General features: G+C 41.2%; 31 protein-coding genes and 1 pseudogene. 20 read left to right on the top strand and 12 right to left on the bottom strand.

Annotation, left to right across the window (positions count from 1 at the left end; all coding sequences use genetic code 11):
- The 12 genes and pseudogenes from ODU55_RS07615 to ODU55_RS07560 all read left to right on the top strand — a co-directional run.
- Positions 1-1261: MucBP domain-containing protein (locus tag ODU55_RS07615; RefSeq protein ID WP_398582453.1), on the top strand; the 1261-nt coding region annotated here is incomplete at its 5' end.
- A 902-nt stretch (positions 1262-2163) separates the two neighbouring features.
- On the top strand, positions 2164-3162 hold the full coding sequence (gene trpX / locus ODU55_RS07610; protein ID WP_398582454.1) for a tryptophan ABC transporter substrate-binding protein: 999 nt from the start codon (positions 2164-2166) through the stop codon (positions 3160-3162).
- A gap of 14 nt (positions 3163-3176) precedes the next feature.
- Positions 3177-4043, top strand: a complete 867-nt coding sequence (locus tag ODU55_RS07605; protein WP_398582452.1) for an ABC transporter permease — start codon at positions 3177-3179, stop codon at positions 4041-4043.
- A complete protein-coding gene (locus ODU55_RS07600) occupies positions 4040-4798 on the top strand; it encodes an ABC transporter ATP-binding protein (protein WP_398582451.1) in 759 nt (252 codons plus the stop codon). The genes ODU55_RS07605 and ODU55_RS07600 overlap by 4 nt, the downstream gene beginning before the upstream one ends.
- 89 nt (positions 4799-4887) lie before the next feature.
- Positions 4888-5403, top strand: coding sequence for a prolyl-tRNA synthetase associated domain-containing protein (locus tag ODU55_RS07595; RefSeq protein WP_398582450.1), 516 nt, complete (start codon positions 4888-4890; stop codon positions 5401-5403).
- A complete protein-coding gene (locus ODU55_RS07590; protein WP_398582449.1) occupies positions 5378-5782 on the top strand; it encodes a hypothetical protein in 405 nt (134 codons plus the stop codon). Before ODU55_RS07595 ends, ODU55_RS07590 begins: the two co-directional genes overlap by 26 nt.
- A gap of 257 nt (positions 5783-6039) precedes the next feature.
- Positions 6040-7701 (top strand): ribonuclease J, encoded by a 1662-nt coding sequence (locus ODU55_RS07585; RefSeq protein ID WP_398582448.1) that lies wholly within the window; start codon positions 6040-6042, stop codon positions 7699-7701.
- Between the two features lie 59 nt (positions 7702-7760).
- The gene (locus tag ODU55_RS07580; protein WP_398582447.1) at positions 7761-8537 is read left to right on the top strand and encodes an alpha/beta hydrolase; all 777 of its coding nucleotides are present in this window, start codon (positions 7761-7763) and stop codon (positions 8535-8537) included.
- 65 nt (positions 8538-8602) lie between these two features.
- Entirely contained in the window at positions 8603-9298 is a 696-nt protein-coding gene (locus tag ODU55_RS07575) for a M57 family metalloprotease (RefSeq protein ID WP_398582446.1), read from the top strand.
- Positions 9299-9307: 9 nt separating this feature from the next.
- A complete protein-coding gene (locus ODU55_RS07570; RefSeq protein WP_398582445.1) occupies positions 9308-9676 on the top strand; it encodes a hypothetical protein in 369 nt (122 codons plus the stop codon).
- 296 nt (positions 9677-9972) lie between these two features.
- Positions 9973-10488: pseudogene (gene tnpA, locus ODU55_RS07565) on the top strand (IS200/IS605 family transposase).
- Between the two features lie 1168 nt (positions 10489-11656).
- Complete coding sequence (locus ODU55_RS07560) at positions 11657-12778, top strand: IS110 family transposase (RefSeq protein WP_398582444.1); 1122 nt, start codon at positions 11657-11659, stop codon at positions 12776-12778.
- A 545-nt stretch (positions 12779-13323) separates the two neighbouring features.
- Here the strand turns inward: ODU55_RS07560 and ODU55_RS07555 are convergent.
- The 10 genes from ODU55_RS07555 to ODU55_RS07510 all read right to left on the bottom strand — a co-directional run bounded on the left by ODU55_RS07555 (position 13324) and on the right by ODU55_RS07510 (position 27131).
- A complete protein-coding gene (locus ODU55_RS07555) occupies positions 13324-13596 on the bottom strand; it encodes a phage holin (protein WP_029179514.1) in 273 nt (90 codons plus the stop codon).
- Between the two features lie 78 nt (positions 13597-13674).
- On the bottom strand, positions 13675-14571 hold the full coding sequence (locus ODU55_RS07550; protein ID WP_398582443.1) for a glycosyltransferase family 2 protein: 897 nt from the start codon (positions 14569-14571) through the stop codon (positions 13675-13677).
- Positions 14571-15443, bottom strand: coding sequence for an acyltransferase (locus ODU55_RS07545; protein WP_398582442.1), 873 nt, complete (start codon positions 15441-15443; stop codon positions 14571-14573). Before ODU55_RS07545 ends, ODU55_RS07550 begins: the two co-directional genes overlap by 1 nt.
- 191 nt (positions 15444-15634) lie before the next feature.
- Entirely contained in the window at positions 15635-16519 is an 885-nt protein-coding gene (locus ODU55_RS07540) for a glycosyltransferase family 2 protein (protein ID WP_024409485.1), read from the bottom strand.
- Positions 16520-16532: 13 nt separating this feature from the next.
- Positions 16533-17531, bottom strand: coding sequence for a sugar transferase (locus ODU55_RS07535; RefSeq protein WP_171943864.1), 999 nt, complete (start codon positions 17529-17531; stop codon positions 16533-16535).
- An 85-nt stretch (positions 17532-17616) separates the two neighbouring features.
- Entirely contained in the window at positions 17617-19935 is a 2319-nt protein-coding gene (locus ODU55_RS07530) for a glycosyltransferase (protein ID WP_398582441.1), read from the bottom strand.
- Positions 19936-19997: 62 nt separating this feature from the next.
- Entirely contained in the window at positions 19998-21629 is a 1632-nt protein-coding gene (locus ODU55_RS07525) for a glycosyltransferase (protein ID WP_398582440.1), read from the bottom strand.
- A gap of 9 nt (positions 21630-21638) precedes the next feature.
- Complete coding sequence (locus ODU55_RS07520; RefSeq protein WP_398582439.1) at positions 21639-23318, bottom strand: glycosyltransferase; 1680 nt, start codon at positions 23316-23318, stop codon at positions 21639-21641.
- Positions 23319-23729: 411 nt separating this feature from the next.
- Positions 23730-26219, bottom strand: coding sequence for an SP_1767 family glycosyltransferase (locus ODU55_RS07515; protein ID WP_398582438.1), 2490 nt, complete (start codon positions 26217-26219; stop codon positions 23730-23732).
- A 24-nt stretch (positions 26220-26243) separates the two neighbouring features.
- Entirely contained in the window at positions 26244-27131 is an 888-nt protein-coding gene (locus tag ODU55_RS07510) for a glycosyltransferase family 2 protein (protein ID WP_398582437.1), read from the bottom strand.
- Between the two features lie 389 nt (positions 27132-27520).
- Between ODU55_RS07510 and secY2 the strand changes: the two genes are divergently transcribed.
- Genes secY2 through ODU55_RS07470 form a run of 8 tightly spaced genes read left to right on the top strand, consistent with a single transcriptional unit; the run spans position 27521 to position 38352 of the window.
- Positions 27521-28750 carry an accessory Sec system protein translocase subunit SecY2 gene (secY2, locus tag ODU55_RS07505; protein WP_398582436.1) on the top strand — a complete coding sequence of 410 codons (1230 nt, stop codon included), beginning with the start codon at positions 27521-27523 and terminating at the stop codon, positions 28748-28750.
- A gap of 8 nt (positions 28751-28758) precedes the next feature.
- On the top strand, positions 28759-30303 hold the full coding sequence (gene asp1, locus ODU55_RS07500) for an accessory Sec system protein Asp1 (protein ID WP_398582435.1): 1545 nt from the start codon (positions 28759-28761) through the stop codon (positions 30301-30303).
- Positions 30303-31985 (top strand): accessory Sec system protein Asp2, encoded by a 1683-nt coding sequence (asp2, locus tag ODU55_RS07495; protein WP_398582434.1) that lies wholly within the window; start codon positions 30303-30305, stop codon positions 31983-31985. Before asp1 ends, asp2 begins: the two co-directional genes overlap by 1 nt.
- A 1-nt stretch (position 31986) precedes the next feature.
- Positions 31987-32934 (top strand): accessory Sec system protein Asp3, encoded by a 948-nt coding sequence (asp3, locus tag ODU55_RS07490; RefSeq protein ID WP_398582433.1) that lies wholly within the window; start codon positions 31987-31989, stop codon positions 32932-32934.
- 4 nt (positions 32935-32938) lie between these two features.
- Entirely contained in the window at positions 32939-35323 is a 2385-nt protein-coding gene (gene secA2, locus ODU55_RS07485) for an accessory Sec system translocase SecA2 (RefSeq protein ID WP_398582432.1), read from the top strand.
- Positions 35324-35336: 13 nt separating this feature from the next.
- Complete coding sequence (gene gtfA / locus ODU55_RS07480) at positions 35337-36839, top strand: accessory Sec system glycosyltransferase GtfA (RefSeq protein WP_398582431.1); 1503 nt, start codon at positions 35337-35339, stop codon at positions 36837-36839.
- Entirely contained in the window at positions 36836-38161 is a 1326-nt protein-coding gene (gtfB, locus tag ODU55_RS07475; protein WP_398582430.1) for an accessory Sec system glycosylation chaperone GtfB, read from the top strand. Before gtfA ends, gtfB begins: the two co-directional genes overlap by 4 nt.
- An 8-nt stretch (positions 38162-38169) precedes the next feature.
- Entirely contained in the window at positions 38170-38352 is a 183-nt protein-coding gene (locus ODU55_RS07470) for a hypothetical protein (protein ID WP_024376351.1), read from the top strand.
- Positions 38353-39081: 729 nt separating this feature from the next.
- On the opposite strand, the gene ODU55_RS07465 is transcribed toward ODU55_RS07470, so the two are convergent.
- Together ODU55_RS07465 and ODU55_RS07460 are read right to left on the bottom strand one after the other, a co-directional pair.
- On the bottom strand, positions 39082-39333 hold the full coding sequence (locus tag ODU55_RS07465; protein WP_398582429.1) for a hypothetical protein: 252 nt from the start codon (positions 39331-39333) through the stop codon (positions 39082-39084).
- Between the two features lie 33 nt (positions 39334-39366).
- Positions 39367-40269: an Rpn family recombination-promoting nuclease/putative transposase gene (locus tag ODU55_RS07460; protein WP_044671877.1), complete on the bottom strand. Its 903-nt coding sequence runs from the start codon at positions 40267-40269 to the stop codon at positions 39367-39369.
- Between the last annotated feature and the right edge of the window lie 478 nt (positions 40270-40747).

Genomic DNA, 40747 nt, shown 5'->3' with positions numbered 1-40747 from the left:
AACACCAACAGGTGAAGTTGAAGAGGGTGAGAAGACTGTAGTTTACATCTATACTAAAGTTGAAACACCAGTTGTTAAGACAGGTTCAGTTGTAGCTCGTTACGTTATCGAAGGTACAGAGACTGAAATCGCAGACGATAAGACAGTTAAACCAACCGATACACCAGTCGATGAGCCATATGGTGACACACCTCCAACTACAATTTCGTTTGGTGGTAAGACTTATACACTTGTACGCACTCGTACAAACGAAGGTGATGCCCCAAGCAATGGTACAGTTGTAGAAGGTGAACAAACTATCACTTATGAGTACAAAGAGAAAGTTGAAACACCAGACCCAGTTGAGAAGAAAACAGGTAGCGTCCTTGTTCGTCACATCACTGATAAAGGCGAAGTTCTTGCGGATACAACAGATGTCGTTCGTGATGGTGAAGTAGGTTCAATCTATGAAACAACAGTTGGTAATTTCGAAGGCTACACATTTGTTAAAGTTGATGAAACAGGTGCAACACCAACAGGTGAAGTTGAAGAGGGTGAGAAGACTGTAGTTTACATCTATACTAAAGTTGAAACACCAGTTGTTAAGACAGGTTCAGTTGTAGCTCGTTACGTTATCGAAGGTACAGAGACTGAAATCGCAGACGATAAGACAGTTAAACCAACCGATACACCAGTCGATGAGCCATATGGTGACACACCTCCAACTACAATTTCGTTTGGTGGTAAGACTTATACACTTGTACGCACTCGTACAAACGAAGGTGATGCCCCAAGCAATGGTACAGTTGTAGAAGGTGAACAAACTATCACTTATGAGTACAAAGAGAAAGTCGAAACCCCAGTTGTTCCACCAGTTGTTGAAAAACAAGGTAAAGTAATTGTTCATTATGTTGATGAAAATGGCAATGTTATCAAGACACCAGTAGTTGATACTGAGAACGGTACAGTGGGCGGAGACTACGAAACTTCAGACAATCGTCCAAAAGTGATTGTATTCAATGGAAAACGTTACATTCTTGTAGAATCTCGTATTCCAAATAATGCAAAAGGTAAAGTAGTTGAAGGTGAAACTCATGTAACTTACGTTTATAAGCAAGAAAATGAGGAGCCAACAACACCGGTGACTGAGACAACAAAAGTAACACCTAAGACAAGCGCAATCTTGCCAGAAACAGGTGAAAGCACATCTGCACTTGCATTGGTAGGTTTAGCTTTGTTGGGTACAGTTGCAGTGGCGTCACGTCGTCGCAAAGAAAAATAGTAGTAATTTAGTAAGATTTGCAACATATCAAGCTAAATTGGGTGTATCATTTCTCTTGTCAATTGGTAAAAATTTAATCAAAAGTATTGACAAAGATTGATGGATGCCGTATAATCGTCTGTAATCAGAAGAAGTAGTAAAGCAGAAGTCTTCAGGGAGCCCATGGTGCTGAGAATGGGTGGCGGAGTTTTATGAAATGGGCTGATGTGCAGAATTGTCTGTTTCCAGACTTAGATGCACAACGATTGTTTGGTGTAATATACTTTGCGTAGACTGTTTTGGCTGAGTACGAGGCAGTTCAACGCAGCTTATACTGGCAGTATAGTGAGGAAAGTTAACGAAGTAACTAGCCAAAACAATCACGCAAATGAACTTAAAACAATGATAGTTCGGTTGGCACACCTTACAGTGCAACTCCTTGTTAGAGGAGATGAGATATGGGAGGATTCTAGACAATTCCCATAAGTGAGGTGGCACCGTGTCATTGACGCCCTCGCAGGTTGGTTTTTCCTGCGGGGGCTTTTTCCTTTAGTCATTCAGTTTATCTTTTATTACGTCGACGAATGAGGAAACTTCGTTTCCATATTTCTAACTTCAAATAATTTCATCATTATTTGAACACGCTTTGCCGTACTCTGCAGGGGTGACTTGCTCTGCAAGTACTATTTCCAACCTTGTACAGTCACTCGACTATACAAGCTGCCTGCAGCTGTTGATGCGAACTTTGTTCGCTTTATTTCCAACCTCCAACTATCTCCCAGATAGTTGGAGCAAGTACTAAAAGCAAACTGAAAGACTATTATCTAAACGAGGTGATCATGATGAAACGATGGCGATGGTGGGATAAAATAGTGATGATATAGAGATTGGATAGTGTGTATTTTTAAAGGAGAATGAATATGTTGAAAAACAAAAACTTACTTGCTACAATTGTTGCCCTTACTGTGATGGTGGTTGCCGCCCTGTTTATGACGCAAAAAGAGCAGAGCAGTCAGTCTGCTAGCTCTGAAAAAGTTAAAATAGGTGTTCTTCAGTTTGTGACCCATGATTCACTAGATGAGATTTACAAGGGAATTAAGGTCGGACTAGAAGAAGGTGGCTATTCTACAACAGACAATCTGGAGATTGATTTTATGAATGCTGAGGCTGACCAATCTCAAGTTCAGACCATGAGTAAAAAATTGTTGGACAATGGCAATGAGCTTTTGATTGGGATTGCAACACCTGCTGCACAAGGGTTGGCAAATGCGACGACAGAATTACCAATTATCATGGGAGCTGTAACGGACCCCGTTGGTGCTAACTTGGTATCTGACTTGAAAAATCCTGGTGGCAACATCACAGGGGTATCTGACCAAACACCAGTTGCAGACGCTGTTTCTCTCATCAAAGAAATCACACCAGATGCAAAAACAATCGGTGTTCTTTACTCCTCAAACGAAGACAATTCAAAAATCCAAGTTGAGGAATTTAAGGCTGCAGCGGAAGAAGTAGGCTACACCGTTCTGGAGTATGCAGTGGCTTCAAGTAATGAATTGGCTTCTACAGTAGAAGTAGCAACCAGCAAGACAGATGTTCTCTTCACACCAGTAGATAATACGGTCGCATCAGCCTTTTCAACAGTCGTTTCTGTAGCCAATAAAACCAAAACTCCGATTTTCACCAGTGTAGAAGACATGGTAGAAGGTGGCGGTATCGCATCTGTAACCCTTAGCCAATATGATTTGGGTGTGGCAACTGGTAAAATGGCTGCGAAAATCTTAGACGGTGCAAATCCAGGGGATACACCAGTACAAATCTTCAATGAAGGTACTATTGTGGTCAACCAGAAAGTTGCTAAAGAATTAGGAATTACCTTGTCAGATGATGTAATCAATCAGGCAAGTAAGGTTATTGAATAAAACAAAGGAAAGTTATGATTGTATCAACAGTTTCACAGGCTCTCTTATGGGCTGTACTAGGAATGGGAATATTTGTCACCTTTCGGATTTTGAATTTTCCGGATATGACGACAGAGGGCTCTTTTCCACTGGGAGGAGCAGTTGCAGTGACCTTGCTGACACAGGGAGTTCATCCTGTCTTGGCAACGCTAGTAGCCGTTTTTGCAGGTTGCTTGGCAGGTTTGGTCACAGGCTTACTCTATACCAAGGGGAAGATTCCTACACTATTGGCAGGTATCTTGGTCATGTCTTCCTGTCACTCCATTATTCTCTTTATCATGGGACGGGCAAATTTAGGCTTGTTAAATACTAGTCGTTTACAGGACTTGCTTCCGTTTTCAGAGCAGGTGAATGGTCTCTTGCTTGGTTTGGGCAGTATTGCTCTAGTCATTGCTTGTTTGATGTTCTTCCTTTATACACGACTTGGGCAGGCCTTTATTGCAACGGGTGACAATCCAGATATGGCTCGCAGTTTTGGTATCAATACCAGTCGAATGGAATTATTAGGCTTAGTCCTCTCCAATGGGATCATCGCTCTTGCGGGTGCCTTGATTGCCCAACAAGAAGGCTATGCGGATGTGTCACGTGGTATTGGGGTCATCGTGGTTGGTATGGCTAGTCTGATTATCGGTGAGGTCTTGTATGGAAATCTGACCATGTTGGAACGTTTCTTGGCCATTGCAGTGGGAGCTATCTTCTATCAATTTTTGATTTTGGTGGTTATTTCCCTCGGTATCAATACCAGCTATCTCCGCATCTTCTCAGCCATGATTTTGGCTGTCTGCCTCATGGTTCCTGAGTTGAAAAATAAAGTCTTGAAAGGAGCTAGCCTGTCACGATGAAAGCAATTGTTGAATTAAAAAATGCCACCAAGGTGGTGACAAACGGTTTTGATGAAGAACGTGTGATTTTGGACAATGTCAATTTGACCATCTATCAAGGTGATTTTATTACCATTTTGGGTGGAAATGGGGCTGGGAAGTCAACCCTCTTTAATGCCATTGCTGGAACCCTACCCTTGACTAGTGGTTCAGTCCATATTCTTGGTGAGGACGTGACTAACTGGCCTGCAGAAAAGCGGGCAAAATATCTGGCCCGTGTGTTCCAAGATCCTAAAATGGGAACTGCTCCTAGGATGACAGTGGCAGAAAACCTACTTATCGCTAAGTATCGTGGCGAGGGACGGGGCTTGGTGCCACGCAGATTGGCCCAGCAGACAGAAGAATTGGCCCAGCTTTTGCCGAGAGTGGGAAATGGTCTGGAAAAACATCTGGATACGCCAGCAGGGCTTTTATCGGGTGGTCAACGACAAGCATTGAGTTTGTTGATGGCGAGTTTGAAACAGCCTGAACTTTTACTCTTGGATGAGCATACCGCAGCCCTTGACCCCAAAACCAGTCAATCCTTGATGCAGTTAACGGATGAATTGATTGCGACCAAGGGAATGACGGCTCTCATGGTCACTCATCAAATGGAAGATGCTCTCCGTCACGGCAATCGCTTGATTGTCATGAAAAATGGTCAGATTATTCAGGACCAAACGGCAGAGGAAAAATCCAAGATGAAACTGGAAGATTATTATAAGTTGTTTGATTAAAGTCTGGAGCAATCCAGGCTTTTTTGCTGCATTGAAACATCGCTTTAAACATAGTATAATATAACAAACGATAGAATAGAGGTGACGCTATGGATAAACAAGTTTTTGAGCAGTTAGACAAACTTGGGATTGATTATTCGATAGTTGAGCATCCACCTGCCTTGACGACTGAGGAAGCAGACCGTTACATTGAAGGGTTAGAAGGAGTACGGACCAAGTCCATGTTTCTGACTAATAAGAAAAAGACTGCATTTTATTTACTAATCATGGATGACCAGAAGCAGCTGGATATGGACCAGTTTCGTGATTTGGTAGGAGCCAATCGTATTCGCATGGCCTCAAGTGAAAGCTTGATGGAAAAAATGCACTTGCCTGCGGGTGTGGTATCTGTTTTTGGCTTGTTACATAATGTTGATAAGGATATTCAAGTCTTTTTTGATAAGGAAATCCTAACCGAACCTATTCTAACCTTCCACCCCAATGTTAATACGAAAACAATTTTTGTAAAGACAGAGGATATTTTACGTTTTGTCGAAGAGATTGGCTTTTCAGCAACGATTGTTGACTTGGGTAACAAAGATGAGAAAATGTTTAGCTATTTGTAGTCTGTTGTGTTGTCTCTTTTTGGTAGGATGTCGGACAGGAGCAGCTTCTCAGGCAGAGATTGAACCGATGGAACAGTCAGAATTGTATACGGAAAAAGAGATTGAGGCGGCTATTCTTGTAGTTGAAGATTACTTTGCTCACCATTTTAAAAGTTGTAAATTGCTGACTATCGGTTATAGTGGTGATAATGAAAAGGAATTTGATGAGTGGGCGGAGCACTATGGTGCAGAGGAAGCTATTATCCTAACTTCGTCTTTTAAGGTAGCAACAGAGGGGGCAGAGCCTGCTTTGGAGCCAAATAGTACCCACAAGGATTGGAAATGGATATTGGTACGCAATGCTGGTGGAAAATGGGAACATAGGGGACACGGTTATTGATTAAAAGGGAGAACTCTGTTGAATTTCAGCAGAGTTTTTGTAAATTTTCTTGAAAAAATGTATAATAGAAGCGATAGCTATTTAGGAATCTCTATTCAAAAGTTGCTTTGATGGTTGAATAAAATTTTGAACCAAAGTGTGCCTTTTGCAAATAGAGCTCCGACATAGCAGACTGTAATTCGACTTGGGCCTCCCAAGGACCGTTGGTAAGAAAAAATAAGGTGGACACCTGTGGGATGTCCCAAAAAGGAGAAAAAATGAGTAGCATAAAAATCATGGCTCTCGGTGGGGTACGTGAAAACGGAAAAAACCTCTATATTGCCGAAGTAAATGAGCATATTTTTGTCTTGGATGCTGGAGCTAAGTATCCAGAAAATGAGCAACTGGGTGTAGATGTGGTTGTTCCCAACTTTGACTATTTGGAAGAAAATAAGCACCGTGTGGCTGGGGTCTTTTTGACACATGGACACGCTGATTCGATTGGTGCCTTACCCTATCTTTTAGAGAAAGTAAAAGTACCTGTTTTTGGATCACACCTGACCATTGAATTGGCAAAATTGATTGTCAAGAACAATAATGTAACCAAGAAATTTAAGGATTTCCATGTCATCAATGCCGATACTGAAATTGACTTCGGGGATTCTGTAGTTTCCTTCTTTAAAACAACTCACTCAATTCCTGAAAGTTTGGGGATTGTTGTCAAGACGGACCAAGGGAATATCGTTTATACAGGTGACTTTAAATTTGACCAAGCGGCTGACAAGTATTATCGGACAGACTTTGGTCGTCTAGCAGAAATTGGTTCAGAGGGTGTGTTGGCCCTGCTTTCAGATTCAGCCAATGCCGATAGCAATGTGCAGTCAGCTAGTATGCATGAGGCTGGTGAGGAAATTCTCAACACTATTGCTGACTGCGAAGGACGTGTCATCGTGGCTGCAGTAGCAAGTAATATTGTCCGTATCCAGCAGATTTTTGATGCGGCAGAGGCGACAGGACGCCGAGTTGTCTTGACAGGTCATGATGTGGAAAATATTGTCCGTACCGCTATCCAATTGAAAAAACTTCGTTTGGTTAGCGAACGCCTATTGGTTAAACCAAAGGATATGGGCAAGTATGAAGACCATGAATTGATTATCTTGGAAACCGGTCGTATGGGTGAACCATTGAATGGTCTACGCAAGATGGCTATTGGCCGCCACCGTTATGTTGAAATCAAGGACGGCGATCTGGTCTACATCGTTACCACACCAAGCGTTTCAAAAGAGGCTGTGGTGGCTCGTGTTGAGAACTTGATTTACAAGGCTGGTGGAACGGTCAAATCTATTACCAAAAACCTGCGTGTATCTGGTCACGGTAATGCGCGTGATTTGCAGCTCATGCTCAATATCCTCCGTCCTAAGTACCTCTTCCCAGTTCAAGGGGAGTACCGTCAGCTAGATGCCCATGCCAAGGCTGCGCTGGAAATCGGCATGTTCCCAGAAAACATTATCATCGTTAAACGTGGGGATGTCATGGCTTATGAAGATGGTGATTTTGTCCATAGCGGAGCGGTTCCTGCTGGTGATGTCATGATTGACGGAAATGCCATGGGAGATGTTGGAAACATTGTTCTTCGTGACCGTAAAATCCTCTCAGAAGATGGTATTTTTATCGTAGCTATCACTGTCAACCGCCGTGAGAAGAAAATCATTTCCAAGGCCAAGGTCAATACGCGTGGATTTGTCTATGTTAAGAAGAGCAAGGACATCTTGCGTGAGGCTTCAGATTTGGTCAATGCAACGGTGGAAAACTATTTTACAAAAGACAGTTTTGACTGGACAGAGCTCAAGAGTGCTGTTCGCGATGATCTAGCGAAATTCCTCTTCGACCAGACCAAGCGTCGCCCAGCAATTTTGCCGGTGATTATGGAAGTAAAATAAGTGAATAAGATGTGAAGAGCCGAGGGTAACTTAGGCTCTTTACCATAAGGAGAAGATTTATGGCAATTATGAAAATCGAATACCATTCAGAAGTGTTGGATATGTCCAGACAGGTTACAGTTTTATATCCAGATCGCAATCGTGTGGAAAATCCTGATGACAACGACATTCCTGTCCTATATCTTTTGCACGGTATGGGAGGAAATCAGGATTCCTGGCTGAATCGTTCTACAGTGGAACGGTTGGTTCGCTATACCAATCTTATCGTGGTTATGGTCAATACAGATAAAGGCTGGTATACCAATACCACCTATGGCATGAATTATTATGATGCTATTGCAGTAGAGTTGCCTCAAATTCTCAAACGATTTTTCCCAAATATGTCTGACAAGCGGGAGAAGAATTTTATCGCTGGTTTGTCTATGGGTGGTTATGGGACCTTCAAGATTGCTATGATGACCAATCGTTTTTCACACGCAGCTTCGCTTTCAGGCGCATTGTATTTTGATTTTGATAATCCAGCGGCAGCAGAATTGGGAAGTCTTTCGTATTGGCGAGGAGTATTTGGTGACATTTCTGATAAACAGAATCCAAATAATTTGTTAGAAATTGCTAAACAATCCGATAAAAAGACCAAATTTTATGCCTGGTGTGGTGAGGAAGATTTTCTTTTTGAAGGGCATCAAAAGGCGGTTGGGGAGTTAAAAGAGCTGGGATTTGATATAGAGGCAAGTTTCGGACCTGGTAAACATGAGTGGTACTACTGGAACCAACAGATTGAGAAAGTATTGGCTTGGTTGCCAATTGATTTCAAATTGGAAGAAAGACTGTCCTAGTTTTTAAGAAAAGTTTCAGAAATTATGGCTATACTAAAACCTATTTCTAGAAAGAGGTATAGTCTATGAAACTTATTGGAAATATTCTACGGTGGATTTGGCGGACATTTTGGGGTCTGATTTGGTTATCAATGGTGTTATTAGCTTGTGGTCTAGGTCTGTTATTCTATTTTCAACAGGAAGCAGCACCTCAGATGTTACAAACTCTAGCTCAAGAAGTGCAATTGATGGTCAAAGGGCAGTCTGAAGTGACGATTGAAGAAGGTGTTAATACCATTAAGCGCCTGACTACTGATACGGTTAATACAGCCGATCATGGTCGATGGGAAAGCAATACTGCGACTGTTTACCTTGAAACCCAGAATCCAACATTTGTAGCTGCCTATGAAACAGCCATTGCAAATTGGAATGCGACAGGGGCCTTCACTTTTGTGATGACAAGTGATCCAAATCAGGCTGATATTATTGCTACTGAGATGAATGATGGAAATACCCAGGCAGCAGGCGAGGCCAATTCAACGACTAATTTATTGACGAATTATTATAGATCGGTAACGGTGCGTCTGAATAGTTTTTATTTATTAAACGACCAATATGGTTATGATATGGATAGAATTATCCATACGGCTGAGCATGAATTGGGTCATGCTATTGGCCTAGATCATGAAGATAGTCAGACCTCCGTTATGGAATCAGCAGGGTCAAATCATGGTATCCAGCAAGCAGATATTGATGCTGTAGTGGCCTTGTATTCAGAATAGAGGAGAAATATGTTACGAACAATTACGAATACAATGAAACGTTACCCAGAGCAAGCCTTGCTTTTCATTTACAATGCAGGAATTTTTGCTTGGTTACAATCTACTAGCCATTCGATTATGGAACAAATTGGTATAGATAGTACTTGGTTTGATAAAATTCCCGAACCTGTCAAGACCTGGACTGGTGCCAGTCTGGAGAGCATGCAGACCTTGCTCCATTCTTCTGCTTGGGGATGGCTGATTGTATCTATGATATTGATGTTGGTCATCCGCTTTGTTAAGGGCTTGATCAAGTTTGTCATCTTGCTGATTATTATCGGCGGTGGTCTTTATCTACTCTGGCAGAATAAGGAATTGCTTAGCGGATTGAAGGTATAAAAATCACAAAAGAAAAAAAGAAGCTGAGTAAGCCATCTTAGATGTCTGCTCAGCTTTTTTGACTTATAATATTCTTCGAAAATCAAACTCAGCCGTTGTTGACTTGATTTGATGAGTGGAAGGCTCCAGTGGAGTCTTTCAGCCTGTTATGTGACTTTTAGTCCGTCACGCTCCGTAAGGTGCGTGACAAATAAACCACCCGCTATGCGGGTGCGCGATGAAGGTTATACCAAAAAAACTCCAAACGCGATACAATAAAGGTGTTCAAGCCTATTGTAAAGCGAAAGGAGAAAAATATGGCGCAAAAGGCACATAGTTTATCACATACAAAGTGGCTGTGTAAATACCACATTGTCTTCACACCTAAGTATAGACGAAAAATCATCTATAATCAATATCGAAGTAGTTTGGGAGAAATATTCCGACGTTTGTGTACTTATAAAGGCGTAGAAATTATCGAAGGACATCTGATGCCGGATCATGTTCATATGTTAGTCAGTATTCCTCCGCGATTAAGTGTATCAAGCTTTATGGGCTATTTAAAAGGCAAGAGTGCTCTAATGATGTTTGATAAACACGCCAATCTCAAATACAAATTTGGTAATCGTCATTTCTGGGCAGAGGGATATTATGTAAGTACAGTTGGACTTAATGAAGCCACAATTAAGAAATATATACAAGAATAAAGAAATTATCCAGTGGATGATTTCTTCACGAGCTTAAAATCTAGAAAGCGAGTTAAACATGATATAGCACTTGATAAGTTAAGTGTAAAAGAGTATGAAGATCCCTTTAGGGATAATGGCAAGTAGTATGAATGCCTCTTTAAGAGGCTAGTGACGAGTCAAAAGCAGTGAGGCTTGAACAAAGTGAAAGCCAGCGTCTTTAGGCGCTGGCTGGTGATGTGGGCTTATAGCCCTTGTTCAAACCACCCGTTTGACGGGTGGTCATGATTATAGTCGAGTGAATTAGCTTTCGGACAAGGAACTGAAGTGTAGGTAGCTAGAACAGCCTAAAGGCTGTTCTAGGTTAGAAATAAGGGAGCGGGAAAGAACTCGACTGGTCAAAAAAGAGTTCGTCAACAATTTTTCGTTTTAAGTTGTTGAGCTGAAACAGTCACTACTCTGACTGTTTCACTCCCACCCCCGCATAGCTCCAATAGTCAGAGTAGTGACTGTTGGAGGTTGGAAATGAAGCGAACTCTGTTCGCATCAGTCGTAATGGTCAGATTTGGAGTGTAAAACACGAACAAATCTGCCAATCAACCACTGAGCTGAGATGTTGACACGAACCCTGAGAAGCGTGGTTGGTCTTTTTGGCCCAGCCTCACTTTCGCAGAGTACGGCAAGCCGAAAGTGACGATGTATCAAAGCTAATTCAAATGACTATACCTTGAAACAAAATAGTAACAGGGTTCTATCTGCATAAGTAGAAACGAACTACGTTCGCCTATCTCCAACCCCCAAAGTTTCCCCAAACCTTTTGTAGCGAACTTCGTTCGCTTTATTTCCAACCCCCAAAGTTTCCCCAAACCTTTTGTAGCAAACTACGTTCGCTTTATTTCCAACCCCCAAAGTTTCCCCAAACCTTTTGTAGCAAACTACGTTCGCTTTATTTCCAACCCCCAAAGTTTCCCCAAACCTTTTGTAGCAAACTACGTTCGCTTTATTTCCAACCCCCAAAGTTTCCCCAAACCTTTTGTAGCAAACTACGTTCGCTTTATTTCCAACCCCCAAAGTTTCCCCAAACCTTTTGTAGCGAACTTCGTTCGCTTTATCTCCAACCCCCAAAGTTTCCCCAAACCTTTGGGGCTAGTCTGATTTTGATTTTCATTGAGTATAAAATCCGGATAACAAGGTCAGCTTTTTATAGACAATATGTAAAGACCCCCAGTTGAGAATTCGTGGATTTACCTGTACACTAGAATAAAAAAACAATCAACTTCTAACAGGAATTACCACACTCAATTGGAGGTCTTATATGTTTCATTTTACCACACTTTTCATCGGAATGGATGTTCACAAAGAAAGTTTTTCACTCTGCTACTATGATATGATGACCAATCAATTCAAACATAGCACTAAAGTTGGTCCAAATGTTAGCTATATTGTGAACTATGTAAATGAGCTTCGTCGCTTGTATGGTCAAGAGGCAGAAGTATTATGTGGCTATGAAGCTGGATGTCTTGGATTTACCCTATATCACCAGCTACAAGCTCACGGGATTCCCTGTATCGTGATGGCACCTACAACGGTAATGAAGGAAGGATCTAAGCGTGTTAAGACTGATAAGAAAGATGCTGCTCAGCTCGCAAAAGCTCTGGCCTTTCGTAGCTATCGGCCTGTTCATATTCCTACTATTGAGGATGAACAAGTCAAAGAATATATCCGTATGAGAACAGACCACAAAGTGGCTCTGAAGAAGATTAAACAACAAATTCTTGCCTTCTGTCTCCGACATGATTTTCGCTATACAGAGGGAAGCAATCATTGGACACAGAAACATGTCCGCTGGCTCCGTTCCCTAAATCCTGATGGACTTTATGCAGAGATTTTGACAGAATATCTATTGACCTATGAGAAATTAGTAGATCAAATAGAACGGTATGATGCACGAATTGAGCAACTGGGTCAAAGCGACAGTTATCAAGAGAAGGTCTCACGGCTTTCTTGCTTTATCGGCATTAAAACACTAACTGCTCTTTCCATTGTGACAGAAATCGGAGATTTTAATCGCTTTGCGACAGCTCAACAGTTTACTTCTTATCTTGGGCTGACTCCTAGCGAAAACTCTAGTGGCGACAAGGAAAGAAGAGGTGCTATCACCAAAGCTGGGAATAGCCATGTAAGACGACTTCTGATAGAAGCTGCACAATCATTGGCTAAGGGGACTATTGGGTATAAATCCAAAGAATTGAAAAGGAGACAAAATGGAAACCGAGTGGAGGTGATTGCTTATGCGGATAAGGCTAATGAACGCTTAAGAAGACGTTATCGCACACTTGTTCTAGGAAAAAATAAGAAACAAAACATTGCTAAAACAGCTATTGCACGGGAATTATCTGGTTTTATTTGGGGGATGATGACAGGAAGAATAGCTTGAAGTTAGCACTTGTTTTCATGTACACTTTTGACAATTACGTTTTATCATCGCAGAGCGATGAGGAATCCCTATTTCTATCCAAAATCACTGGGTGAATTTGGACAGAAATAAGGATTGAAATCATGTTTGAATGGAGAGTATCTTGAAGGAGTTTAGGACTTCAATGTTTGAGTCATCTACGAAATGACTAAGTGGCACAATTGTGATCCACGCTTATAGAGAGTAGGACTCGCGGCAGAACCATTGACCTGTAGGTAACCAATCCACGAATATCAGAGTGGCCAATGCCCGAAGCTAAGAACTAGGCTCTTTCTAGATACTTTTCATTTTTTATCAGTTCGATTGTTTTTACTTGACAAAGGGCTTTACATATCAGTGGTTTGAATTAGGGAAAGGATAAGTTTGAGTTATAGTGTCAGAAACACACTCCTAAAATAACTTTAGAGTTCTCAAATTGATAAACGTAGCTAATCCTGTTTTTGATTTGGTTTGCTATATATCCGCCACAACCTGTCAGCCTGAATCACTATCAAGTTTTCAAAGCTTTATTGATCCCCTGTAGTGTTCCTATCAGAAGTTTCTTTCTTGTGGCTGATGGTATCAAGTGTTTCTTGACCATAGCTGTCTTTCTTGTTACTTAATATGCCCAAAAATAGAAGAATACTGAGAATAATACAAATGGTTTGCTCGATCTTATTCAATTCCTGACTGATATTGTAGCCAAAATAACTTGAGGCAATATTGTCAATCAGCATGAGAATAAGGGAAACAAGACCAATCCAAAACATATGGAGTTTGAGACGTTCTTTTAGTTTCATATGAATCCCTTTCTGTCATTGAAATTTTCTCCTGATAGCCCAAAAGGATAGCTGTTTTCTAATCCGATGGTAGACCGATTAACTATCGGATGAGGATTGAATGCCTAATTTTTGTAGGATATACCGATAGGTATCATTTTCGGTTGCTTTGTGACTTAGGTGCTGATGTTGGTGATACAAGAGACGCTGTTTGTAGCAATCCACGGCAAGGCTAGGGTCAAGACCAGCAAGAAGCATGTCAATAATCAAGGTTTCATAGCCTTTGATATCGTTTAATGTATTAACAGGGGAAGAAGGGGCGTCTGAAAGACTTCCTTTTCTTCTTCGGTAGCAATAGAGATTCTTAGAATAATAGACTGTTTTACGACTGTTTAAGACAAGTAAATGTGTCGTATACCTGTCTTCAGCAACTCTCACATTCGGAAAGCGAATGTATCTATTGTGTTCTTTTGAAGTAAATAAGTGACTACGGAACAATTTGCCCCAAGCAGTTAAGAAGGTAATAGTCCCCACAGTCAATAAATGTGAAAAATAGTTTTCAATCGTCAATACTTCTGTCCTCACTTCTTGAGAATGGATATAGTAGATGCCATTGTTTTCATCGAAACCATAGTATTCTCCAATGACGATATCAGCCTCATGGAGGGTAAGTTGTGTAAACAGATCCTCGATGAATGTTGTTTCGAGGTAGTCGTCGCTATCCACAAAGGTGACAAAGTCACCAGTCATATTTTCGATACCTAGATTTCGTGTATCTGCTAGACCAGAATTGCAAGTTTTTTTTAGCAAACAAATCCGCTCGTCTCGTGCTTGGTATTCTTGACAAATGCTTACGCTATTATCTGTCGAGGCGTCATCAATGAGAAGAATTTCTAGGTTTTGATAGGTTTGACCAATAATACTATCTAAACATTGCCTGAGATAGTTTTCCACGTTATAGATGGGAACAATAACTGAAATAAGTGGCTTTTCCATTAGGTATCCCTTTCTTTAAAAAAATCTTGAATAGCCTGCACCATTTCTTTCGGATGGTTACTCGAAATCATGGTATTCGTTAGCTCTGGTTGATGGGCGACAGTATCAAAACTATAGATGGGAATTTGTTTTTGCTGACAGCGGTTGAGGATGTCTTTGACTTCCCACCAGTGATTGATGTCTAGATAGATGGAGGTACGATCCAAAATCTCATCTTCCAGTTCAGTATCGTTGATATTGCTATAGATATTGACATTGCTAAATCGACGAAAACTATTGAGATGAGGAGAGATATGGGTTCCAGCTAAGATATTGAAAGCAATATCAGGCAGGGAAGTAACCAGGTATTCCAAGTGTTCCAGAGTATCGGATGCCGTAAAGGTTGTGACCTGTTTGTCAAATTGTGGTCGAGGTCGATAGGTCATAGTTCCTGATGAGGTCACAATGGTATTGGCAGGGACATCCTTATAGATGGTACAACCAGCTCCGATGATCACATTGTCACCGATGGTCACCCCCTTTAGGATAACAGAATTAGCTCCGACCCAACAATGTCGTCCAATGGTGATAGGGGCTGTGCTAAAAGAGATGGTTTCAATGTGGTGATGGGAGTAGTGGTGATTGTTGTCATAAATTTTGACTCCGTCACCAAACAGACAATAGTCACCGATGGTAACTTTCTCCATACATCTTAGAACACAGGAGGAGTTAAAAAAGACCTGCTTGCCGATTCGTAATGTAGCATAATTCTTGACCTCAAAGCTACAAAAGTTTTTGGCAATAATTCCATTATCAACCTTAATATCAGCATGTTCTTCAAGTTCTAAATTATAGAATTGGCCTAAATAATTGATTGGTAGTTTATGTTTCATATTGCTTTCCATTTTCTATCAAATAGGCAAATTTTAATAGTCTATTATATATTTCTGTATTTGTTTTTCCTTGTTCTTCTAGTATCGCAAGATATCTGCTTGTTCGATAACTATAGTAAGAGAAACGAGACCGATTTAAAAGATGCGGAGATTGATACACTTTTGCGTTGCAAAATCCATATCTATAACAGTCAACTCCCTCTAGTGTAAAGAGAAAGGTGTTTTCTAATCCGATGGTAGACTGGATGATGGCAGTAGCCCAATTCTTCTAAAGTTTGTTTGTATCCACTTATCCTGAGCTTGTAAAAGGCAATGGCTTTGGATAAATCATGACCGAGCAAGAGGAGATCAAAGTAGCGTTTTTCAAAACCGTCTAAGTCATCGGCAATGTGCTGGATACTAGTTGCTGAGCTGGTCAAACTATTGGGACGCTTGCGCCAGCAGTAACCAGCATAGCTGAGGTAGATTGTTTTTTTGCTTTTTAGAAATAGCAAATGTGTCACTTGCTGTTCTTCGTTGGCTTGATTAAGAGTAGGGAAAAGAATTTGATAATCTTGAACAAACAAGGAACTGTTAAACAGTTTTCCCCATACTGTGATATAATTGTCCGTTGCGCCGGTAAATACCCTATCCAGATAATCTTCAAAGGAGAGAGTTTCATAGAAATCTTCGTAATTGTGGATGAGAAAAGTAGAATTTTCTTCGACAAAACGGTAGTAATCACCCATAACAATGTCGGCCTGTTCCGTGACTGCAAGCTGATAAAGTCGGTCAATCATATCGTGATTGAGATAGTCGTCGCTATCCACAAAGGTGACAAAGTCGCCAGTCATATTTTTTAAACCAAGATTTCGAGAGTCTGATACACCACGGTTTTCAGTTTTTTTAATCAAGCGAATGCGACTATCACGGGATTGGTATTCTTGACAGATAGCGACGCTATCATCTGTCGAAGCATCATCAATAAGGAGAATTTCTAGGTTTTGATAGGTTTGACTAATAATACTATCTAAACATTGTCTTAGATAATTTTCCACGTTGTAGATGGGAACGATAACTGAAATTAAATCGTCCATACTGTGTCTCCTCCTAAATCATAACCTGATGAACCGCATCAGTCAGTAGCTTTTGAGCAAAGTAGCCCTTCGTAATCAGTTCTCGGAAATTCCAAAGAGAATCAAGGAGGGAACGGTATTCTTCCTCAGTGATAGTGGAAACGATGGCATTGGCTTCTTCCAGACTATCGACAAGGAACCCCAGCTTGTATTCGGAAATATAGTGGGCATTGGAAAGGCTACGTGGGGCAATGACAGGTAGGCCGGCTGCGATGTAGGTGCTTAATTTGTAGGAAACGTTGAGATTGTAGTATTCTGCATCCTCTCCTTGTGACCAGACAAGACCAAAGCCACCATTTTTATTTAATTCTTGGAGTAGGCTGAGACTGTATTTCCAACCTTGGTAGGCCACATTGTTGGGTTTGGTTGGGTAATATTCTGGCGCAAAGAGATTGAGCGGTGTTGCAAACTGCCAGTCGTCAACAAAGTGGAAACGTTGCGGATTTCCTGTGAAGTTGAGAACCCGTTGGAAGGCTGGTTTTTCAAGCCAAATATCCGTTTTATGATCCCACATATTTTGCAAAAGAGTATTGGTGACACGAAGGCCATGCTGGTAGAGCAGGTCTAGCATTTTCTGTGAAGGAGCGATAATCAAGTCAGCCATATTATACATCTCAATGGTCTTTTCCATCAGATAGAAGTTGGAGCTGAACATGAGTGGTGGAATATCGTGGATAAAGATGACAATTTTTATGCCAGCGTAAATTTTGAGCCGTTTAATGTACTCGTGGTCAAAGTGGGTGCCGTTCCAGCTAGGTGCTTGGAAGATGATAACATCGCCATTTCCTACAGCAGCGTTCATGCCATCAAATCGAATAGCCAGATTTTCAACGCTTTCGCCATCGGCATTGAAACTATAAATGCCGATTTCTTTGATATCTAATTTTTTTGCAATATCTGCGACCATGTTTTGAGCCATGAGGGCAACACTCAAAGGAGATTGGCCGTAGAGATTGGTAATATGAACTTTCATTGTCTTCCTTTCCTTTTCTTTTCTTATTTTTGTACTTGTTATACCGTTTCGATTTGTTTCTAGTCTACCCAAAAAACATACTATTTTAAGGCTTATCTTGCCAATTGAAATAGGTCATCAATCTTTTTCCTATATATTCATACACCTCGCAATCTTGTTGCTGGTGATTTTCAAGATAGGTTTTGTGTTGGTTTAGTAAGTAGATGTAGTATTCTTTTAGATAGGTCATATCTTTGTTTAATAAGGCAAAGTCAATTATTTTCTCTTCAAAGCCCTTGATTTCGTCCATAATACGCTTTTCTGATAGTTGCGTTTTGGTTATGCTATTTTCTCGTCTTCTGTACACATATAGATATTCATCGACAAAAACGTTTTTTTGGCTTTTAAAAAACAGTTTATGCGTCGTGTACTGGTCTTCATGCAAGACATCTACAGGATATCTGATGGATTTATATGGGGTGTTATCATTGAATAAGTTGGCTCTATATAGTTTAGCCCAAGCAGTCACAGCAATAAATGAAAAATATCTATGACATTTTTCAAGGTATTGCTCTCCAGTCAACAATTCTATTTTATTGACACTATTTTGAGAATTAGGAAATACAAATAATTTGTTATCTTCTTCAAACTCTATATACTTGCCAATGGCAATGTCTGTCTGACAAGTTTGTACACATATATATAAGGTTTTGATGCAATGATTTCCAAGATAGTCATCACTATCAACAAAGGTTACAAACTGACCAGTCATGGCATCCAGTCCCTTATTTCGAGCATCAGATAGTCCGCCATTTTCTTGATGAATGACCTTTATCCGCCCATCTTTTGCGGCATAGTCATCACAAATCTTGCCTGAACTATCGGTCGAACCATCATTGACCAGGATAATTTCTAGATTTTGATAGGTTTGGTTGAGGATACTATCCAGACATTCGTGTAGGTAATTCTCGACATTGTAGACAGGGACGATAACACTGATTAGCTCTTCTTTGATTTTTCGATAGACATAGAGAGTTTCTTTGACATAAGAAATCTTGTCGGTTTCATAGCTCTTCGGTATCAAATCATTGACTAAATCGATATGGTTGTCTCTGACATAGCTTGTTTTGAAGAGTTTACAATAGGGATTTGTCAGATAGGTTTTATGTCTAGGGAAAGTCTGGAAGTGCTTATTTACAGTTTCAGCCGTCACTGTCTCTTCCTTGAATAGATTAGCATGGAAGTAGTAGTTACCATCGTTTTCATTAAAGTTACAGTTTTCCAGCAGTACAATATCAGACTGGTATTGTTCAGCACTGTTCAAGGCTGTTTCGATAAATGAATCATCCAGTTCATCGATGTGATTGAGGCTAATCAGGTATTGCCCCTTGACCAGCTTGAGCAAGTCTCGTCCTAACGGACTTTCTGGGTCGACATTTAGGATGTCTACCTTTTCTTCATCCAGTGGGTAGTGGGAGCAGACATCTGGTACCTGAATGTTTATATCAGTATTGTAGTTTAGAAGGATGAGTTGGATATTTTTGTAGCTTTGTTTGCAGACTGTTTCGATAGTCAATAGACTTGTTTCATTGTAGATGGGGAGTAGGAGGCTTACTTTTGTTTGTTGAATCTGTTTTATATTTTTAACAAAGTCGACTTGCCAAAGTTTTAAATATTTATTTAAGGTTAGCTCTTGAAATTGATAATGCTTCCAAGGTTTTGCTCCAGAGGAGTTATAATGAATAATTTTGATTTCATCCAGACTTAACAAGTCTTTTTCCATTGCTTCAACTGTGTAGTTGTAAGCTAGGGGAAGTTCGGCTATTTTCCCTTTCAAAGCAATATTGATGACATCTTGGTCTTGAAATAGAATGATGTCTTTTAGTCGCTCTGTTTCCGTAAATAAATGATGGGTAATCTTATCTTGGCGCATTTTTTGCAAGTTGCAGACCAAGACCCCTGCATTGATAAAGAGTTCATCTAAATCAAATCCCAATTTTAATTTATGGTCAGGAAAACGGTTGATTATGTCAATTTCGTTGACACCTGCCAAATAGTGCTGACTGAGGTCAATATCCCACAGTTCTTTAACATCACATCGAATCAAGAGGTCGCTATCCAAGTAGATGACTTTATCACAATCTACGAGAATTTCTGGCAATAAATAACGGTAATAAGTTTCGATGGTAATGCCATCTAGTGTTAGCGGTAAATTGGAAAATAAATCTCTATCAATCGTGACAAAATGAATGTTTACAGATTCAGTCTCCAATGTTCTTAGCCTATCTTTTGACTTGTCGGATAAATCAGTATGGAGTACAAATATATCCAGATTAGTTGTGTATTTCTTTATCATGGAAATAGTAAAAAATACATAGTGACAATGCTTGTCGTTAATACAAAAGGAAATATTTATTTTACTCATTTTCATCTAATCCTTACGCGTTAAATTTGGAAATTGGCGACCTCGAGAGTATTCGTTGATAATCAGCCCAAAAGTGCAAGCTGCATATCAATTTCTTCTGCCAAGTTTGGAGTTAGGGTAGCTGTGTTATTAGACAGGGACAGCAGTTCGTGACGATAGAAGTCTTTGTCCGCTCCCTTTGTTAAGACGTGATAGGTTTGTAGTGCAGTCAGATAGTCTGAGGCTTCTTGATTGTTGGTTATTAAGGTTTGGTCAGGTCGACTATTGCTAGAAATATAGGCTACTTCTGGTAGATAGACCAGACTTGCTTGGGAATGTAGCAAGAATCGAGTCAGGAGCTGGCCTGGGAGGTCTGTTCTTCGTTGCCAAGCCCTTGTCACCACTTGGGGAGCTAGGAGCATACCAGACAAGGATTGGTAATAGGCGACCTGCTGGCTGGGTGCCAGCTGGGTCTGTTGTAGGTAAGATTTTCCATCCAGAACTTGTTTTTCTTGCCACAAGGGGTTGAAAAAGTAGAAGTTACTAGTAGTCTGTTCAAATTGGCTACAGCTGACTTTGCTGATGTCAGCCTGATTTTCTTCTAGTGCTAGAAAGAGCTTGGCGAGATAGAAAGAGTCTACCCAATCATTTGCATAAATCAGACTGAGATAGCTACCTGCCATCTTTTCCAAACCCGTTTGAAGAAATGTATCTTTATTATTCGGGGAAAAGCTATAGTAGCGGAAATGAGAGGAAGAACTGATTGCTACTAAACATATTTCTTTGGTTGTCCTATCTGCTGAATAATCTAAGATGATGCAATCAATATTGCGATAAACTTGTTGAGCAATGGAATTCAAGGTTTTGTCCAAGTTGCCTGCAGCTTCAAAAATAGGAAGTACTAGGCTGATTTTAGGCTCGATAAACTGGAGATAGGCCTGATGACACTCCAAGTAACGATTGACTGCGAGTCGATTGTACTCTGGAACATCAAGTTGGCGATTCCAAGGTTTTTCTAAACTAAAATGGTTTAACACAATATCGGCTTCTTTGCGAAGATTTGCCTGTCGCTCCATATAGCCGTAATTATAGATAGGGTCTAGGGCTTTTATCTTCCCTTCCAATGCGACATTGATGATGTCTTGGTCTTGGAGACGAATCTTATCCTTGATGGCATGTCCGCATTCAAATAACAAGCTTTCAATCTTATCTTCTCTGATTTTTTTAAGGTCCATGAGTAGAACCCCTGAGTTAAAGTAGTAGGTCGGGTCCGTCATTCCAATACTCCGACGGTAGTCAAAACCGCCTTCTGATGGTGGTTCACTAACTGCGGCCATATAAGCCCCGTCTAATGGAGTTTCCCAGAGGGGCTGGAGATCCTTTTGAGCTAGAATATCGCTATCTAGGTACAAGATATGGTCTAAATCAGGAAGAAGACTGGCAAAGGCCATGCGGAAATAAACCTCAGGCCGTGTGATATGGCTGCGGTTGAGAGGTAAATCTTTAAATTGTTTGGCATCCACCACAAGGATATGGATCTTTAGATTGTAAAATCGGTCTTCTAATTTTTGAAGTTTGAAGCGACTATAGTCTGATATATCAGATGTGAGGACATAGACGGAAACAGGGGATTTTCTTGTATGCACCATGATGGAATAGAGGGTGGTTCCCATGTAGTCTATATAGGAATCGCTGACAGTAAATGCTAGGTTCATAATGTTTCCTTAATAGAATGGCTTGTGATGAGGAAGTTGCTCTAAGAATTTTAACTCATTGAGCTTCGCTTCTATCTTGGTAGCAAGTTCTTCTTTCTCTAGTTTCTGAGTGGTCACAAGCAGGCTATAGAGTTCTTGTTTGTAAAATTCTTTGTAATGGATGAGAGACAGATTACATAGCGCCATATAGGAGGCGAAGTGGTTCAATTCTTTCATTCGCTGGAGAATGCCCCCTTCGGTTTCAAAGGTGGGCTGAACTATTGATACATTTCGTTTGACATAAGTTCTATTATTGACAAAGGCCACGGATTCACCGACCAAGTAGAAGAGACAGGCTAGTAAATCTTCTGAGTGATAGCTAGCTAGTTGACTTGCTCTCTGAATGATAGTGGAATGGTAGAGTTTGCCATCCAGATGGGTATGACGGAAGGATTCATACCATTTTAAGCCGAAGAGATTTTCTAACAAATAGCTGGTTTGTCGGCGGCCTTCAGCAAGGTCAGGTTCAAACATTTTGTAGACTCCCTCCTCCTCTTCTAGTAAGGTAAAGGGCGCACTGGCTATGAAGGTATCTTGCTCCACAAGCTGATGGTAGAGGGATGAAATATGGGTCTTATCCAGCCAGTCCTCTGCCTCTATCATGCTGAAATAGCTGGTTTTGACGTGTGCTAGTCCTGCATAATAGGCTTCCATTTTTGTGGCAAAGTCTTTTTTGATCACCATTACTGGATGCTCTTTGGTCAGGTAAGGAATCAGGATTTCTTCCAGTTCAGGTTGGTCTTCTGGTAGCAGGAGTAGAATCTGTAGGTTCTTGTAATCCTGCTCAAAGACGCTGGCTAGGCATTGGCTGAGGGAGGCTGGTCTGGTCTGCCAAGCGTTGACTAGGAGAGTAACTGCTGGCTCGACAGTGGAGAGGTAGGCTTGAAAGGTTCTGCGATAGAGTTCGAAACTCTCGCGATTGTATTGGAGATAATTTTGGTCCTTTCTCCAAGGCTTGTGCCAATTGAAGTGGATAATGACCGCTTCTTCCAGCGAGATATGTTTGACCTTGCGTTGATAGGCAGTCATATTGTACTTGGCTTCAAGGTTTAGGATTTGCCCCTTCAAACCGATATTGATAATATCTTGGTCTTGATATTCAATGAAATTCTTCATCTCTTGCGCTTTGGCAAAGAGGAATTCCTCAATCTTGTCTTGGCGCATTAGCTCTAGGTTAAAGAGAAGTACCCCTGCATTTACATAAATATTCTGAGGGGTGAACCCGATTTTTTGGCGGTATTCCGCATTGCTATGGAGCATGTCTAATTCATTGACACCTGCGAGGTAATGGTGACTAAGATCGCTTTCCCAGATTTCTTTCAGTGATCCATTAACTAAGATATCGCAGTCCAGATATAGGACCCTGTCCAGTTCAGCTAGCTGGCTAGGCAACAGGATCCTGAAATAGGTTTCGAGTGAAATACCTTCTTTCAAAGGAAGGTGCTCAAAAGTCTTACTATCAATCTCAATAAAAGAAATGGTCACCAGCTGAGAAGTCAGGCGATTGAGTTTAAAACGACTATGGTCAGACATCCATTTGGCCAATACATAGAAATGCAGTTCCTGATTAGGATGGTGTTGAATGATGGAATAGATGGTCGTTCCTAGATAGTCGGCATAGGAATCAGTGGCACTAAATGCGATATGCATCTGGGTCTCCTTTGTTTTTTAGTTCTAAATCTACCTAGTCTTGCCCTCTTTTGTGGATAATAATGTCTGTTAGTTTACTTTTAGTACTCGCTCCAACTATCTGGGAGATAGTTGGAGGTTGGAGATAAAGCGAACTTTGTTCGCAACAATCGTAATGGTCAGATTTGGAGTGTAAAACACGAACTGCTGAGATTTGCCTCGCAAATCTTATCTCCCACCTTGAACCTCGCTTTTTCCTTTCTAGGCTCGGGCTGAAACAGTTCACTGAACTGTTTCACTCCCCCAGACTGTTAAAGCCAATCAACCACTGCGCTGAGATGTTGACACAAACCCTGAGAAGTGCGCTGGACTTGATCCCAGCCTCCCCTCGTCGAAGTATTAAAGGAGAAACTAAATGACCTTATCTGCTGGCTAGAGTAGATTGAGTCTTGCTAAGGTTTGATGATAGAGTTGATGATTATTTTGACAATAGCTTTCCTTGGCTAGTAGTTGGACTTGTTCTTTATAGTGATCCATAAAATCAACGGTCAACAGTTGGTTATTGGCTAGCAAGGTAAAGAGATAGGCTAGGTCATCCACTCTATTGTTTAGTATTTCTAAGTTTTCAGCTTTTTCTTTAAAGCGACGTACATAGAGTTTGTGACGGCTAATCACCACTTTGCCAGCAGTTAGATAGGCAAGATAGGCTAATTTTGTGTTGTTTAATGACTGTCGATGAAAGATAGGTGAGAAAATTTGGGCATGGAATAATTTTCCAAACAAATTCTCATGTCCTTCTTTTTCAAACCAAATCAAGCTGTGTAAACATTGAAGTAGTTCTTTGCTCTCTATGACGGTACCGATTGGAAACTCTTCTGAATAGAAGAGGTAGTTTTGCTGTTCCTCATCAAAGACAGTGAAAGAGGTCTGGGCAATCTGGCAATCTTTCTCCGTCAAGGAGGTCAATAAGCACTCGACGTACTCCAAGTCCAACCAGTCAGTCTGACGGACAAAGGTTAGGTAGTCTCCTTTTGCCTTCCTGATGCCAGCCTGCTCGAGAGAAACAACCTCGGTATCTAAGGTGAGCAAGTGGAAACGGCTATCTTTCTGGTAAGCCTCCATTAGCGCTTGGCTATGTGAGTAGGCCTTGTTCTGCACCAAGAGGATTTCAAGCTCGCGATAGGTCTGCACGCTGATAGATTCTAGGCAGGCTTGGAGATAAGGGCTTTCTTCGCCGATAGGGATAATGATGCTGACCACAGGCTTATTCTGTAGGGCTATGAATGCTGCCTGATAGTCTTGGTAGGTCAGGGCAGAAGCCTTGAGATAGTCGGGTATTTTTGTGATAGCATGCCAGGCCTTGATGTCACCGTTGAAGTGTTCGATGACAATCTCGTCAGCTGTCAGTTCCCTATTTTGCTTGCGGACATCGGTGTAGTTATAGGCAGGTGACAATTGCTTGAACTGTCCCTTGTAGTAGGTATTTAAAATATCTTGGTCAGGAAATTTATAGTCTCGAGCCTTTTCTAAGGCTATGGCAATCAACTGATTGGTAGTACCATTCTGACGCATCTTGTCAAGGTCCATCAAGAGCACACCTGAGCTAAAGTAGGCATCATTTGGACCAAAGCCCAGACTATCCAGATACCATTGGTAGTATTTGAAAATATCTGCTTCAACGATTGCTCCAAGCTCATATTCCTCTAAATCCGTTTGGAAGAGCTCCATCAAGTTTCCATGTACCAAGATGTCCACGTCTAGGTAGAGAATTCGACCCAAGTCAGCTAGGAGTTCTGGAAGTAGGAAACGGGAGAAGGATTCAATTGGAAATTGTTCAGTTCGGATAGGAATGGCTGAAAACTGCTGGTCTTCCAACAAATGGAAGTGCAACTCTAAATTGGGAGTTTGTTGAGCTAGGTTGCCCAAGTCTTGGAGAATGCTCTGAGCAATCTCCTTGTAAAGAATATGGACTCGTACCTCTTCCTTTGGATGATGGGCGAGGATAGATAAGATAGTGGCGCCAAGGTATTGGGCATAGCGATTATTAACAGAGAAAGCAATATCCAAGGTTTTGCTTTCCTGGAGAGCTGGCAGGACTTCACCTGTCAAGTCTAAGACAATTTGTTGTAGATACTCTTGATCCTCTGTAAAGATGATATCCTGGTCAAAATTATGTTCAGCTGTGTGCTTGTGCTGGAGTTTGATTTTGGTTTGAGCCTGCATGGTAAACCATTCATACTCCGAATCAATATGGCCAATATCAATTGCTTGCATACCTGTTTTAGACAGACGATAGGCCAGGACTTTGGCAGTTGGTCCCAACATCAAAAGGACTAGTTTGTCTTGTCCGTAGGTCTTGATGGCCGAAATAATCTCGTCTATTTGGGCGTAGGCATTTTTTGAGGGACAGATAATCCGCTGGATAGATTTGGCTTCTTGAAAAAGGTCGTTGCCCACACCTGAGCGAGAGGTTTTGCCCTCGACAATCAGGATGTCCTTGTCTGTCCAAATCTGCTTTAAGCTTTGAAAATAGGTAGCAGATAAACTTTTATCGGCTAGGTCCATATAGGGACGGGAGATAAAGGTACTTCCATACCAAGGAGCTTTACAAATCTGGCGGTAGTAGTCTTGGTAGTGCTGTAAGTGCCCTTCCCAAAAATGATTGCAGCTGTCGGTATAGCGTTCTCTATTTTCAAAAACATCTGACAGGCAGACCATAAAGTGCTGGTTACTTTCAAGTCCTAGTATCTCTTTTAATTCGCTGGCTAGCTGAGGGTCATAGTCTTGGTAAGGAATGCTGTGACCTGCAATAATGTCCATCTCTCCATCGCCAAATCGTGCGACAGAGCAGGAGTGTTCCAAAATATAATCTAGGCTTTGAGAAATAGGTTTTACTCGGATGGGGATAGTTGGTGTATTCATAGGAAATTGCTTGTTTCTTTCTGATTAGGAGTTAAATAGTTCCAGTTTGTTTAAAACACGTAGGTATTCTAAGCTATCGCTACACTGATGGACTTCCAATTCATGTTTGGTATGTAATAGGACATTATAGAGTTTTTGGCGAACCAGCTCCGTATTCTTCTTGGCTAAAACCAAATCTACGATACGTTCTTCCAAGGCTTCGATATTGTTCATGCTTGTTTTTAGATTGAAGTCGGTGGTCATAAAGCTCTGACCATGACGGCGGTACATGTAAAATTCGCTATGAATCAGTGCGATTTGCTTGGCTTTTAAAAAGGTCTTGTGAATGGTATATTCATCCTCATACCTTTTGTTCTTGGGAAAACGAAGAGTATCGAATAGGGAAGCCTTGAAGAGTTTGCCACACGGAATTACAAAGGGGGCAGTGTTGAGGTTTTTCCAAACAACTTGGCGGTCGAGGGCTTCTTGAACGGTTAGAAATTCTGTCTGATCCTTTTGTGCCTGCTCAACGAAGTAGTAGAAGGTATGGTTTCTCTCGTCCCAGATGAAAAAGTGACCAATGACAATGTCTACCTCATGCTGAATGGCAGTTGTCAGGCAGGTTTCTAGAAAATCTTCACGAATACCATCGTCAGAGTCTAGGAAGGTAATATACTCCCCTTTTGCAAGGGACAGACCAGTATTGCGGGCTTCGGACACACCTTTGCTTTTTTTTATATGTTTTATGTAGATGCGCTCATCACCTTTAGCATAATCATCGCATATAGTCCCAGAAGAGTCGGTGGAACCATCATTTATGAGTAACAATTCCCAATTGGAGTAAGTCTGATTCAGGACGCTATGGATACATTGATCTAAGTAGGTTTCAACGTTGTGGACAGGAACGATAATGCTGATTAGTGGCTTATTCAAGAGAATCTCCTTTTAGATAGGTATACTTGATTATTTTATCACAAAATGGACAATTTATACAGTAAAATTCGATACAAGCGCTTTGCTTGTGAATGCAGGTTCTTAGGCAAGAAAATCATTGTCCAGTATATGCTGCCAGCAACCCACCAATTTACTTCCGATGGACATTATGATAAAATAAAATGATATAGAAACTTAGAACCTGTATTTACAGTTCAGCACTTCCAGCAACTGCTGGTTTTTCAGTTACTCATTGTTCGTTGTTTTCAAAATACAGTCAGTATTCCCTAACAACCTGCCTTGATTAGCGAAAAACAATCTCTTTTATTACGAGTATACAAGTACTTCACTTGTGAATACAGTTTCTTGAAAGAATGTTAGATTTAGCGATGAAGAAATTATTTTTTAGGTATCCTGTTTTAGGAAAAACCCTTGTTACAGGTTTGATTTTGTTTATCATGCTAGCAGGTCGTTATCTACCTGTTCCCTTAGTGAATTTGTCGGGCTATCTGCCTCAGACAGCACTTGAAGAACTACCTTGGTATCAGATACCACAAAGTAGTTTGCCCATGCTATCCATCTTTTCACTAGGTTTAGGGCCTTGGATGTATGCTACGATTCTCATCTCTCTCTTCTCAATTGGTAGTAAGCAGAGCTCTCTTTCTCCACGGATGATGGAGTTTCGTAAGAATGCTCTGATGTTGCTTTTGGCCTTTATTCAGGGCTTGGGGCTGGCTATTGGATTGAACTATGGCGAGGGTGGCAAACTAGCCATTATTGATGAGATTTTTTTTGTAACCTTGGTCACGATTGCAGGTGCCTTTGTGATTAGCTGGCTGGCCAGCATGAATGCTGCTTATGGTCTGGGGGGGACAGCTATTATCATTCTGATCAATATTATTGTTGGGCAGTTTTATATTTTTCCTATTTTCCTTGATTTATTCCAGACAGAATTGGCTTTTGTAGGAGGGTTGATATTAGCCTGGACAGCCCTTTCCATCTATTTAACGGTTGTATTAGATCATGCGGAATACCGGGTACCTATCCAACGGATTGCTATCAAGAACGATTTGATGAAAGAGGCTTATATGCCTATTAAACTCAATATCTCGGGTGGGATGCCTTTCATGTATGCCTATACCCTATTGGCTTTTCCGCAGTATATTTTCTTGCTTTTGTCTTTCTTGTTTCCCAATCAGGCCATGATTTTTCAATATTTGGCTAGTTATTTTACATTGACGAATTTGGAAGGGATTTTGTTCTTTTTAGCTATATTGGCTCTTTTAACCATCAGTTTTGCCTTTACAACGGTTAATCCAACAGAAAAAACAAGAGAAATGCGTCGAACAGGAGATTATATTCCTCTTCTTAGACCAGATCAGCCAACCAAGGCCTACCTGATCTCCCTTATTTTTAAAATTGGTACCATCAATGCTGTTTTCTTGCTGTTTATGGTTGGTCTTCCTCTGTTGCTTAGTCTGGATTATCCAGATATTCAGAGGATTGCAGGACTGCCAGGGATTTTTATGATGGTTGTAGGTATTTTGTTGACAATTATCAAAGAAGTGAAAATGATGGGCTTAAAGAAACGCTATGGTTCACTCTTTGAATCGAAGTAGGAGAACGTATGACACATTACTTTATTCCAGCTTGGTATCCAGAACAGAGGACTTGGTATGATAATACCAATAACTGGTACAATATGTGGTCGACCGCTCGTTTTGATGACACCATCAATCAGTTGCGCATGTTCGAAACGGCAGGAGAAAAGAATCGACTGCTCATCTTGAATTATATGCCCAATCTTCGGTATTACAAGCACCGTTACGATTTGTTTGAGGTGGATACCTGGTCTCTTTTCGATCAGTTGCAAGGAATTGGAGACTATCAGGGAGCAGTGATTGATTATCTGGATTTTGACTGGCCACAGGGGATTGAATTTGTCAATAGCCCTTTCCTAGCTCTTGCTCTCTTAGGTGGAGAAGTCTATGCCCAGATCGAATTTGGTGAATCGGGGCAGGTTATTTGGATTAGTTTCTTTGACAAGGGGAGTTTGTTCAAGAAAATGGTCTTTGATGATCGGGGCTTTGTATCAAGTATTCTTTACTACCAGGATTGGCAGCCGCTCTATCAGGATTATTTGGGTTTAGATGGCAGGTGGAGAATTCGGGAATTTTTAGGAGACAATGACCAACATATTGAAATCAATCCTCAATTGGAAACGGCCATCTCGGATAAAGCATTCTATGAGAACATGGAAGAATTGGTTCAAGAACGTTTGGCTTATTATCTGAAAAGTAGTTCAGAGGAGGCCCATATCTTTTTAACGGCCTCTCCTCAGCACTATGATGTGGTCATGAAGGCCAAGGGTAGCCAAAAGGTTGTTCTATCGTTTTTTGGTCACCGTTTTCCATTGAATCAGACAGAACGGTTACTATCCATGTTGGCTATGGCTGACTTGGTTCTTACGGATAGTAAGAAGACAGCTGATTACTTGTCAACATTTAAGATTGCTCCAGTCCATCATTTGTCCTTGTTTGATACCCGTTTGTCCTTGGGTAAGAGCCAACGTTTGAAAGAACTAGAAGTTTACTTTTTATTGGATGGTTTAAGCCCAGACGAGTACCAGGCTTGCTTGGAAGTGCTCTTTAATAGGATGGAAGAATACGAGGATATGTATCTGCATCTGGTGTCTTATCAGACAAACCAAGAAACGGTCAAAAATCTTAGTCAAGATTTAGAAGAATTTCTAGAAACCAGGTCGGAACCCTATCTGTTTTTTGAAAAAGAAGAAGGACAGATGTTCGAATTTGGAGATTCAGAAAGTCAGGAGAGTCGCATCAAGCTGTCCTTTTTACATAGCGAAAATGAGATTATTCAAGCTTTTCAATATGTTCGATTGATTATTGATTTGGCAGAAGAGCCAGATTTGTATACCCAAATTGCAGGGATTAGTTCTGGTATTCCTCAAATCAATCGAGTGGAGACAGAATTTGTTGAACATATGAAGAATGGTTTTATTCTTTTCAGGGATGGAGGCCTACTAGCAGGTATCGATTTCTACCTAGCAGGTCTGACCAATTGGAATAAGTCGCTCATTCATTCTGTTCAAAAAATTTCGGAATATACAAGTGGTGTCCTAGTAGAAAAAGTGAAAGAAAAAATAAACTAATGGGAAATAAAATAGCTATTTTACAAGTTGGTGGAAAGAATTGGCGGGAAGAAGTAGCCATCTCTGAAAAGTTAGAATGGCATTATTATTCTCTAGATGATTTGGACATCCTGCTTGGTCAGATTGATGCTGCGAAAAAGGATAGGTCTAGATTAGAGAAAACAAGAAAACGGTTGGCAAGCTTGTTAGAGGAAACTGAAAAAAATAAGAAAGCTGAGAAAGTCCAGGAGGAGAATCTGCTACTGGAAACCTTGGAAGAAGAGGTAGAGCTTTTACAGAAAAAACTGGATGCTTATCCTCAGTATACTGTCCTTATTTTAGCTGATGAAATATACCCAGGGACTGTGAAAAAGGTTTGTGAACTGTTTAAGGTTTATGAGATTTTTTATCCAGCAGGTTGGAACACGTCGGAATGGCTCCAGCAGTTTTTAAAAAAGGTCATGGCTCAAGCCTATAATCCTAGAGAAAAAGAGGCTTTTGTTCATACCCTATCCAAGGGATTATTTGTTGGACAATATGGTGCCAAGGTTCATATTAGTGATATGGAAGTTTCCCCCAATTTTTCAGGCAAGATTCACATGCAGGGGCGGAAATACATGACTTTTGAAGGGGAATTCGGGGACGATTTTCAGCAGTTGGCCTTATTTCGTTACAATATTCCCTATGGTGAATGGCAGTTTTTGAATTTATTTTTAGAGCACAGTCATTCTTCTACGGCTGACATCCGAATGCTTGTTCGGCTCATCCCAAATGGGGCTACCAGTCAAATTTATCAGCAGTGGGAATTTGATGGAGCTAGCTTGAAGGATCAGGTTGTCATCAATGCGGCCATTGATGGCTATCTCTTCATTTCCATCTTAGCTAAGGGTGTTGGAAGAGTAGAAATCGGCGACCTTCATTATCGTTGGGGAAGGAATGGCTTGGGAGAGTTTATCTTAGGTGGACAGCGGCTTGTCGACCATCAGCTTCAGGAGATTTTTACCTACTTTGACCCAGCTGATTTTAAACCACCCCTTTGTGTTTATTTCTCAGGTTTTCGTACTGCTGAAGGATTTGAAGGTTTCTGGATGATGAAGGGCTTGAAAACGCCCTTTATGCTGATCTGTGATCCAAGATTGGATGGCGGGGCTTTCTATCTGGGAAGTCAGGAACTGGAAGAGAAGATTCAAGGAAAGATAGAAGAAGCTTTGGATTTTCTAGGCTTTGATTCCAGTCAATTGATCCTATCGGGCATGTCCATGGGGACTTTTGGAGCTTCCTATTATGGTGCCAAATTAAAACCCCATGGGATTGTGATTAGTAAGCCCCTCTTGAGCTTGGGGGATATGGCTTTAGCTGAACGTTTACATAGGCCTGGTGGATTTCCAACGTCCTTGGATTTGTTATATTCAACCTATCAGTCCATGGATCGAGAAGCGGCTGAAAGGCTCAATCAGCGTTTCTGGACCTTGATGGAAAAAGATGTCTACGCTTCTACAAAATTTGCAGTAGCCTACATGAAAGAAGATGATTATGATGCGACTGCCTTTGAAAATTTGGTTCGAACTAGTAAGGAAACGGGAGCGACCATTTTAGGAAGAGGTTATTCAGGGCGCCACTTGGATGGTAGTGCGGCAACTTCTGGTTGGTTTATCAAGCAGTATCGTGATATGTTGAACAAGGATTTTAAGAGGGGGAACTAGTGTGCGGTTGGTGATAAAATGGAGTCATTTTGTACAAGATTCCTATTCATATGGCAGTCGGATTGATTTTGATAAAGAGGTTATTTCTTTTGAAAATCCCCTCATGCCTCCAAGTTTTGAAATAAAGCACTGGTATTCTCGGACCAATTTCCAGGCCAAGCGGCAGACCCCGACTCTTCCTCTTTTGAAAAAGGGGCGCAGTTACCAGTTGTTTCTGGATGCAGAGGCCTATCCTCAGGGCAGTATTTACTTGCGCGTGGTGTTTTTTGATCGTTTTGGAAAAGAGCTGGGATTTGAGATTTTAAAAGATAAGAAAGCATCTTTTACCTATCCCAAGGAAGCCTACTCCTACGAGATTGCCCTGTTGAATGCTGGTTGTGAACGTTTGACCTTTCGCTCTATTTTGTTGCAATCGGTCTTCTCCCCTCAGGAAGAGTTGACTTTCTTAGAAGAAAAACTCAATCCTACAAGTTCTTCTCGCTTACATATTGTTTTTCTGGAGCATCCTGAAGATGTGTACTATGAGAAGGATTTGTTTGCAGAATGTATGAACAGGCTGGGTGATATAGTCTTTGTTTCTGATAGGGCTGATGATGTGTCCATGGTCCATCCTCAAACGGAGCAATTTATCATGGATTGTGTGGCTAGACACCCAGAAGCAAGGGTTCGGTTAGTTGCTTATGGGCCAAGAGGGAATCTAGCAGCTGCTTACTATAGCGAGAAAATAAAACCGGCAGACTTGTTTCTAAGTCCGGTATTTTATCCTATTGAGACCTATCATTCACTTTTGGAAGAACAGGGGATTTCCCTTTTGCATGTAGAGGATTTAATAAAGCGTGCTAGTAGGGAGAGAGAAGAGAGGAAGGATGTCAGTGAAGACTTTGTTGACTCCTTGGTTCATCCCCTCCGACTTCTTATCCAGCAATTTTTAGACAAGGACGGTTCTTGAACGAATGAAAAAACTCCGACAATTTTTCTCCATGGATTATTATCGTCTAAAGAGATTGAAGAGGATTTTTACAGAAATTGATAGCTTAAAAGAGGAGATGGCAGACCTGACGGATGCTGAAATACGTGCCAAGACCCAAGAGTTCAAAGCGAGATTGGCAGCTGGTGCAAGTTTGGATGACCTCATGGTGGAGGCCTATGCCTTGGTTCGCGAGGCGGCCAAGCGTGTCTTGGGCATGTTTCCCTATCCTGTTCAAGTAATGGGAGCCATTGTTCTTCATGAGGGCAATATTGCGGAGATGAAGACGGGCGAGGGCAAAACCTTGACAGCTACCATGCCTCTCTATCTCAATGCTCTAGCAGGTGAGAGTGTGATGCTGATAACGACCAGTGGCTATTTGGCAAAGCGTGATGCGGAAGAGATGGGAGCCATCTATCATTTTTTAGGTTTGACAGTAGCTTGTGCTGTCGATGATTCGGATGATCGGACCACCAAAGCCGCCCTCACTAAGAAAGACATCTATGCGGCGGACATTGTTTATACGACCAATGCTAGTTTAGGTTTTGATTATCTCTTTGAGAATCTGGCGACCCACAAGAATAATAAATACCTGCGTCCTTTTCATTATGCCATTATTGATGAAGCAGATGCTGTCTTGCTGGATACAGCCCAAACCCCATTGATTGTTTCAGGCTCTCCCCGTGTGCAGTCTAACCTCTATGCTATTGCTGATCACTTCGTTACTGGTTTGAAAGAGGGCGTGGGGTATTACTATAACCGAGAACACGGAGAGGTTTGGTTGACCCAGGCAGGCATGGACGAGGCTGAGCGTTATTTTAGTTCGAAGGAATTGTTTGATATCGATCACGCGGAATTGGTACGGCATGTCATTTTGGCCTTGCAGGCCCATAAGTTATATATTTTGGGGAAGAATTATGTCATCCAAGATGATGAGGTGAAATTGCTGGACAAGACAGATGGGCGTGTGCTGACTGGAACCAGGCTTCAGGGAGGGATTCATCAGGCTATTGAACAAAAAGAAGGGGTCAAGGTTACTCCGGAGATGCGTTCGATTGCTTCTGTGACCTATCAGAACCTTTTCTTGATGTTTGATAAGTTGGCTGGTATGACAGGAACGGGCAAGACGGCAGAGTCAGAATTTATTGAGACCTATAACATGGAAGTCATTCAAATTCCGACCAACAAGCCTGTCATTCGGAAGGATTATCCAGATAAGATTTACACGACCATGCCTGAAAAAATTACTGCTTCTTTGGATTTGGTGAAGAAGATTCATGCGACAGGTCAACCCATTCTTCTGGTGACGGGATCGGTCAATATGTCAGAGATTTATTCAGAAATGCTTTTGTTGGAAGGGATTCCCCATAGCTTGCTCAATGCCTATAATGCAGCGAAAGAAGCGCAGATGGTGGCAGAAGCTGGCCAGCTAGGAACAGTCACGGTGGCTACCAATATGGCTGGTCGTGGAACGGATATAAAGCTGGGACCAGGTGTGCGCGAATTGGGTGGTCTGGCTGTTATAGGGACAGAACGGATGAAAAGTCAACGAATGGACCTGCAAATGCGCGGTCGTTCAGGTCGCCAGGGAGCCCCAGGTTTTAGTCAATTTTTTGCCTGCTTAGAAGATGATCTTCTGATTGAAAATGGTGGTAAGTGGATTCAAGATTTTTATAAGAAGAATAAAGATTTGGTGGATCCGAGCAAGCCACAAGAATTGACTGGGAAACGGTTCAGGAAAGCCTTACAACACTCTCAAGAGGCTAGTGATGGTACTGGAAGAGCCTCACGGGGCATGACCCTGCAATTTGACGAAAGCGTCAAACTCCAACGGGATTATGTTTATAGAGAAAGAGATGCTATTATTGAGGGGCGGAGTCAGGCTCTAGATATTTTGCAATTCGCCAAGGAAGACATTGACCTCTACCTCAAGCGCCATCCGATTGTAGAAGCTCACAACTTGGAACGCTATATTTTAGATCATATCACCTACGATTTTCACGCCTTTCCAGAACATCTGGAAGTAGGGAATCACAAACAAGTAAGGGCTTTCTTGCTGGGAATCATTGAGACAGAAATTCAGAGGAAGAAAGAACTTCTAACGACCGATTATCTTCAGTTTGAACGCCTGGCTGTCCTAAAAGCCATCGATGAATGCTGGGTGGAAGAGGTGGACTATCTCCAACAGCTACGGATTATTGCAAGTGCCAGACAGGTAGCCCAACGTAATCCAGTATTTGAATACCATCAAGAAGCCTATAAGGGCTATCAGAAAATGAAAGAAGAAATCAAACGCAGTATCCTTCAAAACATTCTCCTGAGTGATGTGTCCTATACGGAAAAGGGAGAACTGCAGGTGTATTTTGCTTAAGAAAGGGCTATAAATGACTGTCTATAATATCAACCTTGGGATAGGCTGGGCCAGCAGTGGTGTAGAATATGCCCAGGCTTATCGGGCTCAGCTCCTCCGTCGCAAGAGAGTGGATGCCAAGTTTATCTTTACAGATTTCTTTGGTCAGGATACTCTGGCTGACTTGACCCGAAATATTGGGTTTGAGGATGAGGAAATTATTTGGCTCTACACTTTTTTTACGGATCAAAAAATTGCTCCGATTACTTACACACTAGACCAGCTTCGGAAAGATGTTGCCGGGAATATTACTAGAGAAGAACGGGAAGGGAAGATTGTGCGTTTCTTCTATGAGGAACAGGACTTCTTCCTGACAGCCTATCTGCGCCAGGAGGATCAAGACCTGGTCCACCGTGTTGAATACGTTTCTAGGGGAATGTTGATTCGGAAGGACTTTTTTACCTACATGAGAAGTTTCAGTGAGTACTATACTCCCCGGGACAACAAGGCTCATCTCTATCTCCGTCGCTATTTTAATGAGGATGGGTCAGTTGCCTATGAAGAAGTGATTGATGGTGAAAACTCTGTCTATTGTATGCCAGATGCCATCCTGTCTTCCAAGGATGAATGGATTGCCTATTTTATGCAACACTTACAACTGACAGCCCAAGATATTGTCATCTTGGATCGTGCGACAGGTACAGGACAGGCTGTTTTTGCTAACAAAGGACCAGCTAGGCTGGGAGTAGTCATTCACGCGGAACACTATAGCCCTAATAGTCTGACAGAACAAACGATACTTTGGAATAATTTCTATGACTACCAGTTTGTTCATGCAGATAGCGTTGATTTCTTCATCACCTCGACGCAACGGCAAAAGGAAGTTTTAGAAGAACAGTTCGCTCGTTATGTGGGCAAGGTTCCTCGTGTGCTTGATATACCAGTAGGAAGTATTGACTGTGTACGTCGTTCGGAAAAGAGAAAATCTTACTCCATTATTACAGCGTCACGTTTGGCTACGGAAAAACACGTAGACTGGTTGACCAAGGCTGTGATTGCGGCAAAGAAACACCTGCCAGAATTGACATTTGACATATATGGCAGTGGTGGTGAGCAAGGTAAAATCGAAACCATCATTAAGGAGTATGGTGCAGAGGACTATATCCAGCTAAAAGGTCATCAGGATTTGACAGAGGTCTATCAGAATTATGAGCTTTATCTTACAGCCTCAAAGAGCGAAGGGTTTGGCTTGACCTTGCTAGAGGCTATTGGTGCTGGTTTGCCGCTTATTGGTTTTGATGCTCCATACGGCAACCAGACCTTTATTCAAGATGGGCTCAATGGCTATCTCTTGCCTTTTCCACAAGTAGAAGATGAGAAGGAAATTGTTGCCCAGTATTGTCAGGCTATTCGCATTTTCTTTAGCCAAGAAAATCGTCAGGCCATGCAGGAAGCCTCCTACCAAGTTGCTTCTAAATTTTTAACCTATGAAATTGAGAAAAAGTGGCTAGACTTAGTAGAGGAGGTTGCACAATGATTCATTTATTTGATAGCTATCATCAAGGAAGTTGGGATTTGCACTATTCCCTACTGTGCTCGGGTTATCATAATCCGACTATTGTCCTTAATGATGACGGTTTTCTACCTCACGATGTGACCTCGCCTTATCGTTTTTTTACCCAGTATGAGCAGATGGAAGGTCATGCCTTGTATTTCAATCAACTACAAACTCCGGCTTTTTGGGAAATTCGAGGTGATAATAGCCAGGCTGCTATTTATAATTTTGCCAATAAACGTGCCCAGATTCATTACGCCCATCCAAGCCATAAGCGCTTAATCAATGCAGTGGATTGGTATGATGAGGCTGGGCGAATTGTGGTAACAGACCGTTACAATGATAAAGGAGTTCGTTTTGGTCAGACTAGTTATGACAGGCAGGGACAGGCTACTCAGACTAGCTATTATGGTCTCAAGGGGCAAGAAGTCTTGGTTGAAAATCATGAAACGGGCGACCTGATTTTGAATTATCAAAACCGTATCTACTTTTTCAAAACGAAGCATGAATGGATTGCTTTCTATCTAAAGGAGGCAGGTTTTGAGTTAGACCGTATTATTTACAATAGCTTGGGTTTATCCTTCTTGACGGCTTTCTATCTCAATGAAGATGGTGAAGATATTCTTTTCTGGCAGGAACCAATTCATGATAGCATTCCAGGTAATATGCTCCTATTGCTCAATCAGCAGAGCAGACGACCAAGCAAGGTAGTTGTACAGGATAAGGCCACTTATGAACGCTTGCTAGAATTAGCCAGTTCGGAACAGAGGGAACAGATTGTTTATTTGGGTTTCCTCTATCCTTTCAAGGAGAAAAAGAAGTTGAAACCAGAAGCCTTAATTTTAACCAATTCTGATCAAATAGAGCAATTGGATAACTTGATTACAGGTTTGCCCAATCTTCATTTTCATATTGGTGCCATTACAGAGATGTCTAGTCATTTGATGGCTGTTGGTAATCATGCCAATGTGACTCTTTATCCAAATATTTCCATGGATATGGTGAGGGACTTGTATCAGAAAACCAGTATCTATCTGGACATCAACCATGGTGGCGAGATTTTATCAGCTGTACGAACTGCCTTTGAACATCGCTTGTTGATTTTTGCTTTTGGTGAAACTGCTCACGCCAAGATCTATGTGGCCAAAGAAAATTGTTTTAGTTCCTTGCAGGTAGAGCTCTTAGTTACTAAAATCCAGAATCTTCTGACTGAGTCAGGAGAAGAAGCAAACCGTCTATTGACTTGTCAGGAAGAAGAGGCTAATTTAGTTGATGTTGCCGCTTATCAGCGTTTGATAGGATAGGAGAAACTATGACCAGAAAACATCCTTTGAGAGAACGAATTGAACAACGCTTGGAAGAAGAGCGGTATGTTCTTCCTAAAAAAAAGAAAAAAAAGAGAGGCTTTGATTTTCATATCATCATTATTCTCTCGGTGCTGATTAGTTTGGGTTTGATTATTTTTAGGATTATTCAATTCTTTTTTGATAAATAGATAAGGCTTGGTTGATCCAGCCTTTTTCTTATTGTCAATTATCAGTTTATCTTTGATTACTTCGACGTGCGAGGAAACGTCGTATCCTTATTTCCAACTGCTAGAGATTTAGCCTTCTGGGTGGGAGTGGGAAGAACTCGACCCTTCATAGAAGAGTTCGTCAACAAGCCTATATTTCTATTTGTTGAGCTTTAACAGCCTATTCCCAGACTGTTAAAGCCACTCAACCTCTGCGCTGAGATGTTGACACTAACTTTGAGAAACGGTGCTGGGCTTGAGCCCAGCCTCTGTAATAATGAGAGTTCTGATAAGAAACGAAGTAGCAAGATTCGACATGGTAATTCATATTTGAAGAAATGTTTATGCCGACCTGCTTTCACTGTCAAAAAAAGCCCTAGAGAGCCGATTATAACAAATTCAAAGTCGACGTGGTTCATAAAAAGCAATCATTGTCCTGTATATCAAGTATTAAAAGTAAATTTTACCATTTTTAAAAAGCAAACAAAATATCCTGAATTTTTAGTACAGAAAAAGACTACTAGGGAAGATCTAGTAATCTAATTATAAATTTTTTGCTTTGATTCTATCATAGGGAGGGAATGTTATATTCCCTTAGTTGTCGTATCAGAAGTCGACAACTAAAAAGAGTTTGAGGCTGGGCAGAGTTCGTCTTCCCAATCCCAGTTGTATAGTCTATTTCTAGACTGTTTTTAGTTCCACTCTAAACGCCTAAAATCCAGCAACCAATTGGCTACGAAGTTGTTCGATAATAGGCAGAGGAAGAGTAGTGTAACGAGCAATTGTATCATTATCTAAACCATCTGCAAGCAAACGCTGGGCAAATTGGAGGCGTTCCTTTTGTTCAGTTTCTTCACGTGCTTCTTCCCAAGCTTCCTCCCAAGCTTCCTCCCAAGCTTCTTCTCGTGCCTCACGTAGGGAAGAGTAGTAGAGTTCTTCTCTGTCAAATTCTTTATCCCACATGTCTTGTTCCTCCTTGGTCCATGTTGTGCCTAACTACCCACCTGTCGCCAATTGACTACGAAGTTGTTCGACTAGGGAGAGGGGAAGAGTTGTACAGCGAGCAATAATATCATTATCCAAGCCTTCTGCTAATAAACGCTGGGCAAATTCCAGGCGTTCTTTTTGTTCAGTTTCTTCCCGTGCTTCTTCCCAAGCTTCTTCTCGTGCCTCACGTAGGGATGAGTAGTAGAGTTCTTCTCTGTCAAATTCTTTATCCCACATGTCTTGTTCCTCCTTGGTCCATGTTGTGTAGTCTAGGGCATGTTCTGCCTGTGAAATAATCTTGTCTGGTTGGATAGTGAAGTCTCGGTTTCCGAAAAATTCAAACCATTTTTTCAAGTCGTATTCTGAGATAGTTTCGGGCTGGTATTTGCCCAATTCCAGAAAGGCGAGTTTGACCAGACTGTGCTGTTTGTCACTGTTTTTGGGCTGGATAAACAGTTCTTGATTGGTGTTTTCTTCTCGCAGGGAGAAGATGTGAAAGGGTTGGTCATCGTCAAAGTAATTCTTCTCCACGAGGGCGATTCCATAAACAGGATAGAGCCATTCGTGGGTGGTATGCGTGTCGCCGTGTTCCTGACGGGCATGTTCAAAATTATCATGTACCTGGGTACAGATATAGGTCCACAGGCGGTTGATGAAAAATTTTTGCTTGACAATTTGAATTTCGATAATGACCTGGGTGCCGTCGTCTAGCTTGACCAAAATGTCCGTCACCGTATAGAAACCGCGGGGCGAATGATCATTGGGCAGGCTAATCTGGTGACCGTCCAAGAGTTCAACTTCTGTAACAGCTAGGTTTAAAATGTCTGACACAAAGGCCTTGGTGACTTCCTTGTTTTGAAAAATCTTTTTGGCGACTGTATCCTGTGTTGGTTTTAAGCGACTATGTCTCAATCTACCACATCCTTTTCATTTGATTTCTTAATGGCAGAACCAGATAGCTTTTGGTTCTACTTATTTATTCGAAATCAAATGAAAAAAATTCAACTCTACTGACAGGGGCCAGGTGGGGTAGTGAGCAGTAGTATCCTAATGATATTATAGCAGGCATCCGTCTTTTTTTCAAGAGTGGGAAGAGCAGTTGCTGGCTTGCTTGTTTATTCTTATTCATTTATTCGATTTAATCAATAGAGAAATTAGAAGATGTTTTGTGTTGGAATTTACCATTTTTTTGGTGGAATCGTGATTTTAGAAGTTAAAAATGAGAGGCTCAATTAAGCTAATTTTTAGTTACTTTAGTTATAGTATAGACAATATGTAAAGACCCCCAGTTGAGAATTCGTGGATTTACCTGTACACTAGAATAAAAAAACAATCAACTTCTAACAGGAATTACCACACTCAATTGGAGGTCTTATATGTTTCATTTTAC

The sequence above is a fragment of the Streptococcus sp. 2022WUSS037 genome, from assembly GCF_044427225.1.
Lineage (GTDB): Bacteria > Bacillota > Bacilli > Lactobacillales > Streptococcaceae > Streptococcus.
The sequence above is the reverse complement of the archived record's forward strand: the minus strand, read 5'-3'. Positions and strand labels throughout refer to the sequence as shown.

What these genes read in the sequence shown, in the direction of transcription:
- ODU55_RS07605 (WP_398582452.1), top strand. Translation starts at nt 3,177, where the DNA reads ATGATTGTATCAACAGTTTCACAGGCTCTCTTATGGGCTGTACTAGGA.
- ODU55_RS07600 (WP_398582451.1), top strand. Translation starts at nt 4,040, where the DNA reads ATGAAAGCAATTGTTGAATTAAAAAATGCCACCAAGGTGGTGACAAAC.
- ODU55_RS07595 (WP_398582450.1), top strand. Translation starts at nt 4,888, where the DNA reads ATGGATAAACAAGTTTTTGAGCAGTTAGACAAACTTGGGATTGATTAT.
- ODU55_RS07590 (WP_398582449.1), top strand. Translation starts at nt 5,378, where the DNA reads ATGAGAAAATGTTTAGCTATTTGTAGTCTGTTGTGTTGTCTCTTTTTG.
- ODU55_RS07585 (WP_398582448.1), top strand. Translation starts at nt 6,040, where the DNA reads ATGAGTAGCATAAAAATCATGGCTCTCGGTGGGGTACGTGAAAACGGA.
- ODU55_RS07580 (WP_398582447.1), top strand. Translation starts at nt 7,761, where the DNA reads ATGGCAATTATGAAAATCGAATACCATTCAGAAGTGTTGGATATGTCC.
- ODU55_RS07575 (WP_398582446.1), top strand. Translation starts at nt 8,603, where the DNA reads ATGAAACTTATTGGAAATATTCTACGGTGGATTTGGCGGACATTTTGG.
- ODU55_RS07570 (WP_398582445.1), top strand. Translation starts at nt 9,308, where the DNA reads ATGTTACGAACAATTACGAATACAATGAAACGTTACCCAGAGCAAGCC.
- ODU55_RS07560 (WP_398582444.1), top strand. Translation starts at nt 11,657, where the DNA reads ATGTTTCATTTTACCACACTTTTCATCGGAATGGATGTTCACAAAGAA.
- ODU55_RS07555 (WP_029179514.1), bottom strand. Translation starts at nt 13,596, where the DNA reads ATGAAACTAAAAGAACGTCTCAAACTCCATATGTTTTGGATTGGTCTT.
- ODU55_RS07550 (WP_398582443.1), bottom strand. Translation starts at nt 14,571, where the DNA reads ATGGAAAAGCCACTTATTTCAGTTATTGTTCCCATCTATAACGTGGAA.
- ODU55_RS07545 (WP_398582442.1), bottom strand. Translation starts at nt 15,443, where the DNA reads ATGAAACATAAACTACCAATCAATTATTTAGGCCAATTCTATAATTTA.
- ODU55_RS07540 (WP_024409485.1), bottom strand. Translation starts at nt 16,519, where the DNA reads ATGGACGATTTAATTTCAGTTATCGTTCCCATCTACAACGTGGAAAAT.
- ODU55_RS07535 (WP_171943864.1), bottom strand. Translation starts at nt 17,531, where the DNA reads ATGAAAGTTCATATTACCAATCTCTACGGCCAATCTCCTTTGAGTGTT.
- ODU55_RS07530 (WP_398582441.1), bottom strand. Translation starts at nt 19,935, where the DNA reads ATGAGTAAAATAAATATTTCCTTTTGTATTAACGACAAGCATTGTCAC.
- ODU55_RS07525 (WP_398582440.1), bottom strand. Translation starts at nt 21,629, where the DNA reads ATGAACCTAGCATTTACTGTCAGCGATTCCTATATAGACTACATGGGA.
- ODU55_RS07520 (WP_398582439.1), bottom strand. Translation starts at nt 23,318, where the DNA reads ATGCATATCGCATTTAGTGCCACTGATTCCTATGCCGACTATCTAGGA.
- ODU55_RS07515 (WP_398582438.1), bottom strand. Translation starts at nt 26,219, where the DNA reads ATGAATACACCAACTATCCCCATCCGAGTAAAACCTATTTCTCAAAGC.
- secY2 (WP_398582436.1), top strand. Translation starts at nt 27,521, where the DNA reads ATGAAGAAATTATTTTTTAGGTATCCTGTTTTAGGAAAAACCCTTGTT.
- asp1 (WP_398582435.1), top strand. Translation starts at nt 28,759, where the DNA reads ATGACACATTACTTTATTCCAGCTTGGTATCCAGAACAGAGGACTTGG.
- asp2 (WP_398582434.1), top strand. Translation starts at nt 30,303, where the DNA reads ATGGGAAATAAAATAGCTATTTTACAAGTTGGTGGAAAGAATTGGCGG.
- secA2 (WP_398582432.1), top strand. Translation starts at nt 32,939, where the DNA reads ATGAAAAAACTCCGACAATTTTTCTCCATGGATTATTATCGTCTAAAG.
- gtfA (WP_398582431.1), top strand. Translation starts at nt 35,337, where the DNA reads ATGACTGTCTATAATATCAACCTTGGGATAGGCTGGGCCAGCAGTGGT.
- gtfB (WP_398582430.1), top strand. Translation starts at nt 36,836, where the DNA reads ATGATTCATTTATTTGATAGCTATCATCAAGGAAGTTGGGATTTGCAC.
- ODU55_RS07470 (WP_024376351.1), top strand. Translation starts at nt 38,170, where the DNA reads ATGACCAGAAAACATCCTTTGAGAGAACGAATTGAACAACGCTTGGAA.
- ODU55_RS07465 (WP_398582429.1), bottom strand. Translation starts at nt 39,333, where the DNA reads ATGTGGGATAAAGAATTTGACAGAGAAGAACTCTACTACTCTTCCCTA.